At 41.0% G+C, this 57,671-nt stretch carries 47 protein-coding genes (2 of these 47 cut by a window edge); 16 read left to right on the forward strand and 31 right to left on the reverse strand.

Going from position 1 to position 57,671, the window contains the following annotated elements; translation table 11 throughout:
- From AWN68_RS02490 to recF, 9 genes are all read right to left on the reverse strand, one after another.
- A protein-coding gene (locus AWN68_RS02490) for a DUF5916 domain-containing protein (protein WP_068410971.1) crosses the window boundary here: on the reverse strand, positions 1-619 show its beginning. It extends 1,532 nt beyond the left edge of the window; the window shows 619 of its 2,151 coding nt (coding positions 1-619); its start codon is at positions 617-619; the stop codon falls past the left edge of the window.
- Between the two features lie 82 nt (positions 620-701).
- Positions 702-1,832 carry a DUF4221 family protein gene (locus tag AWN68_RS02495; protein ID WP_068410974.1) on the reverse strand — a complete coding sequence of 377 codons (1,131 nt, stop codon included), beginning with the start codon at positions 1,830-1,832 and terminating at the stop codon, positions 702-704.
- 114 nt (positions 1,833-1,946) lie between these two features.
- Positions 1,947-2,726, reverse strand: coding sequence for a LytR/AlgR family response regulator transcription factor (locus tag AWN68_RS02500; RefSeq protein ID WP_068410977.1), 780 nt, complete (start codon positions 2,724-2,726; stop codon positions 1,947-1,949).
- On the reverse strand, positions 2,723-3,778 hold the full coding sequence (locus AWN68_RS02505) for a histidine kinase (RefSeq protein WP_068410980.1): 1,056 nt from the start codon (positions 3,776-3,778) through the stop codon (positions 2,723-2,725). Before AWN68_RS02505 ends, AWN68_RS02500 begins: the two co-directional genes overlap by 4 nt.
- Positions 3,775-4,806 carry a sensor histidine kinase gene (locus AWN68_RS02510; RefSeq protein ID WP_068410984.1) on the reverse strand — a complete coding sequence of 344 codons (1,032 nt, stop codon included), beginning with the start codon at positions 4,804-4,806 and terminating at the stop codon, positions 3,775-3,777. Before AWN68_RS02510 ends, AWN68_RS02505 begins: the two co-directional genes overlap by 4 nt.
- 112 nt (positions 4,807-4,918) lie before the next feature.
- Positions 4,919-6,508, reverse strand: coding sequence for a hypothetical protein (locus AWN68_RS02515; protein ID WP_068410987.1), 1,590 nt, complete (start codon positions 6,506-6,508; stop codon positions 4,919-4,921).
- A 355-nt stretch (positions 6,509-6,863) separates the two neighbouring features.
- Complete coding sequence (locus tag AWN68_RS02520; protein WP_068410990.1) at positions 6,864-7,949, reverse strand: DUF4221 family protein; 1,086 nt, start codon at positions 7,947-7,949, stop codon at positions 6,864-6,866.
- A 135-nt stretch (positions 7,950-8,084) separates the two neighbouring features.
- Positions 8,085-8,588, reverse strand: a complete 504-nt coding sequence (locus tag AWN68_RS02525; RefSeq protein ID WP_068410993.1) for a DinB family protein — start codon at positions 8,586-8,588, stop codon at positions 8,085-8,087.
- Positions 8,589-8,647: 59 nt separating this feature from the next.
- On the reverse strand, positions 8,648-9,742 hold the full coding sequence (gene recF / locus AWN68_RS02530) for a DNA replication/repair protein RecF (protein WP_068410997.1): 1,095 nt from the start codon (positions 9,740-9,742) through the stop codon (positions 8,648-8,650).
- 96 nt (positions 9,743-9,838) lie between these two features.
- On the opposite strand from recF, the gene pdhA reads away from it, so the two are divergent.
- The 4 genes from pdhA to AWN68_RS02550 all read left to right on the forward strand — a co-directional run bounded on the left by pdhA (position 9,839) and on the right by AWN68_RS02550 (position 13,579).
- Positions 9,839-10,870 (forward strand): pyruvate dehydrogenase (acetyl-transferring) E1 component subunit alpha, encoded by a 1,032-nt coding sequence (pdhA, locus tag AWN68_RS02535; RefSeq protein WP_068411000.1) that lies wholly within the window; start codon positions 9,839-9,841, stop codon positions 10,868-10,870.
- A gap of 57 nt (positions 10,871-10,927) precedes the next feature.
- On the forward strand, positions 10,928-11,617 hold the full coding sequence (locus tag AWN68_RS02540) for a tetratricopeptide repeat protein (protein ID WP_068411003.1): 690 nt from the start codon (positions 10,928-10,930) through the stop codon (positions 11,615-11,617).
- A gap of 128 nt (positions 11,618-11,745) precedes the next feature.
- Positions 11,746-12,222 carry a 6,7-dimethyl-8-ribityllumazine synthase gene (gene ribH / locus AWN68_RS02545; protein ID WP_068411006.1) on the forward strand — a complete coding sequence of 159 codons (477 nt, stop codon included), beginning with the start codon at positions 11,746-11,748 and terminating at the stop codon, positions 12,220-12,222.
- 37 nt (positions 12,223-12,259) lie between these two features.
- On the forward strand, positions 12,260-13,579 hold the full coding sequence (locus tag AWN68_RS02550; protein ID WP_068411009.1) for an aspartate kinase: 1,320 nt from the start codon (positions 12,260-12,262) through the stop codon (positions 13,577-13,579).
- A 73-nt stretch (positions 13,580-13,652) separates the two neighbouring features.
- On the opposite strand, the gene AWN68_RS02555 is transcribed toward AWN68_RS02550, so the two are convergent.
- Both AWN68_RS02555 and AWN68_RS02560 read right to left on the reverse strand, forming a co-directional pair.
- Entirely contained in the window at positions 13,653-14,399 is a 747-nt protein-coding gene (locus tag AWN68_RS02555) for a hypothetical protein (RefSeq protein ID WP_068411012.1), read from the reverse strand.
- Entirely contained in the window at positions 14,399-15,292 is an 894-nt protein-coding gene (locus AWN68_RS02560; protein ID WP_068411015.1) for an MBL fold metallo-hydrolase, read from the reverse strand. The genes AWN68_RS02555 and AWN68_RS02560 overlap by 1 nt, the downstream gene beginning before the upstream one ends.
- A gap of 18 nt (positions 15,293-15,310) precedes the next feature.
- On the opposite strand from AWN68_RS02560, the gene AWN68_RS02565 reads away from it, so the two are divergent.
- Both AWN68_RS02565 and AWN68_RS02570 read left to right on the forward strand, forming a co-directional pair.
- On the forward strand, positions 15,311-17,068 hold the full coding sequence (locus AWN68_RS02565; RefSeq protein WP_068411018.1) for a M14 family metallopeptidase: 1,758 nt from the start codon (positions 15,311-15,313) through the stop codon (positions 17,066-17,068).
- 1 nt (position 17,069) lies between these two features.
- Positions 17,070-18,557 carry a M28 family peptidase gene (locus AWN68_RS02570; RefSeq protein ID WP_068411021.1) on the forward strand — a complete coding sequence of 496 codons (1,488 nt, stop codon included), beginning with the start codon at positions 17,070-17,072 and terminating at the stop codon, positions 18,555-18,557.
- A gap of 3 nt (positions 18,558-18,560) precedes the next feature.
- On the opposite strand, the gene AWN68_RS19270 is transcribed toward AWN68_RS02570, so the two are convergent.
- From AWN68_RS19270 to mutS, 3 genes are read right to left on the reverse strand one after another with little or no spacing between them, the layout of a single operon-like run.
- Positions 18,561-18,854, reverse strand: coding sequence for a type II toxin-antitoxin system RelE/ParE family toxin (locus AWN68_RS19270; RefSeq protein WP_084362731.1), 294 nt, complete (start codon positions 18,852-18,854; stop codon positions 18,561-18,563).
- On the reverse strand, positions 18,851-19,081 hold the full coding sequence (locus AWN68_RS02575; RefSeq protein ID WP_068411024.1) for an addiction module protein: 231 nt from the start codon (positions 19,079-19,081) through the stop codon (positions 18,851-18,853). The genes AWN68_RS19270 and AWN68_RS02575 overlap by 4 nt, the downstream gene beginning before the upstream one ends.
- Positions 19,082-19,111: 30 nt before the next feature.
- On the reverse strand, positions 19,112-21,721 hold the full coding sequence (gene mutS, locus AWN68_RS02580; protein ID WP_068411477.1) for a DNA mismatch repair protein MutS: 2,610 nt from the start codon (positions 21,719-21,721) through the stop codon (positions 19,112-19,114).
- A gap of 301 nt (positions 21,722-22,022) precedes the next feature.
- On the opposite strand from mutS, the gene AWN68_RS02585 reads away from it, so the two are divergent.
- A complete protein-coding gene (locus AWN68_RS02585) occupies positions 22,023-22,946 on the forward strand; it encodes a DUF4382 domain-containing protein (RefSeq protein WP_084362732.1) in 924 nt (307 codons plus the stop codon).
- Positions 22,947-23,085: 139 nt separating this feature from the next.
- A complete protein-coding gene (locus AWN68_RS02590; protein ID WP_068411030.1) occupies positions 23,086-25,512 on the forward strand; it encodes an ATP-binding protein in 2,427 nt (808 codons plus the stop codon).
- Here the strand turns inward: AWN68_RS02590 and AWN68_RS02595 are convergent.
- The 11 genes from AWN68_RS02595 to AWN68_RS02645 all read right to left on the reverse strand — a co-directional run bounded on the left by AWN68_RS02595 (position 25,509) and on the right by AWN68_RS02645 (position 42,104).
- Complete coding sequence (locus tag AWN68_RS02595; protein WP_068411034.1) at positions 25,509-25,946, reverse strand: hypothetical protein; 438 nt, start codon at positions 25,944-25,946, stop codon at positions 25,509-25,511. The two genes, AWN68_RS02590 and AWN68_RS02595, sit on opposite strands and share 4 nt — an antisense overlap.
- A 23-nt stretch (positions 25,947-25,969) precedes the next feature.
- A complete protein-coding gene (locus tag AWN68_RS02600) occupies positions 25,970-26,560 on the reverse strand; it encodes a hypothetical protein (RefSeq protein WP_062588868.1) in 591 nt (196 codons plus the stop codon).
- Positions 26,561-26,597: 37 nt separating this feature from the next.
- Complete coding sequence (locus tag AWN68_RS02605; protein WP_068411480.1) at positions 26,598-27,470, reverse strand: pirin family protein; 873 nt, start codon at positions 27,468-27,470, stop codon at positions 26,598-26,600.
- Positions 27,471-27,553: 83 nt separating this feature from the next.
- Positions 27,554-27,949 (reverse strand): DUF1801 domain-containing protein, encoded by a 396-nt coding sequence (locus AWN68_RS02610; protein ID WP_068411037.1) that lies wholly within the window; start codon positions 27,947-27,949, stop codon positions 27,554-27,556.
- The gene (locus tag AWN68_RS02615; protein WP_068411040.1) at positions 27,949-28,515 is read right to left on the reverse strand and encodes a DUF4287 domain-containing protein; all 567 of its coding nucleotides are present in this window, start codon (positions 28,513-28,515) and stop codon (positions 27,949-27,951) included. Before AWN68_RS02615 ends, AWN68_RS02610 begins: the two co-directional genes overlap by 1 nt.
- Positions 28,516-28,901: 386 nt before the next feature.
- Complete coding sequence (gene tamL / locus AWN68_RS02620; protein WP_068411045.1) at positions 28,902-31,184, reverse strand: translocation and assembly module lipoprotein TamL; 2,283 nt, start codon at positions 31,182-31,184, stop codon at positions 28,902-28,904.
- Positions 31,181-36,205: a translocation/assembly module TamB domain-containing protein gene (locus AWN68_RS02625; protein WP_157716042.1), complete on the reverse strand. Its 5,025-nt coding sequence runs from the start codon at positions 36,203-36,205 to the stop codon at positions 31,181-31,183. Before AWN68_RS02625 ends, tamL begins: the two co-directional genes overlap by 4 nt.
- Before the next feature lie 156 nt (positions 36,206-36,361).
- Complete coding sequence (locus tag AWN68_RS02630) at positions 36,362-37,909, reverse strand: arylsulfatase (protein WP_068411050.1); 1,548 nt, start codon at positions 37,907-37,909, stop codon at positions 36,362-36,364.
- Between the two features lie 48 nt (positions 37,910-37,957).
- A complete protein-coding gene (locus AWN68_RS02635) occupies positions 37,958-38,782 on the reverse strand; it encodes a formylglycine-generating enzyme family protein (protein ID WP_068411053.1) in 825 nt (274 codons plus the stop codon).
- 89 nt (positions 38,783-38,871) lie between these two features.
- Positions 38,872-40,689: an alpha-L-fucosidase gene (locus AWN68_RS02640; RefSeq protein WP_068411056.1), complete on the reverse strand. Its 1,818-nt coding sequence runs from the start codon at positions 40,687-40,689 to the stop codon at positions 38,872-38,874.
- Positions 40,690-40,700: 11 nt separating this feature from the next.
- Complete coding sequence (locus tag AWN68_RS02645) at positions 40,701-42,104, reverse strand: alpha-L-fucosidase (RefSeq protein WP_084362733.1); 1,404 nt, start codon at positions 42,102-42,104, stop codon at positions 40,701-40,703.
- Between the two features lie 92 nt (positions 42,105-42,196).
- On the opposite strand from AWN68_RS02645, the gene AWN68_RS02650 reads away from it, so the two are divergent.
- Entirely contained in the window at positions 42,197-43,576 is a 1,380-nt protein-coding gene (locus AWN68_RS02650; protein ID WP_068411062.1) for an AlbA family DNA-binding domain-containing protein, read from the forward strand.
- A 223-nt stretch (positions 43,577-43,799) separates the two neighbouring features.
- Here AWN68_RS02650 and AWN68_RS02655 read toward each other — a convergent pair whose 3' ends face one another.
- Both AWN68_RS02655 and AWN68_RS02660 read right to left on the reverse strand, forming a co-directional pair.
- On the reverse strand, positions 43,800-44,957 hold the full coding sequence (locus AWN68_RS02655) for an alpha-hydroxy acid oxidase (RefSeq protein ID WP_068411065.1): 1,158 nt from the start codon (positions 44,955-44,957) through the stop codon (positions 43,800-43,802).
- The gene (locus AWN68_RS02660) at positions 44,958-47,678 is read right to left on the reverse strand and encodes a glycoside hydrolase family 3 protein (RefSeq protein ID WP_221405693.1); all 2,721 of its coding nucleotides are present in this window, start codon (positions 47,676-47,678) and stop codon (positions 44,958-44,960) included.
- 492 nt (positions 47,679-48,170) lie between these two features.
- Here AWN68_RS02660 and AWN68_RS02665 point away from each other — a divergent pair, with 492 nt between their 5' ends.
- The 7 genes from AWN68_RS02665 to AWN68_RS02695 all read left to right on the forward strand — a co-directional run bounded on the left by AWN68_RS02665 (position 48,171) and on the right by AWN68_RS02695 (position 54,941).
- Positions 48,171-48,593, forward strand: a complete 423-nt coding sequence (locus AWN68_RS02665) for a DUF4231 domain-containing protein (RefSeq protein WP_084362734.1) — start codon at positions 48,171-48,173, stop codon at positions 48,591-48,593.
- Positions 48,554-49,843 carry a hypothetical protein gene (locus AWN68_RS02670; RefSeq protein WP_157716043.1) on the forward strand — a complete coding sequence of 430 codons (1,290 nt, stop codon included), beginning with the start codon at positions 48,554-48,556 and terminating at the stop codon, positions 49,841-49,843. Before AWN68_RS02665 ends, AWN68_RS02670 begins: the two co-directional genes overlap by 40 nt.
- 647 nt (positions 49,844-50,490) lie before the next feature.
- Positions 50,491-51,435 carry a hypothetical protein gene (locus AWN68_RS02675; RefSeq protein ID WP_157716044.1) on the forward strand — a complete coding sequence of 315 codons (945 nt, stop codon included), beginning with the start codon at positions 50,491-50,493 and terminating at the stop codon, positions 51,433-51,435.
- A 12-nt stretch (positions 51,436-51,447) separates the two neighbouring features.
- The gene (locus AWN68_RS02680) at positions 51,448-52,062 is read left to right on the forward strand and encodes an LbetaH domain-containing protein (protein WP_068411076.1); all 615 of its coding nucleotides are present in this window, start codon (positions 51,448-51,450) and stop codon (positions 52,060-52,062) included.
- Positions 52,059-53,234 (forward strand): hypothetical protein, encoded by a 1,176-nt coding sequence (locus tag AWN68_RS02685; RefSeq protein WP_157716045.1) that lies wholly within the window; start codon positions 52,059-52,061, stop codon positions 53,232-53,234. The genes AWN68_RS02680 and AWN68_RS02685 overlap by 4 nt, the downstream gene beginning before the upstream one ends.
- A gap of 4 nt (positions 53,235-53,238) precedes the next feature.
- Positions 53,239-54,684, forward strand: a complete 1,446-nt coding sequence (locus tag AWN68_RS02690) for an AMP-binding protein (RefSeq protein ID WP_068411082.1) — start codon at positions 53,239-53,241, stop codon at positions 54,682-54,684.
- Positions 54,681-54,941: an acyl carrier protein gene (locus tag AWN68_RS02695; RefSeq protein ID WP_068411085.1), complete on the forward strand. Its 261-nt coding sequence runs from the start codon at positions 54,681-54,683 to the stop codon at positions 54,939-54,941. The genes AWN68_RS02690 and AWN68_RS02695 overlap by 4 nt, the downstream gene beginning before the upstream one ends.
- A 117-nt stretch (positions 54,942-55,058) precedes the next feature.
- On the opposite strand, the gene AWN68_RS02700 is transcribed toward AWN68_RS02695, so the two are convergent.
- The 4 genes from AWN68_RS02700 to AWN68_RS02715 all read right to left on the reverse strand — a co-directional run.
- Positions 55,059-55,388, reverse strand: a complete 330-nt coding sequence (locus tag AWN68_RS02700; protein WP_068411088.1) for an L-rhamnose mutarotase — start codon at positions 55,386-55,388, stop codon at positions 55,059-55,061.
- A 75-nt stretch (positions 55,389-55,463) separates the two neighbouring features.
- On the reverse strand, positions 55,464-56,774 hold the full coding sequence (gene fucP, locus AWN68_RS02705) for an L-fucose:H+ symporter permease (RefSeq protein WP_068411091.1): 1,311 nt from the start codon (positions 56,772-56,774) through the stop codon (positions 55,464-55,466).
- 9 nt (positions 56,775-56,783) lie between these two features.
- A complete protein-coding gene (locus AWN68_RS02710; protein WP_068411095.1) occupies positions 56,784-57,554 on the reverse strand; it encodes an SDR family oxidoreductase in 771 nt (256 codons plus the stop codon).
- Positions 57,555-57,573: 19 nt separating this feature from the next.
- Positions 57,574-57,671, reverse strand: the 3' end of a protein-coding gene (locus tag AWN68_RS02715) for an aldose epimerase family protein (RefSeq protein WP_068411098.1). The gene runs 985 nt beyond the window's last position; 98 of the gene's 1,083 nt are visible here — the last part of the coding sequence; its start codon lies beyond the right edge, outside the window; the stop codon is at positions 57,574-57,576.

A 57,671-nucleotide genomic window follows, 5' to 3' on the forward strand; every position in this document is an offset into this window, starting at 1 on the left:
GTTTTGGATCCAAGGCTGGGAAAGTGCCCTGCATAGAAAAACGGCTAATCTTGCGTTCGAAAATCACGCCCATGTCCACTTTTCCGTCCTTAACGGCATAGCGAATGCTTTTAAAAGGAATTCTTACTTCTATGGTATAGTTGTCATCATTAATTTTGGCCTCGCTGTACCAAATCATATCAATCCCGATGTCCTCTTTTCCTGCAGCAAAACGAGTGTCCATTTGGATGCCGTTGGGGTTAATGTAAAATCCATACATGGATTGTTGACCATTGAAAGAGTCAAGGTTGATACATATCCAGTCATCATCTCTAATTTTATCTCTGGCGGCAATGGAGGTCTTTATTTTGGTAGGGTCATCAAAACTCTTGAAGGCGAAGTAGAGATTTTCATCGTCATGTGCCACATAGGCAATTGTTTTGAAGGGCATGTCTTGACCGTAATCGGGAACAAAGGTTTTAAAGCCGGTTACCGTTGCGCTATTTTGCCAAATATCATCATCTAAGACCCCATCTATTTTGGGAGCCAATTCAGCATATACAGATTGAATTTGAGCGTTTGCCTGAAATTTAAAAAGAACAACAAACGCAATGACCGAGTAAAAAAGAGTTTTCAACATAAAAAATGATTACTTAAGCAAAAATACTTTGATTCACTGTAAAAATGGTAACCACTTATATATTTTGAATCGCTCTAAGATGTTATTTGATTTTCAGCGTCTTAAACCTCATTTCATCTTCGTTTCCTTGATTTTTAGCGTATACATGAATTCCTTTTTCTGTGGAGAAAACTACAGGTGCTGAAAGGGTGAGGTTGATATCTTTCAAAATATCACTTTCGGCTATTTTCTTAAAGTTAGCATCGAATACTACCACTTTGTAATTTCTAGTTTCGGCTTCATTAATCTCCTCTTCATTCATTTGAGAATAGGTTAGCGGTAAATTGACAAAGCGCCAGTAAGTGTCGGAATATGCATCGTAATGAAGCCTGGAAAAAGAAGGGTTTTCTAGATATTTTTCTCTTGATTTTTGACCTCTTATATCAGACTGTGATTTATAGTAGTGACCATCAAAATCATCAATTGCCGATGACTTCATAGGATGCTCTTTTATAAGCCCATTTTTAGTAAGCTCGAAAACCGTGTGACTTAAAGGGTAGCTTACAATGAGTGACCCTGTTTTAGAGTTTAATGTTGGAGATATAAATCCTTGAAGACCTCCAGAAATCATGTTTTTATAATTCTTAGGGTAGTTTAAGAATGTGGAAACTGATGAATCTGATTTATTGATTCTGACAATTGAGGGAAATCTATAGTCAGCGAGCATTGTCTTAATATCGTGGCCTCCTATGATAGGTATATAGATATACTCATTATTCACAGAGGCCATAGAAATCCCTGTTGCCAAATAAGCTCCAAATGTGTTTTCCTCTTGCTTAAATATATACTTGAAGCTTTCCCTACCTTTTTCATTTACGGCATGGGCAGATTGTTTATAATAGCTGAAAACATAAATGTCATTTTCATCTGCCATTAAGCCTGTAGATTGATACATGCTTTTTGGCCCCTCTTGTGCAATATTAATGGTACTAGCTACACTTAACGACTCTTGGTCAAATAGCTTTATGCTGAAATTTACAGGGTTGTAGAAAGCAAAATAATCTTTATACCGCACAGGGCCGAATGCCTCAAAGGAGGTTTCGTAATCCAAATTAAAAACAAAGTCGTCTCCGTAAGCTACCTGCTTCGCTGTCTGAGCCTGGAGAGAGAAGGAAATGATACAGAAGCCCAGTGAAAAAAATTTAATCCTATTACTTATTCCTAAAAATTTCATAAACCAAAATAGTGATACTTTGACTAGAAATGAAATGGGGCACTTTCTAAGTTGGCTTTACCAAAGATGCTTAAAGGAATTACTAAGCACTAATAACTATTCACTGAGCACTAACTACTCCCCATCAAACCAAGTCTTAAAGGCATTCACCTTCTCACGGCTAACAATAATCTCTCGGTCGAAATTTAGGTGAAGGATGATTTTCAGGCGGCTGTTCGAATAAACCAGCACATCTTTAATCGCATTGATTTCGATGATATAGCTACGGTTTACCCGGAAGAACTTTTTTGGGTCGAGCATTTCTTCCAGCGTTTCCAGCTTGTAGTCTATAATGAGGCGTTTGCCCTCTTGTGTAACGATGTAAGCATTTCGCCCTTCGGCATAAAACAGGTGTATAGTATCTGTAGTGACAGAGCGAATGTGCTCCCCAATCTTCACCATAAAACGCGTTTTGTATTCGCGCTTGCTCAGCATTTGCAGGGCGGCTTGTAAATCAATGACCGATTCCGTTTCTACTTTTCCTTGTTCCGAAAGTCGGTTTTTAAGGTTTTTGAATTTGTCCAAACTTTCAGAAAGGGCATCGAAAGTAACGGGCTTGAGGAGGTAGTCTATGCCGTTGGCCTTAAAGGCTTCGATGGCGTATTCATTATAAGCCGTGGTGAAAATCACGGGGATGTCAATTTTAACGGACTTGAAAATATCAAAGCTGAGTCCGTCTGTTAATTGAATGTCCATCAACAGCAGGTCCACATCATGGTTTTCATCAAGCCAACTTACGGCTTGCTTTACGCTCATGGCCTGACCCAAGATTTCTATGTTTTCATCATAGCGCATTAAATAGCGTTGAATCTTTTCGGCTGCCGGAATTTCATCTTCTATAATAAATACCTTCATAGTTCTTCTTTCAATTCGAGCAATGGCAGTTTTATAAAGGCGTCACCATAGGCCCTGATTTGGATTACGGGCTTGTCTGAAAAATAAGCAAAGGCCTGATGCAGGTTTTTGTGCCTTTTCTTAATCATCGCATCCAAACTCAATTTATCATTTTCTTGGTACTGCATGACCAGGTAACCTTCTTCATCAAAGCTAATGCGAATATTTAAAGGTTGGTAGCTCGATATGATGGTGCTGTTGACCACACAATCGAGCAGCATCGGCAATGAATTTGGCACCAGTAATTTTCCTTTTTCTCCAGTCCAAGGAGCAATAGTTAAGCTGATTTGTTCGGGGTACTTTTCTTTGAAAAGGAGGAACAGGTTTTTGGTGGCCTGAAGCTCGTCTTCCACCTTGACCAATTCCTTTTTTCGGTTATCCAAAATGTAACGATAGACCAATGACAGCCTGTCCACAAAATCTTCTGCAGCGTCTATATTGTGATGCACCAAGGCAATGAGCGTTTCCAAACTTTGGAAAAGCAGCTTTGGGTTAATTTCATTATTGAAGATTTCAAGCTGGTGCTCTAGGTTTTGGCGCTTGAGGTCTTCGCGCTTTATTTCAGTTTCATTTTTAACGGAAAGGAAATAAATGCTGAGGTAGAAAAGTGTGTACAGCAGGCCGCTAATGGAGTAAATAGAGACCAGTTTAATCAGGTTGGACTGATAAAGCACAAAGTAAGAATTGCCCTCAATTTCAGAAAAGTAATAATATACCGCAGCGAAGATGATGGCTGCTGAAATCAGAAACGAGGTGAAAAAGAGCAAAGTAATATTGCCTGTTCGCCTTAGTTCATGCCCCACTTTTTTCTCGAAGAGCACAATGGTAAAACGCAGCGATTCAGAAGTAAGAAAGGCGAGTACCACGCAAAGCAGTAGCTCTTGGGTAAGGACGGTTTCTGTAATTTGGCTGAGGTCGTTGTTGAGCAATAGAATCAGAAAATACATCATCAGCCCATAAATGGGAGGCACGGTAATGCGGAAAAGGGGCTGATCTAGTAGGTTCTTTTTCATGAATCTTTCAGAATCGGCAGTTTTACTTCAAAATAATCTTCGTCTTTTACCTCCACTTCTCGCACGGTGAAAAAGGCATATCGCTTCTTTATATTGTCGAGGCCCACTTTATGTGAGCTGGTTTTGGTGGGCGCTTCGGTTTTGTTGTTCAAAACAATAAGGTGATGCTCGTCATTTCTAATGTTGATCCTCAGCGGTTCGTCATCAGAAATCACATTGTGCTTTACCGCATTTTCGACCAAAAGCTGAAGGCTCAAAGGCGGTATTGGAAAAGAGAGCGTAGCATCATCGATTTCAATTTTAAGATCCAGCGCATTTCCGTAGCGGATGCCCAGCAAATAATTAAAATCTCTTAGGGCTTCAATTTCTTCTTTTAGACTGACCAGCTTTACATTTTTCGTATTCAAAACATAGTTGAATGTTTCAGCCAGGTTGCGAATAAAGTTCTCGGCAATTTGAGGGTCACGATAAATCAGCGATGAAATGGTGTTCATGCTATTGAACAAATAATGCGGACTAAGCTGGCTTTTAAGGGCCTCAAACTGAAACTCAAGTTGTTTTCGCTCCGATTTTAACTTCCGGATTTGGCCCACAGAAAACTCGCTGTAAGAATAAGTATTGAACTCTACCAGTGTTACAATAAACAGCAGAATAAAGCTTAGGATAATCACTTTTACTTCCAGTTGGCTTTCGGTGAGTGCTGCTTCAAACAAGTGAAAATCAATTATTCCTGAAACGCCAGCCAGCCAGTTTAAAGTCAAAAGAATAATGGCGAGGGCTAGAAAATCAAAGGCCAATCCAGCGATAAATCGTTGCAATATGCTTTTGCGCCAAGGTAGTTTTTCGTTGAGCTTTAGGTTGATACTGCTAATGGCCAAGCCCGAGAGAATGCTGGTGATAATAGTGAAAATATACAGCGGAGCCTCTCTATACACATTGGGGAGCAGGTCGTATTCGCTATAATAGAGGTATTCTAGGAATAGAATTCCAATGACGGTAAAAAGTACAAGCCGGATAAGCTTGGGCATACATTAAAGTTGGTTGGATAGAAATTTAAGAAAAAGAGAGGGGCAAAATGAAAGTCTATCGAAATATATTCGAAACCGAATTTGCACTTCCCTCTCTTTTGGACAGAAAATCTTAGTCGATACAACGGGCTACTTTGCCGTAATAAGTATCTGATTTAATGGTTTTAGCTACCGATCTGAACAAGTCTTTTACCTCTGCGTCAGCACTACTTACGGAACTACAAGCGCCTTTTAATACCTCAGACTTATAATAGTCTGAGTCAATGCTAGAGATCGTTTTCAAGATGCTGATCATGTGCGTTTTATTCAATTTTTTGGAGTCAAGCACATCTTTCAAAATGTTAACTTTATAATAGTCCGAATCAATGTTGGCTACTCGGCTCAATACCTTGTCGTAGTTTTCATCAGAAAGATCTTGCTCGCGCAATACGCTTTTCAAAATTTTGGAAGCATAGTTGTCGGAGCCAACATCATTAACGGTGACCAAAAGGTCATTGAAGTATTTTTTAGAAATCTGCTGATTTTCCATCAAATCATTGATCACTAAGGTTCTGTAATGATCTGAATCCATTCGACCCACTCTTTTGATCACGGCTTCTACTACTCTGTCGGAAGGATTGCTTTGTCTCAAAAGACCACGCATGGTTTCGGTGACATAATGATCGGAATCAATATTTGAAATGGCCTCCATCAGACTTTCGAAAGCTTCATCCGTCAAGTTGGGTCTGTCCAAAGCCTCTCGTAAAACCAAAGTAGCGTAGTGATCAGAATCAATGTCGGAAGTGGCTTTCACGATTCTATTTACTGCGCTGCTCGAAAGGTCTTTTCTATCCATTACTTTTTTAATCACCTCAGTTTTGTAATGGTCAGAATCCATTCTCTCGGCAGCATCTAGCACCTTGGAAATCATGACGTCACTCAAATCTTCTTGCAAAGCACGCATAAGTATGAGGCTTACGTAATGATCAGAATCCATTCGGCCAATGGCACTTAAAAAGGCCTCGGTGGTTTCATTATTCTTTAAAAATAGGCTGCTGTAATCTTTAAAAACTTCGGTGATGTAATGGTCAGAACTTAGGTTAGCAGGTACATAAGCCGCTATTTTCACCAATTCTTTATTGTTCAGATTTTGCTTGTCGAGTACCGCTTTAAGGTACATTTGGCTTACATAATCACTCCTGATTTGACTGGTTTCTTTTAAAACCGCATCAAGACCACCCTTGGCGTAAATTCTTTGGGTTCTGCTTTCTGCTCCGATGCCAGTAGCGCGAATGGCTTCGGGCAATACATCGGCCAACCATTTTTGCGCAGCGGCATCAAAATCGGCCTTTCTTCGGCCTTCATAAAACTGATAGTCTATGGTGCCAGCAGAGTTTCCTTCGGCCAATAACTCTCTTCTTTCGCCAAAAGAGGTTTTTCTAATTTTGATATATCCATCTCTGGAAATTGATTTGATGGCTTTGTCATCATCCGTAAATGCGATGTCACCTTCGTACTCTATTTCAATGCCGTTGTTGCCTTGCTTGCTAGAGTAACGGTAGGTGCCGTTCTTTTGTGAAATGCTCGTGGAGTTAGAACCAGACCTGGAGGTTGAAACAGTAATTTGTTTGGCAGAAAGATCATTTGCTAAGGATAGCATTGCCCATAAGGCAACGGCCATTCCCATAATCATACTTCGAGTTTTTGTGCTTCGGTTTTTCATAGTTTGTTTCGTTTTAGGCAGTTGCCAGCAGGTGACCAAACCTGCCTTTTCAACTGTCTTTGTTGTTTTGAGTTCCCGATGACCTATCGGGCTGACCTCTTGCCGATGCGCCAAATGGCTAATCGACCTTACAATGATGGGAAGATGCCGCGCAAGAAAAAACTGCAATGCAATGAACTGTAATTTGCCTGCACTGAACTGTCGAGAAGATGTAATGCTGCTTTGTAGGGGAGGTTACTTTACTCCAAAAACTCTAAACTGGATTTTGTCTTCGTTTTGCTGATCTTTTACGCGAAAATGAATACCCTCATTGCTAGTGAATACATTAATGCTTTCTGGCACTTTTAGGTCAATTTCATCGATAGGCAGTTCGAAATAGCTTATCTCGTTCGTTTCTGTGTTTACGACAATTAATGTTGCGCCAATGACATCGGGTATATCTCGTGAGGGGCTTGGTTCCATGGGAAAGCACGCGATAGATGTACTTTCCATCTGGGGAAATACTATTGTCTCCGTAATATGGAGGATGAATAGGTTCCTGAACTTTTGAAACGCTTCCACTTGACCCAGAACGAATGTTTTTGATCTCTCTTAATTTCAAGAAAGTTTCGTAATCAGCGATGTTACAGTTGGGCTTACCTGCATAAATAGACTTTACCCGTTGGTTATCCTTAAAAAGGAAAATACTATCAGAGATTGGTGTACTGGCAAATAGGAATTCGGAACTTCTTAAAAAATGGACTTTAATGGGGATGAACGTTTTATCCTTACGGTTCAGCATCTCCTTGATTTTTGGATAATCTGAAAAGACCTGATTGGCAGAAATGCTCTTTGATACAATGGAGTCATTTTTCCAATCTATTATTGCTCTTAGATATGTTTGTTCTTGATTTTCACCCTGATTCGCACTAGTCCACAAGGTGTTGATTTTACCATTTTCGTAATAACTAGCATCATCGAAAGAAGCCTTTCTTATTTCATTTTGAAATACTCCTGAGCCTTTAGCTTCTTTTTTATCTATAACTTCTGCCTTACCATTGATTAGATAATGCCCCATCATTGGAACTCGAATAAGGATTGAGTCCATAGCGTGAAAGAAAAATTGAAAGTTAAAGAATTCATGTATTCTATTTGGCCCAACTTTTTCCAATTGAATTCTACGAATAGGTTTAGGTTGTTTATAATCATACATATAGATGGAGTATGATGCTCTGTCAAAGAATGTTAAGTAATCTACTCCTTCAATTGTATTGAATTTTAGATCAATGAGCCGCTCAAAATTGATCTCATCATCTAGAGTGAAAGTCTTGAGCCCCTTATCAATAATTTCAAGTGGCTTTCTTTCGGCTATTGTGTTATCAGTCTTCTCACTTTTTTCAGTTCCTCCACAAGAGCTAAGGAACAATATAGCCAGAAGTGTTTTAATAGGATTATATCGCATTATAATTTCTCTATACAAAGATTAAATAAACGCAATAACCATGGAATTAACAAGACAGGTAACTCTCCAACCTGAGGAATAAAAAAAGGCTGCACCTTTCAGCACAGCCCATTCCTATACACAATACAAAGCCTTTTAGCGATATGCTGGAGGCTTAATTCCTTTCACTCTTAAATAGCTCACCATTTGGCCTCGATGATGGGCATTATGGTCTAAATAGGAAATTACTTGAGCCGTAGCCGCGTCACTCGACTCACTCGCGAGAATCAATTTGTGCATGGCATCAAATTGCTCCCCAGCCCATTTGATTAGCTCTGCTTTACTTTTGGCGTTTTCATCTCCTGGACTCCATGCGGCTTGCCCTTTGTTCTCGAAAGCCCTTCGAAAATAATCGATACTGTAGGCAATGTGGTAGGCCTGTGCCCCAAAAGTGCGCTGCTCTTCATTGGGCTTGAAATTGTAATCCGCCTCTGGCATGGCATTAAAAACCTCAATAGTAAAGGCTTTGGTGGCTTCTAATCTTTGTTTGAGGTAATCATAACCGCTATCCGCTGGCTTTAGGGTAGCGCTCGTGAGCCCAATGGCCAATACACAGAGTGCCAATGCCGATAAGGCTGTTTGTTTTAATTTGCTTTTCATAAGTGGTAGTATAAAGTAAATAGAGGGTATACGTAAGCAGTTACGTATTTGGTTGTCGATTATGACAATTTTCCCTCCACCACCTCAAAAAACTTCACTTCATGGCCAATCGCTTCGAAGATTTTTTGGCTTCGCTCGGGGCGGGCATCGGTAACGAAAATCTGCCCAAAGGCATCGGAGGCCACCATTTCCATCAGCTTGGTAATGCGGAAATCATCTAGCTTATCGAAAATATCATCGAGTAGCAGCATGGGTTTAATTTCCGTTTCAGTAAAGATATAATCGAAGTGCGCTAGCTTGAGTGCAATCAAATAAGACTTCTGCTGCCCTTGCGACCCGAACTTTTTGATCAGTTCGCCTTCCATTTCAAATAGAAACTCATCTTTATGAATCCCTACATTTGTGCGTTTCAGAATTAAATCCTTTTTCTGGTTTTGCTTAAACAAAGCGGCAATGTCCTGCCCAAAGTCTGATTCATACTGTAAATCAACTTGTTCACTTTCTTCTGACAGCAGCGCATAATGCTTTTGCACCAAAGGACGGAAAGCCTGGGTAAAGTCTTTTCTGACTTCGTAAATGCGTTGGCCAATTTCAATCAGCTGATCGGTGTATTGTTGAAGCAGGGCAGCATCGAAAAAATCACGGTCGGCAAACTGTTTCAGCAGGCTGTTGCGCTGTTTGAGTACATGGTTATATTGAATAAGGTCGTTCAGGTAATTTTGGCTGGTCTGCGAAATAATGCCATCAAAAAACCTCCTCCGGTCTTCACTGCCATTCCGGATGACATCCGTGTCATTAGGGGCAATAAGTACCACTGGAAACTTACCAATATGCTCGCTCGCTTTCTTATAAGGCTTCTCATCCAGCTTAATTAATTTCTTTTTTCCCAGTTGCAAACCACAAACTAGGGTGTGAGTTCGGTCGCCTAGAATAATTTTTCCTCGTAATGAAAAATAGTCTTGTCCATGGAGGGCGCATTGGACGTCTTGTGGGTTAAAGGCGCTTTTGGTGATGCAGAGGTAATAAATGGCATCTAACAGGTTTGTTTTACCACTTCCGTTCTTCCCCACAAGGCAGTTGATTTCCTTCGAAAAGTCGATCTTTAAACTTTCGTAATTCTTGAAATTGTTAAGGCCGAGAGATTCGAGATGCATTAATTTCGAAGTTGAACGTTTTTGTCTTATTTTCGCACTCCGATTTAAACTTGTACAAGCAAAGGAAACGGAGATTTCCTTCAAATATATTGACGAATGGCCGCAACTAAAGCAACATCTAAAGCAAAAGCAACAAAGGCGACAAAGTTCTCTAAGGAGACTTATATGTTCTGGTTCGAGAACATGTTGCTACAAAGAAGGTTCGAGGAGAAAGCAGGACAGCTTTACGGACAACAAAAAATTAAAGGTTTTTGCCATTTGTACATTGGACAAGAAGCCTGTTCTAGTGGTTCAGTTTCTGCCTTGGAAAAGGGAGATAAGTGGATTACTGCCTATAGAGACCACGGTCAGCCATTGGCTTTAGGAACAAGCCCAAATGCAATTATGGCGGAACTAATGGCCAAAGAAACGGGTGTTTCTAAAGGAAAAGGTGGCTCAATGCACATGTTCGACAAAGAAGTTGGATTTATGGGCGGTCACGGTATTGTAGGTGGCCAGGTGCCTTTGGGTGCTGGTATTGCCTTTGCCGAAAAATATAATAAAACAGGAAAGCTTTGTATCTGTATGATGGGTGATGGTGCTGTGCGTCAAGGGGCATTCCACGAAGCATTGAACATGGCGATGTTATGGAAATTGCCTGTAATTTTCGTAATCGAAAACAATGGTTACGCCATGGGAACTTCGGTACAACGAACTTCTAACGTAACCGACCTTCATACTCTAGGCGAATCTTACGACATGCCTTCTGCAGCTGTAGATGCTATGAACCCTGAAAACGTTCACATTGCGGTTGAAGAAGCTGCCGACAGAGCAAGAAGAGGTGATGGACCAACTTTATTGGAGTTCAGAACTTACCGCTATAAGGGGCACTCAATGTCCGATCCAGCGAAATACAGAACCAAAGAAGAACTGAACGAATACAAGGACAGAGACCCAATTGAGCAAGTAAGGGCCAAGATTTTGGAAAACAAATGGGCTACTGAAGCAGAGTTGAAAGATATAGACAAGAAGATCAAAGCTACTGTGGAAGAATCAGTTAAGTTTGCAGAAGAATCAGATTATCCTGATCCGTCTGAGGCTTACAAAGACGTTTACGTACAACAGGACTACCCGTTCATCACCGAATAGGATTTAATCCCTTGTTGTTCAACATTTTCCTTATATTTGCGACCTAATTTTCAAGAGATGGCACAAAAGACTTCAGAAGAAGCACACGAGACGCATAGCAATACCAACTCAACAGTTGGAAAAATGAAGAAAGAGCTAGGACCAGCAGGTTTTGTTGGGATGATAGTAGGTTTGGTAATTATTGTAATTACCAGCGCTGTTTTCTTCATCAATTATACCAAGAGTAGCAAGAATACAACTGCCCAAGCAGACATGTTTCAGGCGCAGTATTATTTCGAACAAGATAGCCTTGATTTGGCCTTGAATGGTGATGGTAGAAACCTTGGTTTCTTAAGTATCATCGATATTTATGGTGGTACAGAAGCGGCAAACTTGTCTAACTATTATACTGGTGTAATCTATTTAAAGGAGCAGCAATTTCAGTTGGCTTTAGATCATTTAAAGAACTTCAGTTCATCAGAAGAGTTGATTCAATCGAGAGCTTATAAGTTAACAGGTGATGCTTACATGGAATTGGGTAACTTCAGTGATGCGGCAAGCCAATACGAAAAAGCGGCTAGCACTGCTGATGACGATGCTTTTTCTCCAGCGTATTTATTGAAAGCTTCTTTGGCTTACGAAAAACAAGGAGACCTTAAAGCAGCTGTTAAGCCTTTAGACAATATTATTAAGAATCACTTTGGAACTGCTGAGTACGCTAGCGCACGAAAGCATAAGGCTCGCCTAGAAGGCCTTGCCGGGAGTTAATTTCTTAATTCAAAAAAAATTAACAATGAAGGTAAGGTCGAAAGGTCTTACCTTTTTTATTTAGTACAGGGCTCAAGCGCACAATTCTATAGTATCAATAATCTTTACAGCAATACACAATCAACATTATGGCATCAAACCTTAAAAGTCTTAGCGATTACAGCGATAAAAATATTACCGATATGGGTAAGAAGAAGTTCGCTATTGTGGTTTCAGAGTGGAATGAAGAAGTAACAGAATCGCTTTATCAAGGCGCATATGAAACGCTAATTGCCAACGGAGTGAGCAAGGACAACATTATTAAGAAAATGGTGCCTGGCAGCTTTGAACTCTCTATGGGCGCACAATGGATGGCCCAAATTGAAGAAATCGATGCTGTGATCTGCTTGGGCTGTGTAATCCAAGGGGAAACCCGTCACTTCGATTTCATTTGTGATGCGGTAGCCCATGGCATTACCAACGTATCGTTGAAATACAATAAGCCTGTGATTTTTGGTGTGCTTACCCCAAATACCCAGAAACAAGCGTTAGATAGGGCCGGAGGAAAGCACGGCAACAAAGGAGATGAAGCGGCAATTACTGCGGTGAAAATGCTCGGCTTCTAATCAATAATTTTTACAACTTAATTTCCCAGATCAATTTATGCAGGTCTTAAAATTCGGAGGAACTTCGGTTGGAAAACCGGAACGAATGCATCAAGTGGCTCAGCTGATTACCAGAGATGAGCACTCTAAAATTGTCGTACTATCTGCCCTTTCAGGCACTACCAATGCATTAGTGTCCATTGGAGAGTCATTGGCAAAGAGCGATAAGCCTGAAGCCAAATCTAAGATTGAGGCCCTTCGAGCACATTACAGCACTTTCATAGAGGCTTTATTTTCTACTTCGGAAAAGGCAGCGGAAGCACAAGAAATGATTGATGAGCATTTTGAGTTCCTGCTCATCACGCTTAAAATATCATTCAACGAGGCCCTGAACAGGGATATCCTCGCGCAGGGCGAATTAATGTCCACCAAGCTTCTCACGCTTTATTTAGAAGAAATTGGGCTAAGTGCAAAGCTGCTTCCAGCGCTAGAGTTTATGCGTACCAATGAGGAAGAGGAGCCAGATTTAGACCTGATTTCTGAAAAGCTGAAGGCCATTTTGGCAAAGGAAACAGATGCTACAATTTTTATCACACAAGGCTATATCTGCAAGAATCATAAAGGCGAAATTGACAATTTGCAGCGTGGAGGAAGTGACTACACCGCTTCTTTGGTTGGTGCAGCCATTAATGCAACTGAAATCCAAATTTGGACGGACATTGACGGAATGCACAATAACGATCCAAGGGTGGTAGACAAAACTTTTCCGATTGCTGAGCTCTCTTTTGACGAAGCTGCTGAGCTTGCCTATTTCGGAGCGAAGATCTTGCACCCTGCTTCCATTTGGCCAGCGCAGAAAATGGGAATTACGGTGCGTTTGCTCAACACCATGCAGCCAGAGGCAAAAGGAACAGTGATCAGCACAGAAACCACTTCTGACGATGTTAAGGCCCTGGCGGCAAAAGATGGGATTATCGCGATCAAGATCAAGTCGAGCCGAATGCTTTTGGCCTATGGTTTCTTGAGAAAGGTGTTCGAGATTTTCGAGAAGTATAAAACACCAATCGATATGATTACCACCTCAGAAGTGGCGGTTTCTGTAACCATTGATGACGATACTTATTTGAATAAAATACTTACGGAACTAGAGAAATTTGGTACCGTGGAGGTGGATAAGAATCAAACCATCATTTGTGTAGTGGGTAATTTTGTGGCGGAAAGAAAAGGGGTGGTTAATAATATTTTTGAAGCCTTAAGCACCATTCCAATTCGAATGATTTCATATGGCGGAAGCCGACATAATATTTCTTTATTGACCGATGAAGGCTCTAAAGTTGAGGCACTCAAAAAATTGAACACTCATTTGTTCGATTTATAAGTAACTCGGCGTGAAATAAAAATGCCCCCCAAATTATTTGGGGGGCATTTTTTTGCTCTGACATTACATATTATTAGGGCACCCACTTTACTCCTTCGAAGCTAGCGGGCTCAAATATTTTAGGAGAGAGCTCATCAGGAGATTTGATATTTGTATATACTTCTGAAAGTCTCAATTTATTATCGGTGTAAAACTTTACTTCAGTAGCTACCCAGCCACCGCCAATTTTCTCATATTTATTAAAATGGACATCTTGATTTCGCCCATTCCCAAAGTTCTGGGTCATTCTAACAAACAGAAGGGTTTCCTTATCAATCCAAAATTGGTTAGAATCATTATCGCCTTCTAACGCTCCAACAACGTATACTTTTTTGCCATTATAATCTCGTTGGTGGGCTTTTTCTAAATCAAAGCCCAAAATGGTAAGGGCCCTGGCTGTTTTTACTGCTGGCTGATCGTAAACTGAGAAGCCTAAAATAAGCAAGGGATGATACATGATCCGAGAACTAGAAACTTGGCCTTCTTTCAATTGATAGATGGAGTCATTTCTGAAAATCATTCCATTACCCTTATCCATGTCATCAAACTTGATGGCCAATTTATCGGGCATTTGAATGGCTTCGTACCATACGTTTTCACTCACTATTTTACCCTCTTCATCGTATCTAATGGTTTGCTGATCAAAAGTGAGGGTTTTATACCATTTGCTTTCGTAGCGTTTATGCATTTTATCCAGTAGCCTCAGGCCATCGCTATTTTGCTCATGTGGAAGGGCAAAGAATAATACTGTAATAGATAAGATAAGCTTTTTAAAAATCATTATTTTCCTTCAAACAGCTCCATATAGGCTGCATCAATTGTTCTAGATTGGCTTCCTTTCCATTCAGGAGCACCAGGTATTTCATTCACGTCAGACAAAGCTTCCTTCGTCTTCCCTCCGTCAATTCCTTTTTTGACGTACTCAAGAGATTTCTGTAGATAGTTTTGAAAAGCCTTCAAATCTTCGCGCTTTCCTTGAATATCATAACCCTCTCCAGCGTGTCCATAGACGAAAATCGTATCGCTGTCAAAGGTATTATAAGTTTTTTCAAGAACCGACTGCCAGCTGGCCATATTTGCCCCTGCGGATTTATCTATAAAGGGTGTTCTTCGGTTAAAAAGCAGATCGCCCATATGCACGATGTTAGCATTCTCAAAATGAACCACCGAATCTCCATCGGTATGACCAGCACCAAAATAATGCAGCGACATGGTTTCGTCTCCCACCTTCTTACTCCACTTTCCTGATTTAAAAGTGGTATCGGGTAAAAGTGTATTGTCTGGGTTTCTAGAAGTTCTTTCTTGATTGGCTTTTGAGTTTTCATGCGCGACAACCTGCTTTGCCAAACCCTTAAAGGCAATATTACCCGAAGTATGGTCACCATGATGATGCGTATTGATCAAAAGGTCAATTTGCCGACTCGTCTTTTTCTTTAGCTCTTCAATCAAATGTGCAACCGAATCTTGGTACTGCGTATCCACCACCACAATTCCATTATTGGAAGCCATCCAGCCAATTGTACCTCCCTTTTCGGTAAAAAAACCAACGTTATTTCTCAAGGGAGTCATTTTATACCCGTCTTGTTCGAAAAGTGCATTAAGAAAGGAGAAGCCTGTAGTGGCACCAATTCCGGTGATTAAACTTGTCTGTTTTACAAAATTGCGTCTGTTCATAAGGGTAAAATTGGTCAATTGAAATTAGAAAAGGATACGATTAAAGGCAGTACCGCCTATATAAAAGGGAAACAAAAGGATTTTGAAAATGTAAAACATGAGCTTGTTTTTGGTAATTTCACCGACCCTAAAATGATAATTATGAGACTTTTTTATCTATTGATCTTAAGTTGTTTTGCCATTTCAGTAACTGCGCAAGACCTACCTAAATCATTTCTAACCACTCCAGAACTTTCGAATTACGAGAAGACTTCTACCTATGCCGATGTAATGGCTTTTATAGATGCCGTAAGCAAAGGAACCAACAAAGTAAGCCGTATTTCGATGGGCACTAGTTTGGAAGGAAAAGACATTCCTGTGTTGGTTTTGTCCAACCCAAAAGTGAGCACGCCAGCCGAAGCAAAAGCCAGCGGCAAACCGATCATTTATATCCAAGGAAATATTCACTCGGGTGAAGTAGAGGGAAAAGAAGCGGTGCAGGTAATGCTTCGCGAAATCCTTCACGGAGACAAAGGCTATCTTTTGGACAACCAAATCATCCTTTTTGCGCCTATTTACAATACTGACTCCAACGACAAAATGGAGGCAGGCCGTAGACCTTCGCAAGAAGACAGCCCGAAGGAAGTCGGAATTAGAGAGGCCAGCCAAGGTTGGGACTTGAACCGTGACGGTATTAAGCAAGAAGCTTTAGAGACTAACGGACTTATTCAAAACATTATCGTGCCTTGGGATCCTACACTTTTTGTAGACCTGCACACCACCAATGGCGTTTGGCATGGCTATTCACTTACTTGGGCACCTAGCTACCACACCGCTGGTGAAAAAGCACCTTACGATTTTACCTGGGATAGAATTCTTCCTGAGGTAACCACGCAAGTAAAGAAGAAAGATGATGTATACCTCGGCCCGTATGGCTATTTCTATCCACAAAGAGAGGGATGGCCAATTAAGTCCATTACTACTTATAATCACCACCCACGCTACTTGGTGAACCAATTCGGTTTAAGGAACAGAATGGCGATTTTGAGTGAAGCTTTTGCTCATGAGCGTTTATATCAACGTATCAATTCTACCCATGCTTTTGTCAGAGAAATCCTTGAGTTCACCAATAAGAACGGGAAGGAAATGTTGAAGGTAAATGCGCAAGCAGAAGCGGCAGCCATTCAGTTGGTAAAAGAGCAAGGTGGAAAAGTAAGCAAAGGAGTAAGATTCGAAATGACTGCTTTGGATAAAAAGATTCCTGCATATAGAGCCTATAATTATGTGGCTTATGATGAAACCGAAGGCAACCGACCAGGTACACGTTATGTAAGAAAGCCAGAAATAGTAGAGTTACCAGATGTAGTTAACTACAGTGCTTTTACTCCAACAGTAACTGCCATTTTACCAAAGGGCTACATTATTCCGGCCGAGTTTGCTAACATTGCTGAGCACCTTATGAAGAATGGTGTTAAAGTGACCAAGCTTGAAAAGAATGTAAGAGCAACAGGTCAGGTATATAAAGCCACCAAGTTAGAATTAGGGCAAAGACCTTTCGAAAAGCACAACATGGCCACCATTGAAGGAGCCTATGAAAGCGCAACCAAGAAATTTGGTAAGGGCGATTACTGGGTAGACTTGGCTCAGCCTTTGGCCAACCTAATTTTTTATATGTTAGAGCCGGAATCAGATGACGGCTTAGTGACTTGGAACTTCTTTGATGAGCATTTCCAGAAAAGCGGTATTGACCAAAAAGCTGTAGAATACCCTGTTTTCAAATATTTTGAATTGAAATAATATGAAAAAGACCCTCCTATTTTCAGGCTTGTTGCTATTTGTTGGTACCGCTTGTAGCCCTCTTACGGACAAAGAAAAAACCGATGCTACGGTAAATCAAGAAACCATTAAGGAGCACATTTACTATTTGGCTTCTGATGAAATGAAAGGCCGTGATACGGGCTCACCAGAAATTTTAATTGCTGCAGATTATATCGCTGATCAGTTGAAAGCATATGGAGCGAAGCCTGTGCCAGGTGCTGATGGTTATTTCCAGTCGGTGCCTTTAAGAAAGAAAAGCCCAGCAGCGTCTGCTACTTTAGATTTCTCTGGTAAGAATTTCGAATTGGGTACAAACCTATTGGTGCTCGAAGGTCAAAGCGAAAAAGTGGAAGGCGAAATCGTATTCCTCAATTACGCATTGGCAGCCGATTATGACGACAAGGACGTAGAAGGCAAAATCGTATTCGCTAAAATTGGCGATGGAGAAGCTACTGACACACGTCAAATTCTTCAGTTCAGTCGTCAGAAATACCAATTGGCTTTAGAAAATGGAGCAGCTGGAATCGTAGAATTCTATAACCTTCCTACTTCATTTGAACAGGTAGGTGCTCGTTTCAGAAGCACTAGCCTGAGTATCGATCCTGATGGTGATGAAGGAAGAATCATTCCTCAGCTTTGGTTGAAGGATGCAGACAACTCTACCCAGAAGTTCATGATGACGCGCAGCATCAAAAGGGCGAATATTGAAATCAAAGGAATGATCAATGAGCTGACCAAAGACAAAAATGTCTTGGCCATGATTGAAGGCACTGACCCTGAATTGAAGGACGAGTTCATTATGTTCTCTGCACACTACGATCACGTAGGAATTGGAAGACCAGACGAAACAGGTGACTCTATTTACAACGGTACTCGTGACAATGCAATTGGAACGGTAACGGTGCTTTCTGCGGCTGAAAACATTGGCAAGTACCCAATGAGAAGATCTGCGCTTTTCGTGCTTTACACAGGTGAAGAGAAAGGTCTGATCGGAAGTCGTTGGATGGCTGATAACCCAATTATTCCCTTGAACGAAATTGTGTTTTGCTGGAATAGTGACAACGCTGGTTATAATGACACCACCATTTCTACAGTCGTAGGCTTAGAAAGATTTACCGTAGTGCCGCAATTGATAAAAGATGCAAACACGGCTTATGGCCTTACTGCCATTGATGATCCTGCGGGTGAGCAAGGGCTTTTCGATCGATCGGATAATGTGAGTTTTGCCCGAAAAGGAATTCCAGCACCGACTTATAGCTTGGGCTTCCGCTCTTTCGATGGCGATGTAACCAAGTACTACCACAAAGCAGGCGACAATCCAGAAACCGTAGATTATGATTATCTATTTAAGTTTTTCAGCAGTTACGTATTGGCTTCGCGCCTTATCGGAAATGCTGATGAAACTCCTTTTTGGATAGAAAGCGATAAATACTACGAAATAGGAAAAGCACTTTACGGAAAGGATTAGCAGTTAACGAGTCTCCCAAATTTTTGGATTTCGACTTGTACTGAGAACAGCTATTACAAATATCCTTTTGTCATCAATGAAATAGTGGATGGCAAAAGGATATTGTTTTATTAGGGCAAATCGAACGTTTTTATACCGCTCTTGAAAGAGGTAGGGACGTTTTTGGATTAGTGTCAACTTATGATCGAGGGATATTAAAAACCTTGCTCCTAAACCTGATCTTTTGAATTCATACCAAAGGGCGGCTTCGGTAATATCGTTTTCCGTCTGTGGTTTTATAATGACGGAGTAGCTCACAGCTTTCGCTTGATTCGATCTTTAACTTCTTCCCAACTTGAACCAGAGTTTGGGTACTTTTCATGTTCTTCAAGTCTTTCTTCAAGAAGAGCTTTATGTTCTTTACTCAGGGTATAATCAGATTCGTCAATACCAGACTGTACAATTGAATACAGCGCTTCAAGTGCTTTGTCATCTGCCTTGTTGATAAAGTCGTGTAATCTCTCCCTGATATCTGCGCTGCTCATATGGGTCTTTTTATCAAAAATAACGAAAATCTACTTCTTCAACTTGCCTTTAATCTCATTCAGTTTGAGCAATGCTTCTACTGGAGAAATGGTGTTGATGTCTAGGCTGTCTAGAATTTCTTTGATTTCCATGAAAGTAGGATCAGCTTCAAAGAGGTTCAACTGAAAGTTGTTCTTTGGCAGGTCTTTCATCTTGTCGTCCGTTTGATTGCGGATTTTGTCCTTCTCCAAGTGGTGCATGATTTCCGCAGCACGAATCACGACAGGGTTTGGCATCCCTGCCATTTGTGCCACATGAATACCAAAGCTGTGTTCGCTGCCGCCTTCTTTGAGCTTGCGCATAAAAATCACCTTGTTGCCCACTTCCTTCACCGAAACATTGAAGTTCTTAATGGCAGGGAAATCTTCTTGCAACTGATTTAGTTCATGGTAATGGGTAGCAAAGAGTGTTTTTGGTTTGAACTTGTCGTGGTTGTGCAAGTACTCCACAATCGACCAAGCAATGGAAATCCCATCATAAGTACTGGTGCCTCGGCCAATTTCGTCCATCAGCACCAAGCTTCGATCGCTCAAATTGTTAAGTATACTTGCTGTTTCAGTCATCTCTACCATAAAAGTAGATTCACCTTTGGACAGGTTATCGCTGGCACCCACTCTCGTAAATACTTTATCGGTAATGCCCAGAATAGCGGCTTTGGCCGGCACATAGCAACCCATTTGCGCCATCAATACGATCAAGGCAGTTTGACGCAAGAGCGCAGACTTACCCGCCATATTGGGGCCAGTAATGATCAGAATTTGGTGCGTATGATCGTCCAGAAAAACATCGTTCGGCACATAGCTTTCGCCCACAGGCAATTGCTTTTCAATCACAGGATGGCGGCCTTCCTGAATATCAATGATCATTTTGTCATTGATTTGCGGACGGCAGTAATGGTTTATTTCGGCTACAGTGGCGAAAGAGATCAAGCAGTCTAACATACCCACCACCTTGGCATTTTGCTGTACTTGGGCGGTGTACTCGGCTGCGAACGAAACCAAATCGAGAAAAATCTGCTGCTCAATGGCTTGAATCTTATCTTCGGCTGTTAAGATTTTGTCTTCGTAGGTTTTCAGTTCTTCGGTAATGTAGCGCTCTGCATTGACCAAAGTTTGCTTCCTGATCCATTCTGCAGGCACTTTGTCTTTGTGCAAATTGGTGACTTCCAAATAGTAACCGAAAACTCTATTGTAGGCAATTTTCAAAGAGGTAATGCCGGTGCGTTCTGTTTCTCTTTGCTGAATTTGAAGCAAATAATCTTTTCCGGAATGCGATATTTTCCGAAGTTCATCCAGCTCTTCGTCCACGCCATCTTGTACAAAATTACCCTGATGCACCAACATAGGCGCTTCTTCTTTCAACTGCTCTTGAATGCGTTCGAGCAGTTTATCGCAAGGGTTCATTTGGTCAGCAAGGGCTTGCAGCGATTTGTGTGAGGCATTGGCGGCATATCCTTGAATTGGACGGATGTTTTCCAAGGCTTTTCGCAGTTGGTTCATCTCGCGTGGATTAATTCTGCCCACCGCTACTTTAGAAATCAAACGCTCCAAATCACCTATCTGCTTGAGGTGAATTGAAATCTGATCTCGTAGTTCTGTGTTTTCTGCAAAGGCATCAACAATTGAAAGGCGCTCTTCAATTCTGCTTTTTTCCTTTAACGGAAGCACCATCCAGCGTTTCATCAAACGGCTGCCCATGGGGGTATGGGTGTGATCAAGAATGTTAATTAACGGCACGCCACCTTCTTGTTGAGGGTAAACCAATTCTAGGTTTCGGATGGTGAATTTATCGAGCCAAACGTATTTGTCTTCTTCAATTCTGCTGATGGAAGCAATGTGTTTTACTTCCTTATGTTCGGTTTCTTCCAAATAATGAAGAATTGCGCCTGAAGCAACAATGCCCAAACCAAGACTTTCAATACCGAAACCCTTTAGGTTGGCGGTTTCAAAGTGGCTGGTCAGTTTTTCATAAGTGTAATCGTAGGCAAATACCCAGTCATCTAAATGATAGGTGTTATGCGATTCTTTAAAACGATCGTAGAAAATCTCTCGATTCGATTTACAGAAAATGAATTCCGAAGGGTTTAAGCTCTGTACTAGTTTGTCTATATATTCTTTAGAGCCTTGGGCAGTTAAGAATTCACCCGTAGAAAGATCAAGGAAGGAAATACCCACTTGGTCTTTGTCGAAGAAGAGCGAAGCCAAATAGTTGTTTCGCTTTTTGTCCAGCACATTATCATTAAAGGAAAGGCCAGGAGTTACCAATTCAGTCACACCGCGTTTCACAATTCCTTTTACCGATTTCGGGTCTTCAAGCTGATCGCAAATAGCAACACGATTGCCAGCACGTACCAATTTTGGCAGGTAGTTATCTAAGGAGTGATGGGGGAAACCAGCCAGTTCAATGTGACTGGCAGAACCATTGGCGCGTTTGGTGAGCACAATATCAAGCACCTTACTGGCCCTAATGGCGTCTTCGCCAAAGGTTTCATAGAAATCACCCACCCTAAAAAGCAATAGCGCCCCAGGGTGTTTGGCTTTGATGGCATTGTATTGCTTCATCAACGGGGTTTCCTTCACTTCTGCCTTTGCCTTCGCCATAAATTGAATTTGAATTTTGTGCTTCTTCAAAAATAGAAAAATCCACTGCGCTTTCAATTTCCTATTTATAAAAGTCTGGAAATAGTAGGGTTCATTTACTCCTTAGGCCGAGGAATATCAACGAAAAATATAGTTTGGGCCATTCCTTTTTCAAAATGACAGCGCTTTTTTCAAAGTGATAAAAATCTAGGGGTTGAATTTTCTGAAAAGCCTAAAATAGGCCAGTTAATGGGTTTTGGCACGAACGGCATCAAGTTCGCCTTATGGTTATCAGTAAAATTCTAAACAAAAACTGAAAGTTATGAAATATCTAAAATCATTAGCCGCAACACTACTAATCATTCCAACATTAATGTTTACTAGTTGCGATGACGACAATTCAAATGAACTTGACGGAACGGGAACCGCTAGACTGGAGGCAACAGATGCTGCAGTGGATGCAGAGAATATAACTGGCGTTTTCTTGTCAGTAGACGAAGCACAATTTATTGCCAATGGGCAAGTACAGAATTCGATCATGTTTGAGTCTCCGAAAGAGTTTAACCTAATGGATTATCAAAATGGTGAGACCTATATTTTAGGTACAGCTGAATTGGAAGCAGGTGCTTATGACGAAATTCGTTTAATCCTGACTTCATCTAATCAAGCCTATGTGAAATATGTCAATGGTTCTACCGATGAAATCGATGTGCCAAGTGGATCAACTTCAGGTTACAAAATTATGGGTGACTTTGATGTAATGGCCAACAGTATGACTGAACTTGTACTTGATGTAGACTTGAGAAAAGCCCTTGTTAAAAAAGGAAACGGTGAGTTTAATTTAAGACCAACTGCTAGATTGATTGCTAAATCTACCGCAGGTATGATTAAAGGAGTTGTGGATGAAGACAATATGCAAGACGCTGATAAGGTAGTAGTATATGCTTACTTAGAAGGTACTTTTGATGATTCTGAAATGAATGAACCAACAGAGGGAAATTCAAGATTTGAGAATTCAATTAACAGTGCTGTAGCAAGTAACCTAAACGGTAATTTTACTTTGGCCTTTATGCCAGAAGGAGATTATGAGCTTATTGTGGCTACTTATAAGGAAGATCAATTACTAGGTGGATTAGAGTTTGACTCTGCTACTAAGGTTGAAGTTTCAATAGACGGAGAAACCACCTCAGTTATTGAAGTAGAAGCGAGAGTAGTCACCAACTTACTTATTAACTTATTTCAATAATTGATTACCGAAGGGCGCCCACTGAATAATTCAGTTGGGTGCTTTTTTTTGAGTTAAACATATGGTCGACTGAATAGTTATCTAGCGTATATTGAGAAAGTAATTTTCAATATTTTATTTTTTTCACGTTAGGCGATAGATGACCCGTTTCAAACTCAATAATAGACATACTTGGGCCTGGTTGGTAAACTTGGCTTTGATCGTGCTTACCATTATTATTTCGGTGGCGGGATATAAAGCCTATCAAAGACTGGACAATATGGTAAGTGAGCTGCAGCAAAACGCAGAGCAGAACTATAATTTATTGATCTTGAAGGATGTATCCTTCTTTGTGAATGAAATGGAAACACAAATTGATGCTTATCGAAATAACCCTAAGTCAGACTATATCCGAAATTTTAATGCCTCTTTAGACAACAGCCAATACCTGATTGACTCACTAAAGACAAACTATTTTGAGAGGGATGAAATGATTCAACTTTGTGATTCGCTTTCTGATTTGATCAAGGAGCGCGCGAAAGTACAGACCAAGTTGACAGCCATTAATTCGGATTTGCTTGAAAACACTTTGGAAGATTTAACGCAGAAAATTGAAAGAATGCCTCAGTTATTGGCCGAAGCGGATACCATCACCCCTGAAAAGATCGGCTTCTTTAAAAAGACTGGAAGGATTGTTACTAATGCTTTAAAAAAGAAAGAGAACAGAATAAAAGCAGATACCACTGTAGCGCTAACGCAATCAGAGAAACTCCAAACCGAAATTATGTCAGAATTAGCCAAAGCGAAAGAAGAAAGCATGGAAAAAGGGTCTGACCTACGCTTTCAGCTTTCTACGCTTGAAAAGGAATCGCAGGTATTTCAGAATAAAATTATTGATGTAATTAACACAATTGAATCACGAGAACTTGAAGAGGGCAGAGATCACGTAAAAGGAATTCAAGATTTGGCGAGCGATACCAACCGAGAAGTGGTAATTTTTTCAGCGTTGTCCAGTGCCCTTTTGTTGATCACACTTATCAGCCAGTTGAATTATGTAGGTAGAAACAGAAAGCACCAAGCCCTGCTTCGTGAAGCCAAAAAGAATGCAGAAGAACTGGCCGAAGCCAAAGAGAAATTCTTGGCCAATATGAGCCATGAAATTCGTACGCCAATGAATGCCATTTCAGGCTTTACCAGTCAACTATTAAAAAATGCCCAGCCTGGAGAGCAAAAAGAGCAGCTACAAATTATTAAAAGCTCTTCCGATCACCTGCTTCATTTATTGAATGACATTCTTGATTTTTCTAAACTTCACGCCAATAAGGTAAAACTAAAACAAGAAGCCTTCGACCTCAAATTATTACTCAATGATACCATGCGTATTTTTGAGGAAATGGCCGATGAGAAGGGTTTGAAACTGAAAACGTCTTTTGATGGCATTCCTAATTTTGTGTTAGGCGATGAACACCGATTGCGCCAAATTATTCTGAACCTTCTGCACAACGCCATCAAGTTTACCGAAAAGGGTTATGTTGAACTCAGTGCTTCAGTTCAATTTAACTCGGGAGACCAGGTAAGTTTGCGAATAGCGGTGAAGGATAGTGGCGTGGGAATTCCAAAAGACAAGCAGGTCAAAATTTTCGAAGAATTTGAACAAGCCACAGTGGCCGATGAAGCCAAAGGTACAGGACTTGGTTTAGCCATTTCTGCTATGTTGGTGAAACTACACGAAGGAGAATTTTTAATTGAAAGCGAACCCGGCAAAGGCACAGAAATGATTCTGATTTTGCCATTTACCCTTGGTGAAAGGTTGAAAGAAGATGTTAAAGAGAAAGATGAAAATCTAATCCACCTATCGGGGATTTCAGTTTTAGTGGCCGATGACGAGCCTTTCAACCTAAAACTTTTAGAAACCATTTTTAAGAGCCATGACATAAAGCTGGTGCAGACGAAAGATGGAACCGAAGCGCTTGCTGCCCTTCAGTCTCAAGTGTTTGACATTGCCATTTTAGATGTAAAAATGCCGGGCCTTAGTGGTTTAGAGGTGGTGAAAAAAGTGAGAGAAGGAAAAGGGAAAAATCACAGGATACCAATGATAGCGCTTACCGCTACCGTTTCCGAACAAGAAATGAAGGAGAGCTTGGCCTCAGGATTTGACCGAATATTGAGAAAGCCATTTGACGAAAATGCATTGTTAGAAATGATTCGTGTGGAAACCATGAAAACTAAAATGAAGAAATCACCGGCTGCTGAAATTGTTACCGAAGTGGCAAAGTTCGACCTTTCTGGTTTGAGCGAAATGGGAGATGACGACTTTGTAAAAGAAATGGTCGATATTTTTAAGTCGAGCTCTGCAAGAAGTATTGAGAATTTGAAGAAGGCGATTCAGCTTAAAATAAGAGAGAGCCTTAAAAATGAAGCGCATAAAATGCTTCCACCTGCGCGTCACCTCAGTGCTACAGATTTAGTAAAAGCTTTAGAAGCATTACAAGCCAAAGCCGATAAAGAAACCTTTGATGAACTCAGCATTCGTATTGCTGAAATAGAAACAATTTACAATGGAATTACAGCCGCGTTGAAGGGCTAAATATCTGTGAGTGTTTTACCTTCTTGTAGGGCCTTTTTGTCTTTGGCAACACCAATGGCGAGTCCAATGGGAATACCGATTGCCATAAAACCAATATTGCCTAATGCGGTTCCCAATGGTATTCCAAAAATCACCATTCCTAATGACATCCATTGACCTCTATAGAAATGCGGAGGTAGTATTTCGAATTTCTTCTTCAATACACTATGAATATTACCCTTGAGTGTTCTTAGTTGCCCAAAACGCAAGGGTTCAATTTCTAGAAAACGGTCAAGTCTATCTATCGGCTCACCAAGTTCTTCAATCGGAATTTCACGCGTTTTTAATTGCTCAAAAAGATGAATAAACTGCCTTAGTATTTTATGGCAGGTCAAGTGCTTTTCATCTTGGAGCTTTTCCTGAAGTCGTGAAATAAGGGAGTCGTAAGTGGGCATATTTTAATATCGAGATAAACGGTCTAACTTGAAAACGAACCTTGATTCTCTTTGTACCACTGTCTTGCTGGTTTTTGGAAAAGAAGAACCAAAGCGTACACTTGAACTAGTGTTTGTAAGAGTTCTAAAACACCAGCAATTGGAGCATGGTCAATGTAGAAAGGCACAAAAAAAACTTCTAAAAGAAGGCCAAAGATCATAAAAACGAGTAAAACTACCCTTATCCATGAGATACCTAGCCTAATGGCGTATGCTAAAGCAATAACAACGAGACCACTAAATAGTCCATCATCAGAAAGCCCATTTATATTGACAGATGATTGAGCGAAGAATGTACGGATTATCCAAAGGATTAAAGAAGCGAATATAAGGTTTGAAGCCAGCCGTATCGTTGGATGAAGGTTTTCAGGAGTCTTCCATCTTTGGGCTGAATCAACCTTGGCTTGCTGTTCTTCAGCTATAACGAATTCAGTTTTCGAAGTGTCAATTTTAACCCCTCTACTTTTAATTTCTTCTATTGCTGCGCTTAGAAATTCGGGTTGATAATCTTTCGGGTGGTTGACAATATCTTCCAGCTCTTGGTCAGATTTTCCTTTTACTTTGGCTTCGAACATAGGGTTTAAATTTATAAGGGGATAAACGTAATATTTCTTAACCCGGTAACGGAATATAACCCGTTTCACCGGGTACCATGTCAAAGGCTTTGGCCTTCCAGCGTTCTTTGGCGGCTTCAAGTGTGGCTTTTTCTGAGGCTACAAAATTCCAATAGATGTGCCTTTCTTCTGGAAAAGGCTGCCCACCAAAAATCAATAAATGTGTGTTTTCTCCCAGCGTAATTTTGCAAAGATCTTCTTCTTTCGACACCAACATATTGCCTTTGTTTACACGCTCATCGCAAGCCATAATATGTCCTTCCACAATACAAATTCCTATTTCCCCTGAAAGCTGCCCATCAATATTTAGTAGGGCTTCCGCAGTAGATTTTACTTCCACCATAAACAATTCGGAATGAACGGGCACAGGCGATTGATGTCCAAAACCTTGGCCAGCCACCAGCTTAAATTGCAATCCATTTTCTTCCCAAGTAGGCAAATCCTCTTTGGGAGTATAAGAAAACTGCGGTTCCATAAATTCTAGCTCTTTCGGAAGGGCGACCCAGATTTGATAGCCGTGGGCGGTGAATTCGCTGCCGTCTCGTCTGTTTTGGGGCGTGCGTTCGGTATGCACAATTCCTTTTCCAGCCGTCATCCAACCTACAGAACCCGGAGTGACCAATTGCTCAGTGCCCAAGGTATCGCGGTGAGTAATTTCGCCTTCCAATAAATAAGTGAGGGTAGAAAGGCCAATGTGCGGATGCTGCCCAACGTCCATATAATGACCTGGCTTAATCGTTACTGGCCCCATGTGATCGATAAAAATAAAGGGACCAACCATGCGCTTTTTCCTAAAAGGAATCAGTCGGCCGACTATAAAATCGCCAATATCTCGGCTGCGTTCTTCAATAATTAAACCTTGGTTCGACATGGCTTGCTGTTTTTGGGTTCCGACTATAAGTTTAATCAATGCCGGTTGATTCTGTCTCACCTTCCTTAAAAAATTGTTTCTAATTACCTTTTCTGGGCGTCAATTTCTGCGGCTTCAAAAAGCAAGATTCTCAATTGGTCGAAGTCAATTTCTTTTAAAGACTTGAAAGTTTTGGTGCGGACATACTTTCTTTTTCCAGCATCTAAATACCCAGTTTCATCGGTGAGCAAATGGCCATGGGTAAAACCGAATTGAACGCCTTCGAAAGTTCCACCCCAAGGCACAGCTCCGGGCCAGATAAAGCAAACGGTTTTGCGTAGGCGAAAAAACGGCACATTGTAAGAGAGCTTCTCTTTTACTTGAGGAATACACTCATAGACCAAGCCTCTTAAGGCCTCAACGATTTTGAGTTCATGCTCAGGAAGAAAGGCAAAAAGGTCATCTAAATCCTGAAAGTCGACAGGCTGAAACTTATTCATTAGCTATTGGCATCATAGGCTTTTTGTACCCAAGTGGCCAAAGAGGCATCCACTTCTTCCACCGAAGAAAGTTTGATTCTGTGGGTGACCATGCTGTTCCAACTGCCTGCCGCTGCCACGATTCCTGTTGGCTCAACGCCTTTTAAATTGAGGCCAATATCTACCCTCGTTTTGGTGCTGGGCTGTAATAAAGCAAACTGCTTTTTCGGTGTCCGAAGACTGATATAGGTTTTCTTATACGCAAATTCTACTTCGCCATTTACGTTTTCAAAAAGGGCTTTGGCTTTTTTATACACTTCTGTAATGGCCTCTTTTCCTGCCAGCAAATCCTCATCTGGATTCTCGGTCACTTTGTTTTCGAGCAAGTCAGGCTTAAGGTAGAGCTGTGCAATCAGGTTGGCAAAACCATGAGTTACGCCATATTCTCCTTTAAGCAGTTTTATGATTACACCGTGTTTCTGTAGCCCAGAAGTGGTTAGCAAAGCCTTCCATTCGGTGATAGATTTTCCTGTTTTTTCGGGAAGGTTATTGATCATGGTTTGCGCCATTTCTTCAGGAGTAGCCATAGGGTTGGTTTTAAAAAACGTAACTATTTACATTTTAAACATACAAAAGATTGGGGTTTTGAGGAAGCTTAATTTATACAACCAGGGATACAGATTTGTATATATACGAAAACGTATATTTCATTTGTGACTAAAAGTGCAGTAGCAAAAGTTGGCACTGGAGCAGTTCCCCCTTTTTTGAAAAGGGGGTAGGGGGATTAGAATTACAATTTTACATATACTAATAATCAATCCTCCCAACCTCCTTCCCTAAGGAGGAGTGTTCGCAGATCATTTCTAAAATCTCCCGCCCGACCTGCGGTACTGACGGTAAGCCCATCGGTACCGAAGGTCAGATGGGGGGCATGAGGCATAAGCGGATACAATGGCCATTCTTGACTAAACTGTTAAAAAGGATAGCCAATACCAAAGTTGAAGAGTATTTCAGAGAGGTCGAAGCCTGTGCGTTGGCCGACAGGTAAATAGGGTTTGCTGAAAGGGCTGGCCAAATCGAATCGGATCACAAAGTTCTGAATGTCTACTCTCAACCCAGCGCCATAGCCAATGCCCAATTCTTTAATAAAATCGGAACTGAACTTTCCGCCAGGCAAGGCAGCATTTTCATTATTGAGCCAAACATTACCTGCATCGACAAAGAGTGCACCTTTTAAGAAAGAGTAGATCGGGAAACGGTATTCAAGATTAGCTTCTAAACGAATATCCCCCGACCTATCGAAGAAGGAGCCTTGATCTGCATCGGTAGGATTATAAGAGCCTGGCCCAAGCGATCTGGTTCTGAATGCCCTTACGCTGGAAGGACCGCCAGAGAAGAATTGCCTAGAGAAAGGAAGCGTTTCGGAGTTGCCATAAGGCAGGCCATATCCACCAAAAATTCGTCCGACTAGGGTTTGTTTACTGCTCAGTCGGTAGTTGTACACAAAGTTTAAATCAGCCTTGAAAAATTGCGCATAAGCAATTCCGAACAGCGTTTCTTGCCCGTCTCCATCTGTATCTTTGCTTACCCAGTCCAAAGCATTTCCAGCAAACTCAAAGTTGGTCACCAGCAGAATAGGGTTTCTTTTTTTGCCTTCAGTAAGCTGATTATAAATAAAGCTATAGGTAGACCCAGTGATCAGCTGTTCTTGAAAACTACTTTGCAGGAATGGATTTTGGTCTAAAATCGTTTGAAATTCAGGAGTGATATTGGACGTGTTGACATAGTTCACACTGATGGGGTTGAACTCATGATATATGGCTTGATTATTTCGCCAGCCATAACCAAAACTAGTATTCAGGGCATTGAGGTTATAGAGGTCACTGCGTTTGAATAAGTCAAAACCAAACTTGATGTTCGTTTTCGGTACGGCATAAAGTAGCGTGTCCTTTACATTAAAAGGAATGAGCAAACGAGGTATCACGAGCCCAGTTTCAAAACCAATTTGTGTACTGCTTAAGCCTTCTGCTTCTCCAGATCCCAATTGCACTTCGTAGCTAAAATTACCCGAAAGGTTGAGCGTTTCTCCGCCTCTAAAAAGGTTACGATTACTGTATACCATGGCCAAGGCAGGACCTGCAAAACCATTCGATTTAGTGACTGCTTTGAGCTCCGCTCGGATAGATCGCTTTTTTAATGGAGAGAGGTATATATTGGCATCAAGGCCTAAAGTATCTTGATCGCTAACTTCATCAAAAGCTGGTTCGTATCGAATATTTACAAACTTATAAGCCCCTATAGAAGACAGCCTGCTACTGGTGAGTCGAGAGATTTTTGGGTTATAAGGTTGACCCTCCTTAAACAGAATGTAAGGAGTCATCCGTTTCGGCTTAAAGAATTCAGGCTCCTGAATAAAGTTGATTCCGTTTATGCTGTATGCATCCTCTTTAGAGGCTATATTATTTAAGGAGTAGTCTGGATTAACATAAACCTTGTTGAGTTTATAAGGCAGCAGTGATTTTTTTGGCACCTCTTTTTTCAACCTTAAAAACAGATTGAAACGCCTGCTATTGTATTGATTGGTGTCGGCTTCGAAAATCAGGAAGTCTGCATTGAAATTATAGTAACCCCTCTCTTTTAAGTAGGTGTCTATTCTTTCGCGCTCTTGCTTCATCAGGTCCAAACTAAAACGGGTACCCTTGGTGATGGGGCTTTCTTCTAAAGACTGAGCAATGCCCTCGTAAATTGTGCCTGATGCGGAGTCCAATTCATACTTGGCCAAAGTATAGGGTTGCCCTAGCTCTACTTTGTATTTCACGCTGGCCAGTTTCTTTTTTGTGGTAGTAAAAGAAGACACCTTGGTATTGAAAAAGCCATTGTTTTCTAGCCTGTTGGAGATCAAGTCCATGGTGCGGCTAGAGTCTACATCCGATAAGTAAACAGGTTTCTCCCCAAATTTTCTATTGAGGTATTTATTCAGGAAACCAGGTTTTTCTCTTTGTGCTTTATAGTGGGCATTTAAACCCACTCGCATGCCTAAAAACTTGGCATTAGGTTCTGGCCGTAAAAGCCCCTCTAATTCATCTTCAATCCCCCCGATGTTTTTCACAGAATCAGGAGCAGACACCGTAACGCTAGATGATTTTAAGAGGTATTCGTCTGTAGGAATAAAGCGCCTAACACTACACGAGCTGACCAAGAATAGGCCTGCGAGTGAAGCAAAAATTATTCGAACCGATGACTGACGAAAACTCATTTATTGTTATCCTCTTTTTCCTTTTTATCTACTTCTTCTTTTACCTGCTTGGCAAAAAGTTCTTTGAATTTATTGAACTCGCGGGTAAACACCAGCGCAATACCCGAAACCGTCAATTGGCCATCAATCACCCCTTCGTATTCGTTTCTACTAAAGCCTTGAAGACGTAATCTTTTGTCCTGTGTCAATAAGTATTCCAAGCTCACATTTCCAATAATTGGAGTGCCTTGCGAAGCACTTTGGCTGCCCGCCACATCTACCTCGCTCCCCACTTTAACGATAAGGCGATCGTTGAAAAACTCTTTTTTTGCTGTAATACCAAGCTGGGTTTGTAACTGACCACCATTATCATCGTTGCCCGCAGTACTGTTGAGGTTAAAGCCGACATCGATGCCCGTATTGCCAAAAACCTTTTCTGAATAATTATTGAGCTGGCCAGAAAGCACATTGTTTACATTGTCCAAAGCCATGGAAGTCGGCCCGCCACTACTTCCGTCACTCCCAGAACTTGGGAAGAACCGATTTAATACCAACAATGAAAATACCTGCTTGTTCAGTTCTTCTTCCTGACTGTTCAATTGTTGAACTTGACTGTACACGGTTCCGCTTAGGGCGCTTCGCTCATCTTCAGGTAAGTCTAGGTTGAAGGAGATGGTAGGAGTGAGCAGTTCACCATCCACATTAATGTATACTTGGAACGGAAGCCTTTGCTGATAAGAAGCTTCCGCGTTAGTAGCCTCGGCAGAGGTTCTTGTGGCCATCAAAGGCTCTACTGATGTCTTTATACTGTATATCGCGCTTACATCAAGTTCAGCATCGTAGGGGTCACCCGCCCAGGAAATAGTACTACCCGGAGCAATTTCGAACCTGCGTTTTACAAGGTTGAAAAGGTTGGCTTCGTAATGTCCACCGCTCAACTCATACTTTCCAGAAAGGCCAATTCTGCCGTTGGGTTCTATGCTTAGGTTGAAGTCGCCATCGCCCACAACCCTTAAATTATCTCCCGTAGATTCATCGATAATGATATTGAATTCAGAATTATCACCTATCGTAATAATCGTTTCTATATCGTAGCCAGCAATTAAGGCCGCACTGGCTGAAACTTCGCTCTGATCCGCTTTTGTTAAAATGTCATCGGGGGTTTCTCGGTTGACGAACAGCACTACTCCGTCACGTTCTTTCAGTTCTAACTGAGATTCAGGCACGGTAAAAGTGAGCGCTGAACCGTCAATTACTTTCATGCTTCCTCTGACTTTTGGAATATTCAAGTCGCCTGTAATGGTAAGGTCTGCCCCTACATTTAACTGCCCATAAAAGAGATCGCTGTCTTCTTTGGCGGAGTTTACTACCCTGAAATTATTGGCCATTACCTTTAGGTCGAAAGTTGGGTTAGTGAGGGTTTCCGTCATTATTTTCCCGTCCACATTAAAGCTGTTATTGTCGCCATCGGTAATCGTGAAGCTATCAAGAAACAGTCCCGAATTATCAACTTTCAATTGTTCATTGGCAATGGAAAAGCGTGCGTTCAATTCATTCACCAAAAAGCCAACTTGGCTAAAGTTGAGTGTTCCAGTATACTTTGGATCGTTGGCGTTTCCGGACACATCTACCTTTGCGGAAAGGCTACCCTTCGATTCTGAAATACTATTATTTGAAAAAGCCTCTATGGCCGACATCTTTAATTCGTTTAGGTCGAGGTTGAGATTCAAGTCGCCACCAGTGGCCGAAGCCGTGTAATTGCCCGTCAGATTGAGGTCTGCATTGTTACCTTTCAACGAAAGATCTACCTGATATTTTTCAACTCCTGCTGCTTGCGCTTCTAATTTCAGTTGGCCAAAAGGCACTTCCATAATGGCTAAATCTGAAATGTTCAACCCAGCAATTACCCCAAAACCACTGAAAGGATTCTCCACTATAATATCACCATTGAGCATTCCAGTAGCCAATGGTTTTTCAGCATTGAAAAGGCTGGTTATCGTGGTCAACTGATAATCATTAAAAACAGCACCCAAGTGATTCTGTTCATGGCCGGGTAATGTGGTGCTGAGCGTAACTTTTTGTGTTCCGTTAGAAAGCTCAAAACCATTGATGTTGATGTAACTACTGGCCAGCGTGAAGCGGTTTTGTTCTAAAATATTCCATTGTTCACTATTAAAGATCAGAGTATCGGGGATAAGGTGTACCTGAACGGTATCGCCTTTTAGGTTTATTTCAGAATTAATGTTGATGAGTGTTTTTTGGTTACTGATGATGTTGAAACTGGAAGTAACTGTGCCATCATCTACCTTGCCTTGCAGTTTGGTTTTGTCAATTGTAACTGGACCAGAACTGACCTGAGACCAGCCCAATAAGAAATCTAAATAATCGTCTTTACCATTTATTTTAAACCCTAGGCTGTCAATTTCTGTCCCTTGAAAATTGATGTAGGGCGCCATCAGTTCTGCTGATAACTTATTGGTTTTCGCATCAAAATCAAATTTGAAAGCAATCGAATCCATGCGTTCTAAGCCTTGTAAAAACACTTCTGAAACTATGGAAGATGGCCTCGCCACCATGGTCATTTTCAATCTCGCATCAGTATTCAAGGAATCCGGTGCTGCCAGATTTACTCCGTTTTCGAGGTAGCGTGTGAACTCCTTTTGCAATAGCGGAAGGAGTTCCATAAGACTTTTATTGCCCATGATTTTGGCATCAATGGCTTGGCTGTTCACAATTACTCCCAAGGTATCGGGAGCAGACTTGGCTACCAGACTGAAGCTTCCGAATGTGTAAGCCTCGCGATTATAGATGGCCACCCCATCATTCAGTTCCGTTTTTAAATCAAAACTTGAAGCATTGCCTTCAAAGCTAGCGTCTAAAACAAATGCAGTTTTTATGTTTTGTGGGCTCAAGCCTAAAGCGTAAAGGTCAGCCCCTTTTACGGTCAAATTTGTATTGATTTTTGGCGCAACAGAATCAAGCGCTAGCTTGGTTTCCATTGCCATGTCTAGATTTTCGTCTTTAAAACGTAAATCGATATTGCCACTTCCGTTGGTGATTTTACCTGACAATTCGAGGTTTGAAAAATCGTAGCCGTTGTATTTCAGTCGTTCAAAATTTGTTTTTAGTTCTGCCGTTAAATCATTCAGGCTGGATCCGCTTCCTTTTACATCCACGGTAAACGTGAGCGTATCGAGTTGTTCATTCTGAAGCAATCGGTTGAGCTGAAGTTGTTTTGCAGAAATCACTCCGTCAAAAGTGATGGTTTCGTTTTGACTGAATTGGCCTTTTACCTCAACATTTCCATTTGTGGTTTTAAGTGTGAGGTTGGTTTGTGCATCATTCAGCCCGCCCTTGAAAGTCCCAGTTAAGTCCATGTTTTCTGGTAAACCCAAGACTAAACCTGTGGTATCTATGATTTGAGAAATATCGGCTCTTGTTGTTTTTGCGCTCAATGTGGGCAGGTCTAACCTCAACTGATCGGGGTTTGTTGGGTTGGTGACTCGGCCAGCAATATTGATAGTGGTTTGCTTACCCCAGTTGACCAAAGCCTCAGAAATTTGTAGGTCTGTTAGGCTGCCCTTGATATTTAGTCGCCCTGTAATTTTCCTTTTGGATAAGGATTGAAGGTATTCATTCTGAACTAGCTCCGGACTAAAAGCAGCCGCTTCGAGTAAGTCGATTTCAAATTTGTCCAAATCGGCAGTGATTTGAGTTGCGTCCGGTGTGTTGATCAAGTCCGTCAACGAGGCATATTTCAGACTCAAGTCACCCGAAAGCATATTCTTTGGCGTGGCAAAATCTAACGATTCAATCGAAAGAGATCCGTCAGTTACATTTAAATCAAACGCCAGTTTCTTAAGAGCAAGTCCGCTTCTTTCGGTAAAAGAAAAGCCATTGATGGACATGCTCGCTTTGCCGGGCTGGTATGCAATATCATCCGCGTCAAAATTGAAATTTTTGATCTCTAGCCAATTGGGGTTGAAAACTCCGTTTTCGGGTAAACTGTCTGTGGTTTGAAAAGTAATGTGATTCTTCTTGAGCGAAATTTCATTGACTTCTATATTCCAGTTCGGCCATTCAAAAACGATAGGTTCGGATGATATAGTAGAATCTGATTGAATTAGCTGCTCACCACTAGACAGCTGCTTCACAAAAACTTTGGAGTTGTCTAAGCTCAGTTCATCCAATACAATTTTTTGTTCCTTTAGATTGGCCATGGGCAGTTCAACCCGAAAATTCCCGATCTCGAGTTTGGCGGTAGTTTGGTCTGGAATTGCATTATAATCTAGGCTTACATTTTTCAGCACCAACGCACCAACAGAAAGGGTGGGTAGGACAGAATCTTCAGTTTGGCTGTTATTGGTTTGGGCTGTGTCTACCGCAGTTGCTTTGCTGAGTTCGCATTTAATCTGACTATCGGCAATGGAGAGTTCATCAATTTCATAGATCATTTGCTCTAGGTCCAAGGCGTCTACTTCCAAATCGAGCTCACCTAGAAGCGCGGTGGCTTTCATGCCTAGCAGCTCATCATTATAGGTAATGTTAAAATTGCTGAGCCTTATCTTTCCAATCACAATCTCAGGGCTGGCCGAAGGAGGAGTGTTGGTTGTCGTAGTATCGGTAGAAGCAAAGGCCTCGATTAAGAAATTGTAGTTAAAATTTTCGCTGGAAGCGGGTCGGTGAATATTGGCTTTTAAACCATCCCAGTCAACAGATTTCACATTGATGCGATCGCCTTTGATTAAAGAAAGTAGCGCCACCGACACTTCTAAATCCTTAGAATACACAAGCGTGTCTTGCTGCTCGTCTTCCAAATAAAGCCCCTCTACATAGAGATTACCCGAGAATGTGAGGTACAGCCTATCGATGCTTACTTCGGTGCCTGTTTTGTCAGCGATAAAGCTTACCGCCTTATTAACAATTATATTCTGGCCCCATGGGCTTCGAATAAACAGAACCAGCAAACCGAAAAAAATAAGCACACCGATGATGACTCGGGTCAGTATTCTTAAAAAACGATTCTTAATTAATCTCTTCAATGTAAATTTTTATCCTGTACAAATAACTCCATAATTCTCCATAGCGGTGATGAAATATGCTTTTTAATTAACCACGGGAGGAGGTTTTGGTTTATGAAGCATCAGGAATAAATTACTATTCGCTCAAAGTGAATTTGAAGAGTGAGTATTTAGCAATTATTTTCCTTCGGTCATTACATCGCCCAGTTGTGTCATTTTAAAACGGTCGAGTTTGGCAGAGGTATGTTCCTTGATCATAATTTCCTCCATATGTTTGATGATGTCAGGATGTAGCGCAGCAATGTCGTTTTGCTCGGCAGGGTCAGTTTTGAGGTTATAAAGTTCAATGGCCATATTCCCTTTTTTGATGTCTTTTCTAATGCCTTTCCAATCGCCCATTCGTATGGCCTGCTGACCGTTGTATTCAGGAAACTCCCAATACAAATATTCACGGTCTTGTTGAATTCCTTTGCCCGTTAGGGTGGGCAGAAAGCTCACTCCATCAGTTTCTTTTGGTATTTCAGTATTGGTAAGTTCGCCCACGGTGGCCATTACATCCCAAAACACAGAAACATGATTGGTTTTAGCACCCGCTTCAATTTGGCCTGGCCAAGCGGCAATCATTGGTACGCGAATTCCTCCTTCATAAGTAAAGCCTTTGGTTCTGCCATACTCAGTTTCGAAAGGAGATGCGCTTTCAAAATAGGGCGCGTCTACTCCGCCAGTATAGGTGGGTCCGTTATCGCTGGTGAACACGATGAGCGTATTTTCATACAGGCCTAACTCCTTCAATTTGGCTACAATTTCGCCTACCTGATCATCCAAGTAAGAAATCATTCCAGCATAAGCTGCCTTTGGATAACGGTTCGGGAAGTAGCCTTTGTCGCCCACATAGGGTTCTTCTTCTCCCCATAATTTCACATAGCGGTCGGTGTATTCTTGCGGCACCTGAATGGGTAAATGTGGAATTGGCGTAGCATAGTACATAAAGAACGGCTCATCCTTATTTTGTTCAATAAAGTTGAGCACTTCGGTTTGCATTAAGGCTGGCGCATAGTCAGGTTGCTTGTTGAACATGTCGTAACTGGCCAAATCCATTGGGTCTAAATCGGCAGCCAACTTCTGACTAGGTTTTACCAAGTCATTATCTAACCATACTTTTTCTTCGTTTTTCCAGAGGTGTTTTGGATACAGCTGATGGGCTTGGCGTTGACAGTTATAGCCGTAAAAGAAATCGAATCCCATGTTATTGGGAATAGACGCTGACAAAGGAGCGCCCAAACCCCATTTGCCAACAATGCCTGTTTTGTATCCAGCATTTTGCAATACATTTCCTAAAGTGACAGTGCTTGTGGGAATAGGTCGTTGACCTTCTAGATTAGGGTCATTCACTGCTTTTTCATAATCCCAAACCTCACCTCGTTCTGCCCATTCGTCATTACCACGGATGTAAGCTTTACCCGGTTGTTTCCCAGTCATCAGCATATAGCGCGCAGGGGCGCAAACGGGAGCGCCAGAATAGTGCTGGGTAAACATCATGCCCGATTTGGCCAGCGCATCGATATTGGGCGTTTGGATTTTGGTTTGGCCATAAATACCCAGTTCACCATAGCCAAGGTCATCGGCTAAAATATAAATGATATTGGGTTTAGAAGGAGCTTGTTCTGACTTTCCGCAGCTAAAACAAATGGCGGTTATAAACAATAAGGCGAGGAGGTGTTTCATGGCTGATTAAGGTTGAATTGATTTATAATTTAGGGCGATCTACGGTAACTAAATATCTTTTACACATCTAAAGCCTGTGTGCATTAAGCTGGTTTCAGGGGTTGATTCGCTGGTGCCAGTAATTTGGTAACCATGGCAAAAGCTTGGTTCGCAGAGAAAGGAACCTCCTCTTAATATTTTCTGACTGGTTTGGTTCGGTACAAAATTTTCTGGTTTGACCCCGTAAGGAATCAACCAATCGCTGGTCCATTCCCAAACATTGCCCGCCATATCGGTAAGGCCAAGCTTGGTTTTACCAAAGGCGCCTACAGGCGAAGTAAGTCCAAAACCGTCTTTGTTAAGGTTGACAAAGGGAAATGAACCCTGCCAAGTGTTGGCCATGTATTTTCCTTCCACAACGAGCTGGTCGCCCCAATTGTAAATGGTGTTGATGTTATCCGCATCTTTTGCAGCATGTTCCCATTCGGCTTGAGAGGGAAGCCTTTTTCCAGCCCAGTTGGCATAGGCCAGTGCATCATTATAAGATACTTGGGTAACAGGATGATCGTCATTGGCTTTTTCAGCATTTGGCCCTTGTGGATATTGCCAGTCGGCACCGTCTTCTAGAAACCAGTTTTGCTCAATGGTAAAGACTCCAGCGTTCCCAAATTTTTCGGCTTCGGTAATGTATTCGGTGGCCTCTACAAAGGCACGAAATTGAGCGACCGTTACAGGCGAGCTATCCATAAAAAACGCAGGGATTGATTTTCCTTTTGGAATGTATTGCATGCCTTCTGGAGGCTCAATATACTCAGGACTTGAGCAGCCCAAGATTATCGAGGTTGCAAAAATGAAGCTGGCAAGAAGTAGTTTATGTCCCTTAATTTTCCTCATTTGCTTTTGAAGGCTAGTGTTTACGGTTTGTAAAAAGATGACTGCGAGCGTGATTTAATCAACAAGATATGAAAAAGAGAGTATGGCTTTCAGAAATCTTCAATCTTGAATACCCAAGCCTCTTTGCTTTTTACTTGGCTGAATTTAATGTCACCTGTGTTGATGATCATTTTTCCGTTTTCGTACTTCCAGTCAAGATTTCCTTCATAACCCAAAAGGCTCACTTTGGCATTTTTTGAAGGCGCTTTTACCGTCAGGGCCAATTGATCATCTGGCCACTCCATAGCAATGGCATATACATTTCCATTGTTTTGAGTGAAGGCAATGTGCTGCTGCAAAGATTTATATTCAGCATTTAAGCCATGTGATTCTCCTTTTGCAGAAGTGTATAATTTGGAAGAACGAACGATCTGCTTTTCAGTGCTTTTGCTCGACCAATAAAGGCGGGCACTGGCGTTTTGCTGCTTTTCGAAATACTCCACTTTGATGGCATAGCGTTTTCCAGCGTTGAGCTGAATACTGCCTTGTTCTTTGTTCTGGTTATTGTTGCCCATTACAAAACCTTCGGCTCCTGCGGGTGCGCCTTCCCATTTGCTCAGTACCAATTGATTGTCGATCCATACGCGAATGCCATCATCGGCTTGCACCTCGAATTGGTATTCTTCTGAAAACTCAGGTTGAATAAATCCCGTCCATGTAGCGGTAAAGTTGTCTTCTTTGATCGGATTTCCAGGTGTGTTTCTGACCCAGTTAAAATCAATATTCGGATCAACTCGTTGAAGGCTCACTGGTTTTTCTTCTCCCGTTTTCTCCCAAGCCGTGGAGCCATAAATGGCTTCCCCATTAATTTCTAACCAACGGCCTAACTGCATCAATCGGTCTTGCTGCAATAGTGGAATTTGGCCATCAGCTTTTGGCCCAACATTGATGATTACTCCACCACCATTGGCTACGGCTTTTACAAAGAAGTGAATCAATTCTTCGCCCGTCATATAGGCATCCAACTTCTCAAAACGGTTGAGCCCAAAGGAGCGACCTAAACCACGGACTTCGGCCCAAGGACGTTCGGTTTCCGTGATGCCCGAGCTATATTCTGGCGTAAGAAAACCAATTTCTTGACTTCCGCCTCCCCAGCGATTGTTCACCACGGCATTTGGCCCAACCAGATTATAATACCATGAAATCAGTTCGGCAGAATGCCATTCTTCAGCCGAGTTGAACCACTCGCCATCGGCAAAAACCAAGTCTGGTTTGTAAGTAGAAATCAATTCCTTGAACTGTGGAATCATATGTTGATCAACGTAGGGTTTAATATTTCTATGAGGATCGGTATCCCAACGGTGGAGGGGGTTGTTCCATTCGGGGAGTGAATAATAAAGGCCCATGTGGAGGCCTGCTTTTTTTACTGCGGTGCTTAGTTCGCCCACTAAATCTCTTTTTGGCCCTACTTCCATGCTGTTCCAATTGGGTGCATATTTGCTTGGCCACATGGCATAGCCATCGTGATGTTTAGAAACCATGACCACATATTTAGCACCTGCTTTTTTGAAAAGTTCGGCCCACTCATCAGGGTAGAAAAGTTCGGTTTTGAAATAGGGAGCAAAGTCTTTGTAGGTGAAATCTTCGCCATAATTAGTTTTCATGTAGGAGGTGCGGAGCGAATCGTTCAGCATCAGCCCACGCAAATACCACTCTCCGTAATCTTCCTTATTACTGTAGGCAGGTACAGAATAAACACCCCAATGAATGAAAATTCCAAGCTTGGCTTCTTTGAACCATTCAGGATAAGGCTTTGATTTCAAAGATTCCCAAGTGGCTTCGTATTGCTTTTCTTGAGCGCAAAGTTGACCTCCGCTAAGAAAGAGAAGTAAAAGGAAAATAGACTTGAAAATGAAATTAGCCTTCACTGAATTGCTAGTTAATGATTTGAAATTGAGTCAGCGTTCATAGGCGCTAATATCATGTCGGGTTCCCCTTTAATATCTAAATAAATCACCTCATCAATTTCATTTGGTGAAATTTTAGGGAGCTCAATGACTAAAGCATCCTCATCTCTTCTGATGGTCAGTTGAGTGGAGGCTGCTGAAAGTAAGCTTGCTTGAATGGCCTCGTTCCGAATGCCTCCGAGTCTGAGTTCTCCATTTTCTGGCCAATCAAAAACATGTAAATAAAGTCTGGTGCCTCCATTGATCTGCTTTTGCGTTACGCGCCCCCAATCCAAATGCTCGAATGGACTTGCTTGGGTTTCGTAAATAGACGCTCCGTTAACATTCATCCAATTGCCAATTGCAGCCAACCTTTCAATGCTTTCTTGAGGGAAAGTGCCATCTGCTTTTGGGCCAATGTTTAGCAAGAAGTTACCGCCTTTGGAAGCGATGTCCACTAGGTTTTGAATCAACTCTTCAGATGATTTCCAGTTATCATCATTTTTATTGTAGCCCCAATGGTCGTTCATGGTCATGCAGCTTTCCCAATCGATACCGGGCAAACCTGTGTCAGGAATTTCTTGCTCAGGGGTTCCAAAATCTCCAACAAAATTACCTTCTGCCGTTAAGCCTTGCATGCCTTGTCGGCCTTTGTCCACTCGATTATTGATAATGATATTCGGCTGAAGGCTACGGATGTAATCATACAATTCCACACCCTCTTCATGTGTCCAAGTGTCTTCCCATTCCCCATCAAACCAAAGCACTCCAATCTCACCATAGTTGGTCAGCAACTCTTTCAGCTGATTTTTCATATAGTCCACGTAACGCGGAAATTCAGCGCCTTCAGTAGAGCGGTTTTTTTCCCATCCTCTTCTTGGCAAATAATCGGGATGATGCCAATCCATAATGGAATGATAGAAGCAAAGTTTGATGCCCGCCTTTTCACAGGCATCGGCCAATTCCTTCAGAATATCTCTTTTGAAAGGGGTGGCCATCACATCAAAATCCGAGGTTTTAGAATCGTAGAGACCAAAGCCATCGTGGTGCTTACTGGTGATGGTGATGTATTTCATTCCCGCATCTTTGGCCATTTTCACCCAAGCCTCTGCATCAAATTCCACCGGATTGAAATCATCTAAAAATTGATCATACTCTTCCAACGAAATTTCGGCTGTGGTTCTGATCCACTCTGCATGGTTGGTTGTCCCTTTCCATTCTCCCGCAGGGATGGAGTAGAGCCCCCAATGAATAAACATACCAAAGCGGGCATCGCGCCACCAATCCATTCGGGTTTCTTCGTTCGGCTCGTCTATTTTTTGGTCACCACCTTGGCAGCCGAAAAATGAAGCCATTAGCAGCGCAAGAAAAAAGCAGGAAAGCGTCTTTTTCGACATATTGGTAAGGGTTAATAAGAATGAAGAGGTATTTGGTAACTGTGGCCGAATACTTTAGCAGTTAATTTACTTCCTTTTATTATATTCAACCAATGACAAAGGCAGAACTTCAATTGATTCTTCAAGAAGGAGAAGGTTATAGGGCTGAATTTAAATCAAGCCTGAATAGTGATTTGCAACGAGAGCTGGTGGCTTTTGCGAATGGATCAGGAGGGAGGGTTTTTCTTGGAGTTTCTGATGATGGCAAAGTTACGGGCATTGAAGCGACCAATCACCTGAGGTCTCAAATACAACAAGCCGCTTCAACCTGCGATCCCCCTGTTGACATAAAGCTAGAAACCTTTGAGAATATATTGATTATTGAAGTGAAGGAGGGGCATGACAAACCCTATCGTTGTACGAAAGGCTTCTTTTTAAGAGCAGGGAGTAGTTCTGAAAAAATGAATACTGCTCAGATTATTAAGTTTGTTCAAAGTGAGGGAAGGATAAAATTTGACGAGTTATTATTCAAAAAATATCCTTTCGAAGAAATCTTTGATTCAGAAAAACTAAATCATTTTTTATCCCTTAAGAACATTTCTAAGAGTATCGAGGACGCTGATATACTTTCCAATCTGGGTGTTCTAGAGTTTGTTGATGACCAAGCCTACCTCACTCATACTGGTGTGCTATTTTTCACCAAAACTCCCACCAAGTACATTCCACATTCCAATGTAGTATGTGCTAGATTTCAGGGCAATGACAAGGCTACGATTCTCGATAAGAAGGAATTATCGGGCGATTTAATTTCAAACATTGAAGGGGCTATCCTATTCTTAAAAACGCATCTTAAGAATAGGGTTGAAATATCAGGTACTCGCAGAATGGAAATTTTAGAAATTCCTGAAGTTGTTTTGAGGGAAGCCATCGTTAATGCAATTGCCCATAGGGACTATTTTGAAAAGGGGGCAAATGTAATGGTTGAAGTTTTTGATGATATGATCGAGATTTCGAACCCAGGGGGCTTACCAAAAGGGCTGTCGGAAAAAGATTTCGGGAAAAAGAGCTTGGCCAGAAACCCCAATATTTGCGCTTTACTTAATCAGGCAAACTATATTGAGAAAATGGGCACTGGCATTAGCAGAATGAGAAAGCTTATGCAGAAAGGTAACTTACCTGAGATTCAATTTGAATATTCAGAATTCTTTTCATTACGTTTTAGTCGAATTTCTGGGCTTGATTTGTTGAGAAATGAACTAGGAGTTATTAGTAAAAGAGCTAGTAAACTTCGATTTATAATGAAAGAGCTTGCCGAAGCGGAAGCATTTTCTGTGAATACACTGTCAGAGAAACTTGAGCTTTCAAGTAGGGCGATTCGAGATGATTTACAAATTCTGGTTGAGCACGGTTATGTAAACATGATTGGAGAAACAAAGGATCGTGTTTATACCCTAACTTCTAAAGGAGTTCAGTTTCTTAAAGCTGATAACTGATAGCTTAGTCACGATTCGGAAGTTTTTATCGGAAGTTTTATCGGAAGCTCTATTCCTTTTTTTCGACTCTACATAGAAAAGCCATTACCGTAATATTGTGCTTCTGTAATACCGTAGTGCCGTAATGCAGTGCGTTTTTAATAAAATAGTGGAAAGAAAAAACTTGGCTATAAATTATTCGGAAGTTTTATTCGGAAGTTTTGAACACAAATTATCCTAGATTTTAGGCCTTGTGTAAATGTGCTGGAAGATCTTCAATACGCTCACAGCAGATCTGCTCCATCACTTGTTGTAATTGGGTTTTTAAAATGGAGATGGTATGATCTCCTCCCTTTTTGCCTAAAGCCCCAACACCATACATAAAGCTTCGGCCCATAAAAGTAAACTCGGCACCAGAGGCTAAAGTCCGGGCTACATCAGGGCCTGAACGCATACCGCTGTCCATCATTATTTTGATTTGACCACTGTATTTCTCTGCAATTCTGGTCAAAGGTTTGATGGTCGATTCCCCTGCGTCCAGTTGTCTTCCTCCATGATTGGAAACAATGATGCCATCCAAACCCAGTGCGATTGCCTTTTCGGTGTCTGCTTCGCTGGCTACACCTTTCAGCACGATTTTTCCTTTCCATTGGTCACGAATTCGGCTGATGCGATCATCATTCAATCGGCCAGAAAACATCTGATCCATAAATCCACCCAGTCCGCCTAGGCCCAAATTTTTAGGCATATAAGGTTTGAGTGTTGCGAAGTTGGGTTGGCCATGTTTGAGCGTTTGGAATGCCCAATGGGGATGCGTTATCACCTGCGCGATATTTTTCATGGTCAGACGAGGCGGCATCGAAAGCCCGTTACGAATGTCTCTTGGGCGATAACCAAAGGTGGGCACATCGCAAAGCAATACTAAAACTGGGCAATGCGCTGCGGCCGCGCGTTTCAAAATGTCGTCACGGAATTCTTCTTTGGCTGGATGATAAAGTTGAAACCAAGCCCTGCCTTCTGTCAATTCTGATATGCGCTCGATGCTGCTTGTGGAGACAGTACTGAGGATAAAAGGAATATTGTGTTCGAAGGCGGCTTTGGCTAGAATTTCTGGCGCATTGGGCCACATCAAACCTTGCAAGCCCACGGGTGCAATACCAAAAGGAGCATCATATTCATGACCAAAAAGCTCGGTTTTTAGACTGCTGCTTTTGTATGGCGCTAAGTATTTCGGCACCAAACTGAGCTCCCTAATTTCAGAGGTATTGCGGTGTAAATTGACGTCCTCATTGCAACCCCCATCCAAATACTCGAAGGCAAATTTGGGCATCTTCTTTTTGGCCTTATGGCGAAGGTCATCCATCGATGGGTAGTTCTTATTATATGACCAATTTGCTCCCATTTAATTTTTCAGTTTGATCAATGATTCCACCGTGAAAGTGTCGCTCGTTCCTTCTTCCGAATTTTTGCCAACCATTACTCGGAACTTGCCCGCTTCAACTACACGCTCCATGTTCCTGTTCCAAAGGGAAAGGTCTTCAGGCTTTAAATCAAAACTTACACGTTTGCTTTCTCCAGCATTGAAGTGGATCCGTTGAAAACCTTTGAGTTCTTTTACTGCTGTGGTTACAGAGCTGATCAAGTCGCTTAGATAAAGCTGTACGACTTCTTCACCCGCTTGAGTTCCGTTGTTGGTCACCGTTACTTCGATGTGAATTGTTCCTTCTCCTTGATTCGTAATCTGAAGGTCCTTATAATCGAAAGAGGTATAACTTAAACCGTAGCCAAAAGGGTAGAGGGGTGTAATTTTCTCATCGACATAGCGGTGGTTTCTGGTGGGTTTGGCACTGTAATACATTGGCAGTTGGCCAACACTACGAGCAACCGTAACAGGCAAACGACCCGCAGGATTGTAGTCTCCAAATAGGGTTTGTGCCACCGCTAAGCCTCCTTTTTCTCCAGGAAACCAAGCCTCTAAAATGGCAGGCACTTTCTGATCTAAACTGTTAATGGATAAGGGGCGACCGTTGAGCACAACACATACCACTGGGGTTCCAGTAGCAAGAATGGCGTCTACGAATTCCTTCTGAAGGCCATAGAGTTCTAGGCTGCTTACGTCTTTATTTTCTTCTACTAGTTCATTCGATTCACCGACCACCACAATGGCGACATCTGATGATTTTGCCTGCGCGATCGCTTCCGTCAAATCTGGCTTTTGCATGTTCCAGTTGAGATAAGCTTTGGCGCCATAACCACCTTCCCATACGTCCATCCTGATTTTGTATTCCTTTCCTTTCACAAAATCCATTGGCGCAGTTTCGATGCTTGTCGCTCCTTTTTCCCAATTGTCAATCACCAGTTTGTCGTCTACCCAAAGCCTTACGCCATCATCGGAACTGACGGCTAACCATCCGCTAAATGATTGGTCTGGCTGAAGGTAGCCTTCCCATGTAACAGAGAAGTGATCTTCACCCACTCCTTCGCCCGGAGAGCCCGGCCATTCAAACGCGACTTGCTTGTCAATTCTAGTGAGCACAGGTTCGCCCTCTACATTTCTATTGTTGAAGAATGTGGCATTCAATCCGTTTTGCGATTTGTCTTTGGTTTTAAAGTTGGCCATCGGAATGGGTTGACCTTTATAAATAAGGGGGACACCTTCGGAATACACTACTTCCGTATTCGCTCCGAGCAATTGCTTCACCCCTTCATAAACCGTGATGGCTTTTTTGTTTTTTACAGAATAGCCACCCAAAACGGACTCATTGGCCAATGGGCCAAGCACCGCGACCTTCTTTAAGTTTTTACTTAGGGGCAATAAATCACCTTCATTTTTGAGCAACACCATCGATTTCAAAGCTGCTTCTAAGGCCAGGTTTTGGTTTTCCTGACTGTGATTTCTTTCGTCAATAAGTCTTTGTTCTGTATATGGATTTTCAAACAAGCCCAACAAGAATTTCAATCTCAAAACCCCTGATACCGCTCTGTTCACTTTAGAAATATCAAGCGATCCTTCGTTCACCAATTCTATAATGGTTTGCTGAAATTCCTCATTTGGGAAATCGTAGAACTGCATGTCGATGCCCGCAGAAATGGCTTGCCGGATGGATTCTTTAGGAGAGTCGCTGGATTTGTGGCTGCTCTGCAAAAAGCGAATCGCGCCAAGGTCAGAAACCACGATGCCTTTAAAGCCCCATTCGTTTCGGAGCACTTCGGTCATCAGCCATTCATTCGAGGCATTGGGAATTCCATCAATTTCGGAGTAAGCGGCCATGGTGCCCAAAGCGCCTCCTTCCATAAATGCTTTTCTAAATACGGGAAGGTAATCCTGTCTTACGGATCTTTCTCCCAACAAAACAGGGCCCGCATTTCCTCCCGCTTGTGGAGATCCGTGGGCGGCAAAATGTTTGGGTTCTGCTACCATCGAGCGGTCAGAACTCAAGTCTTTTCCTTGGATGCCTTTGATCAAGGCGGTACCAAGTTCGGCAGATAAGTAGGTGTCTTCTCCCAGTGTTTCTGCAATTCTTCCCCAGCGTGGTTCTCTGCCCAAATCGAGGTTGGGGCCTAAACCGAAATGTACGCCATGCGCCCGGCCTTCGGTGCCAATGACCTGCCCCACCTTTTCCATTAAGGCTTTGTCCCAAGTAGCGCCAAGGCCAATATTCATGGGGAAAGCAGTACTGCCCTCACCCATATAGCCGTGCAAAAACTCGGACATGAGTAATGCGGGAATTCCCCAGCGGTTATTCTTGATGATAAATTCTTGAAGTTGATTGGCTGCTTTGGCGTCTTTCGGATAGTAATCGTGTACCGCGCCTGCACCCAATTTTTCTCCGATCAATTCCTTGGCCAACGCGAGTGAAAAGGCTTCTCCTTCCTTAATATTTGCTCCGTTGTACATGTCCATCTGCCGTACCTTTTCTTCCAAACTCATTCTTGAAAGAAGGTCAGAAACCCTTTCTTCCACTGGAAGTTTGGCATTTTGGTATGGATATTTTTGGGCAAATAGTGATATGCCCACTACCTGGAAAAGTATGATTAAACTGAAAATTCGCTTTTTGTACATTGGTTTTTTATTCTCGTAATTCAAAAAATTAGCCCTCCACTTTTCGCCTTCTTTTGCCATGGATAGGGCTTGCTGAAAGGGTCAATTTACGGAAATGAGTTGGGATATTTACTCGATGGTGGGTGCTCTGGTTTCCCGACAGTTTACTTCCCAGAATAAATGAATGAGGTGCATTAAAGATAGACGTGCTTCATAACAACCTCCGAGAGGCCTCACCCTTTTATCCCTCTCCTTGGAGAGGGACAGCACATTCTGCTAGGTTTTGCATATGTACTCCAATCTTGCACGCTGTACCCTGTTTTCCACAGTGTACCTCGGGCATACAAGAATAAGAGATATGGCTTACCACTTGTAAATATTCTTCTAATTGTCTTTCTTTATTATAGAAAAACATGCCTTCAGCTTTCACTCATCGTGCTTTTCTTTTTTTGTAAAAAGTGCTTTTAGCATACCCTATTGGATTTGCTAACCCTCACTTTTTGTAAACTATTAGAAATAAACGCCCATAAAAGTGAGCGTTATATAGTGTTAGGGGTGATTAAATAAAAATCTATGGAACGGGAAGAATACATTAAATCAAGAGTTGATTTGGATTATTGTTTTTATGACAGTAGAGCGAAGCAATATCGAACCGCTCATTTAACATTTCGAATTTTAGTAGTCATGATTTCAGCATCAATCTCAGTAATCGCAAATGTAGAATTTGGCATTAAGAATGTTTTGCTTTCAATTTTAAGTTCTTCTGTAATTATTTTGGTAGGTATTTCTGAACTTATGAAGTTCCGAGAACAATGGATGGAATATAGAACTACTGCAGAAACAATAAAATCTGAAAAAATGCTTTTCCTTACCAATACAGGGCCATACTCTCAAGAGGGTAAGTTTAACTATTACGTTGAGAACCATGAAGCCATTGTCAAGTCTGAACACATAAATTGGAAAAATTTCTTTATCAAGAAAGATCATGGGCAATGAGCAATTTTGAAACGGAATTTGGTAACAGAAGAATCGGGTTTCTAATAAGGAAATTTGAGGAACGTGATGATCGAAACACCCTTATTAAGACAGTAAGAGATTCTTTTCGTGAACGAGGATTGAAAATTGTTGATGCTAGTGAAAAGAACCTTCACTCAGAAACTTGGGGGAACATTAAACAATTCATGGATCACTGTTCTTATGGCGTTGTTGTTATTGATAATTTTAGCCCAACAAATTCTGGCTTTAACCCCAATGTTTTTTTGGAGATAGGGTACCTACTGGCATTAAAAAAGGATATTCTGATCCTCATTCAAAATAGCTTAGCTGATAAACTCCCTACGGATATTAAACCTTTCCTTTATACCAGCTTTGATTCTCAGGAGATCCAATCGCCACAGTTGCGTCAAAAAATTATCAAGTGGATTGATAACACTGTCAATTACAATCCAGGATATTTGAGCGTATATTTAAAGGGTGAGATTGTCAGTGTCGATTTGATTTCCGAATTCAAAGAAGTGGTTTATGCCATTTCCGACTGTAACATAACAGAGAGTAGCAAACTAATAGCGCCAGATCAAAAGGAATTAGATGATGAGTGTATCGATTGTCCAGATGGAGCGAGAAAAATAACATTTAGGACCCAAACCAAAAATATGGCTGATAAGCTAGTTGCAGATTATGAAAACAACTTCTATACGAATGTCCCTTTTCTTCATAATAGTTTATTAAAGATAAAGGCCAATTCAAGTGCAATTTCTGAAAGCTACGCTGATGGTGGAATTCACTACCTATTTAATGATGAAAAGGAAGCTTTAATTTATTGCCAAAACCAGGGGATTGAGGGATGTAAGGATGAAGAACATTTCGCTTCAAGCAATTTCAAACTTAAGAAAACAAGCAATCATGATGAAATTGAAATATTTATCCTGCCAAAGTTTGACAACGAAAACACTTTTTTGTACATATCCAACTACCTTCAAAGCGAAAACAGATTTTGTATAAAGATGTGTCATTATCCAAAAGATAATTCAAGAATTGTGGTGCCATTTCATGCCGTTGATATTTTATATCTAATAATATTTGGCGAACTACCAGACCCTAAAAGACTTAAGATAAACTCAGACTATAGAAAAAGATATTTGGAAATTGTAGATTTACATTTAGATAAGGTGATTTACAATGTTGAAAATAGGATTGCTATTGAACCGGGAATTGCGAAAAATGTAAAATATTTTGATCACAAATAAACTAGCTATACCACCCCTAACAAATGCTAAAATGAATATGCGAACTGATCCATTAGATACCATGGTGAGAGTTGGGAACTTCAGAGTATTTAGGAAATGGAGCACAGACTCAATTTAGCTAAACGTTGCCATAACCTACAACTCAAAAACCTTCTCCATCAACATCCATTTTTCACCTGGCTTCGCGAAGGGTAAGGCTTGTTGATATTTCCAATTTACTGAAATGAGTTGGAATATTTACTCAATCGAGGGTGCTATGACTTTCCAATATTCGCTTCTGTTTTCCTGAATATCTTTCCGCATTAGAGAGGCTAGACTTTCTGACAATTTGCATTACCAATGCAAATGAATTGAGGATATAATTCCTTCGTAATAACATCGAAAGAGCCTCCCCCTTTTGTTCCCATGGCATACAGGAATCAGAGATGCGGCTTACCACTTGTAAATATTCTTCTAAATGTCTTTCTTTATTATAGAAAAACATGCCTTCCACTTTCACTCATCGTGCTTTTCTGGAAATTGTAAAAAGTGTTTAGCATACCCTATTGGGTGTGCCAACGCTCACTTTTTGTAAACTATAGAAATATAACGTGCATAAAAGTGCGCATTATACAATGTTGTAGCCAATACAAGAAAAACCTCCGAGTATGAACAAAAGTGCCATATATATATTCACATGCAATCGTACAATGGAACTCAAAAGGTTGCTTCATGAATTATATACTATTAAAATAAATTATGTTATTTATATAATTGATGATTCTAATAATATAGAATATATTAAAAACAATATAATAAGTATAAACAAATATTCCAATGCTACATACCTGGGGGCAAGGCAATACTGGGACTTTTACAGCATGAATGGAAAGTCTAACCATAGTCAATTATTGGGGGATGAGACTTGGAATTTAGGAATTGCTCGAAATTTTGCATTAGATCATTCAACTCTTTTGGGGTATGAGAAAGTACTATTTGTTGATGACGACATATCAGGTATAGGTGAAAAAGTAATAGAAGTTGGGTTCGAATCGCTTATCGGAAATTGTTTTGTTTCATGTAGTTTGAAAGGAGTTGAGGATGATTCGATTGTTGGTCATATCGCAAAGCAAGTAGGCGTTATTGTTGAAGGACCCAAAATGTTATCTGGGGGGTTTTTGTTTTTATCACCATCTTCAATCACTCATAGATTTTACAACATTTATAATGAAGATTGGATATTGCAGCTTCTTGAAAAAGAAATGGAACAATTAATTATACCATATACTGTATTCCATAGTATGAATCAAGAGGTAGAATGGACTATTGATAAGGCCGTATTTCAAGAATTAGGGGAACTCGCCATAAATGGTCTTTTTGAAAACTACCAAGCATTATCTATGGACTATTCCTTTTGGGGTAATGTACTAGCAAAAAGGATAAAATTTATTGAAAAAATAAATGAACGTTCTCTGGATTTAAGAAATCATCATGGTCACAGAATTTGTATTAGACTTTTAGAATGGTTAAAGCAACTTGACGGGCATTCCCTTCAAAAATCTCTGGAACAAAAAAATTCGCATATGTATTTTTCCAAAAGCATTGAAAATTAATAAAGCGACTATATGAAATCTTATAAATCAATAGGAACTGGGATTTTTGTTCATAGCAAAGTGAAGATTGGTAAGAATGTCACAATTGGACAAGGTTCATGTATCGGCTTTGGTGACCCTAATGACGGTGACCTGATTATTGAGGATAATGTTCAGATTGGTGCCTTCTGTGTAATCCACTTTGGTGCGGTAATAAGAGATTCTGCATATATAGACCACAGGTGTGTTATTGGATTTGAAACTGAGATCGGGTGTAATACACAGATTCTTTCTGGAAAAGAAGTTGCTAGAAAATCAAAGATTGGCAAAAATTGCATCATTTGTGGAAATGTTGCAGACAGAACTATTATAGAAGATGATGTTACCTATCATGGGGAAATAGCTCATTCCCATAGAGATGCAAATCGCAATTGGGATGAAACGGAAGAGCCGTCACCTATCATTTATAGAGGTAGTGTAGTTGGGGTAAATGCCATAATAATTGGCCCCAGAAGAATTGGACCCTGTGCTTACATCGGTGCTGGTGAAATTGTTAAAACTGACATTGGTGAAGGAATAGCATTAATCATGGGCAAACAACAAACAGTAAAATCATTGAGAGGATTCATTAAACCAAGATGCAAATGAGAAAAAATCACACATCTATTAACGTTTTTGTATCCCATCCATTTAAACCTGATAATGGCGTTTATGATCTCGAAAAATTTCGAACTAATATAAAACTCCTGCTTGCTGAAGCAGAAAGCCTTGTTAGGAAAGAACATAATGATTTTGAACTAGACACTACATTTGAGTTTGTGGATTTCCAAAATAGATTGCCAACGCAAATAAAAAACAGTATAGCAAAAAGTCACTTTGCATTAGTTGATGTAACCGAAAATAACCCCAATATATTTTTCGAATATGGATTAATGAAAGGTTTAAATATCCCGGCATTGCTGATCAAAACAAACGAGTCATTTGGAAACTTTGATTTACCTGCCGACATGAAGGATGAAATTGCTGTTCGCTACGAAAATTTTGATGAGCTACGAAAAAAATGTCTCCATAATATAGTAGCCTTGTTTAAAGGATTATTAAAGAATGATTTCATTTATAAGAAGCTTATAGACAAAATTTGGTTTAATACTAACTCAGAGCCAAGGTTAAGTATTGTTGTATCTTCAATTCAAAATATAGAAGAAAACACTGCTTCTGCAGCTGACTATTTATTCTTAGAAAACCTTGGTGACAAAGGAGCTTTACTAGATATAATGACCTTTTTAAGTAGACTGTACCCTAATATAGAACCTTCTATTTCTCAAGCAACCGACTTTGATAATCATGAAGGTAATATTGTGGTTCTCGGTGGCCCAGGTGACGAAAGTGGTTACTGTAACAGTTTATGTGCGACCATGATGGAAAAAATAGACTCTAAATTCTCTTACTCGGAAGACTGTGAAGTTCTACTACTTGATGGTAAGACATACAAAGCGCAGAAAAAAGATAATAGGATATCTATAGATTATGGTTATTTCGCTCGCTTCCCAAACCCATTTAACCCTAAGTATTCTGTTGTACTAATCCATGGAATACACACTTTTGGTGTGTGGGGTGCGGCAAAAGCGTTTTCGTACCATACAGTAGCTCATAAAAATGTGAAGACGGTCATGGAGAAGTTTAACCTCAATGATATAAATGACTCGGCATTTGAGTGTTTTTTTAAAGTTAAAATTCAAAATCTTCACAATAGTATTTCTAAGAGCTATGTGGAGTGTCCAAAGATTTCTAGTGAGGATATCTTTCCGTTGAAATTTTAATACTGTGAAAGATTCTATTGAACTTATAAAAGACAATGCAAAAAATTACCCCGATCGCATTGCTGTAATTGACGGAAAGCGAAAAATCAGCTATGGTGATTTTATCATTCTTGTTAATTCTATTTCTCATCAATTGGGGCCACAATCCAAAATTGTAATTGATTTAGATCAGGGAATAGAAGCGTATGCTTTAATAATTGCCATTCTTAATGTGGGTGGAACTTATTGTCCCCTTAGTACTGCCGCTCCTTTGGAGCGGAAAAAGCAGATAATAAATGAGTTTTCTCCTGACTTGATTGTTGTTTCATCAGAAGAAAAAGTTTTGGAGTTGAATCCAATTGACTCAATCACTTTTACAAGTTTACTTTCATATACAAACGATACTGATGTTGATATTTCTTACGATGGAGAAGATATTATTTATATTATCTACACATCTGGTTCAACGGGCACCCCAAAAGGTGTGAGGGTTTGTCGTAAAGCGTTGAACAAATTTTTAGAATGGTCAATACCAACTTATGGAGCTAATGAAAATGACGTGTGGGGACAGTTTTCCTTTTTGAGTTTTGACTTGAGCATCGTAGATATTTTTACTTGTTTATGTTCTGGTGCTACTCTGTATTCAATGAACAATTTGTCCGCTAAGAAATTTCGCCCTGCCGGAGAAATAGAAAATCAAAAAATTACTGTTTGGCATTCAATACCAAGTGCTATAGAATTCATGATCAAAAATTTTCAAAGCAGAACTTACAATTTTTCATCTCTGCGTTTGATGAGTTTTTGTGGTGAACCATTGAAGAAGCATCAGGTTGAATTTTTGTTGGAAAAGAATAATTCTCTGAGAATTTTCAATACGTACGGACCAACAGAAGGAACCTTGTTCTGTGCTTGGCAGGAGTTGAACGTTACAAATTATCTTGACCTTTCACTTTTTTCTATGAGCATCGGCAAAGGGATTCCGGGTTGGAGTCTCCAACTAAATGGTCTTGAGGAATTTGAAGAAAAGGAAATTACAATTTATGGCGACTTTATTGGAAAGGGATATTTGGGCAACGTAGTTGATTCAAAATTCAAAGAAATCAATGTAGATGGACAATTGGTTGAAAGTTTTGAAACTGGTGATTTGGTGAATGAGGTAAAAGGGAACATTTATTTCTCATGCCGTAAAGATAGGCAGGTCAAATTAAAGGGATACAGGGTAGAATTGGATGAAATTGATTTTAGGATAAATGAATACCTCAACTTGACTTCGGTTACTTTAGTAAATAATGAGATGCTTTATTCTTTCATTGAAACAACCGATGGGATCAATGATTCTGAATTAAGGAATCATTTGAAAACGGTATTAGAAGAATATAAAATACCACATGGATTCTACCCAATTAAAGAAATTCCAAGAAGTCAAAATCAAAAGGTTGATTTTAACATGCTTAAGGGGAAAATAACATGAGCAAAAAATTAAAGCATCCAAAGGAGATTGTTGCAACAGCACTTAATATAAGCATTGACCAGCTTAACGAAGATTCAGCTTATGGAAAAACACCTAATTGGGATAGCTTAAACCATGTTGCTATTATCAACGATTTAGAAACTAATTTTGAAATTCAAATTCCTGACTCAGAAATAGAAAATTATTTAACCATGAGGGCGATCATTGAATTGTACGAAAAAATAAATAAGCACAGTACCGGCTACAACAAAGAATAAAAAACAAATGACCGATAAGGGTTTCAGCAAGTTTGGCACTCTCAACAAACATCCAGCTGGGCTGATGGGAAAGTGCTCTGAATGCCCTGCTGTTTTTTCTACAAACGCTACAGAAACCTACAACTCAAAAACCCTTTCCATCAACATCCATTTTTCTCCCGGCTGCGCGAAGGGTAAGGCTTGTTGATATTGCCACATCAGTGCTTCCCATGCTTGCACTTTAGGATTGGCCTGGTCCATTCTTCCTTTTTCATCAAATGAGAAATGATCTTCCGTTTCCATAATCATGCAAAGCCGATTACTAAGCAGGTAAATCTCCATTTTTAGAATACCCGAAACGCGAATGCTTTCAATGATTTCTGGCCATACCTTTTCATGATGGACTTTGTATTCCTCAATCAATTGAGGGTCATTTTTTAGGTCGAGTGTTAGACAGTATCTTTTCATTTTATTACCTCCTCCGCCCTTCGGGCACCTCCTCCAAAGGAGGACATCCGTGCGAGTAGTTACATTAACAGTTAATTATAGTTCATTCGCCAATTTACTCACCTTTCTTCCATACCAGCCAATATACACGAAACAGAGCAGTGGTAAGATAAAGGAGAAATTCACTTCGCTTGCACCCGTAATTTGAGTGTCGTTCACTGCGCTTCCGCCTAAATCTATAATCATTCCTTGCCATTTGGGTAATAAGGCGCCTCCTACAATGGCCATTACCAAGCCCGCTGCCCCGATTTTGGATTCTTCTTCATTCAGACCATTCAAGGAAACCCCGTAAATGGTGGGGAACATGATGGACATGAAAAGGGAGATGGCAACCAAAGCATACAAACCATAAATTCCTTCCACATAAATGGTGAGCACCGTACTTATTCCAGCCAATAGGGCAAAATACTTGAGTAACTGACCAGAATTGACAAACCTGAGGAGGTAAGTGCCAATTGCCCTTCCTACTAAAAAGAGGATGAAGGCCGCGAATTGATAATTGGCTGCGTCTGAACTGGAAATGCCTATGGCTTCGGCATACTGATAAATATATGTCCAGCACATGATTTGCGCTCCCACATAGAACACTTGCGCCAATACACCGAGTACGTATTTTTTGTTTTTGCGCAAGGCATCGAAGGATGCCCTAACACTAGGAATTTCTCCATCGCCTTTTGTCTGCGGCATTTTGCTCACTGCAATCAGAATAAAGATGCCGATAAGCACTAAGCCGAGAATGACGTAGGGATTACGAATGACCATCAGGTCAGAGGTTCTGATCAAGGTTTTTTTCGCCAGCTCAAGTGAAGCAAAGTCTGCTATATCATCGGACTGCAGTTTTTTGAGCACGAACTGCTGCGCAACGAGCAGTCCAGCCAATAACCCAACAGGGTTGAACGACTGCGCCAAATTGAGGCGTTGAGTGGCGGTTTCTTTTGCACCCATGGCCAAAATGTATGGGTTGGCTGTGGTTTCTAAAAAAGCCAAACCAAAGGTGAGAATGTAGAGGCCAAGGCAAAAGAACCAGAATTGCTCCGTAATGGCTGCGGGATAAAACAAAAGCGCCCCGAAAGCATAAAGTGCTAAACCGATTAACACGCCTACTTTATAAGAGTATTTTCTCACGAATAATGCGGCAGGTAAGGCCATGCAAAAGTAGCCCCCATAAAATGCCATTTGCACCCAAGCGGCTTGAGAATTAGTCAGCTCTAGCACCTTCTTGAAAGCCTGCACCATGGGGTCGGTCACCGCATTCGCAAAACCCCAAAGCGCAAAAAGCGATGTAATCAGAATGAAGGGGAGAAGCGTTTTTCGGTCAACGAGTTTTGCCTTGGTTGATGCTTTCATATTGGCGGGTTAAAGGGTTCGGTCTAAATGGGTGTAACCTCCGTCTACAAAGATCTGCTGCCCCGTAATATGACTGGCCTTTTCGGAGATTAAGAAAACGGCAGTGTTGGCAATTTCTTCGGCTGTGGTCATTCTTTTTCCCAAAGGAATTTTATCCGTAATGGACTTTACCTTTGCTTCGGGATCATCAAAAGTCTGTAGCCAATTTGCGTAAAGTGGCGTCATTACTTCGGCAGGTACAATGGCATTTACCCGGATGCCGCTTTCCAAAAGTTCAACCGCCCACTCTCTTGTCAAAGCCAAAACGCCACCTTTGGCCGCAGCATAACCCGATGTATTTCCTTGGCCCGTAATCGCGGTTTTAGAAGCAATATTCAGGATAGTCCCCTTCGATTCTTTGAGGTAAGGCAAGCAAAAATGAGCCATGTCGTAAAAGTGGTGGAGGTTCTTTTGAAGGGAAGTTCTGAAGGCTTCTGGACTTCCTTTTTCCAATCCCGCGCCATCGTTGATTCCAGCATTATTGACGAGTCCATGAATAGCTCCAAACAAAGCAATCGTTTGTTTGACGGCTTTTTCGCATTCGGCAGTATTGCATAAATCGACCTGAAAGAATTGAGACCGACCCTGAATTTCTGAGACAAGTTTTTCTCCCGCCTTTTCATCTTTATCGAAGATTATGGGTATGCCGCCTTCCTCCGCAATTTGACGAACAATGGCCGCTCCAATTCCTTTTGCACCTCCGGTGACTATAAAAATTTTATCTCTCAGGTTCAGATCCATATGTTTACTTGTTCTTCATTTACAAATTACTATTTATCTGATTCACAATACTTTCAACCGTTGTGAATTTATACAAAGTGCTGCTTTTAAATTCAGTGTTGGCCTCCAAAATTGTGG

Origin of the sequence: Roseivirga echinicomitans, from assembly GCF_001592935.1 — a bacterium.
In the GTDB taxonomy this organism is placed as follows: domain Bacteria; phylum Bacteroidota; class Bacteroidia; order Cytophagales; family Cyclobacteriaceae; genus Roseivirga; species Roseivirga echinicomitans.

Coding starts and splice junctions, on each gene's coding strand:
- AWN68_RS02495 (WP_068410974.1), bottom strand. CDS start 1,832: ATGAAATTTTTAGGAATAAGTAATAGGATTAAATTTTTTTCACTGGGC.
- AWN68_RS02500 (WP_068410977.1), bottom strand. CDS start 2,726: ATGAAGGTATTTATTATAGAAGATGAAATTCCGGCAGCCGAAAAGATT.
- AWN68_RS02505 (WP_068410980.1), bottom strand. CDS start 3,778: ATGAAAAAGAACCTACTAGATCAGCCCCTTTTCCGCATTACCGTGCCT.
- AWN68_RS02510 (WP_068410984.1), bottom strand. CDS start 4,806: ATGCCCAAGCTTATCCGGCTTGTACTTTTTACCGTCATTGGAATTCTA.
- AWN68_RS02515 (WP_068410987.1), bottom strand. CDS start 6,508: ATGAAAAACCGAAGCACAAAAACTCGAAGTATGATTATGGGAATGGCC.
- AWN68_RS02520 (WP_068410990.1), bottom strand. CDS start 7,949: ATGCGATATAATCCTATTAAAACACTTCTGGCTATATTGTTCCTTAGC.
- AWN68_RS02525 (WP_068410993.1), bottom strand. CDS start 8,588: ATGAAAAGCAAATTAAAACAAACAGCCTTATCGGCATTGGCACTCTGT.
- recF (WP_068410997.1), bottom strand. CDS start 9,742: ATGCATCTCGAATCTCTCGGCCTTAACAATTTCAAGAATTACGAAAGT.
- pdhA (WP_068411000.1), top strand. CDS start 9,839: ATGGCCGCAACTAAAGCAACATCTAAAGCAAAAGCAACAAAGGCGACA.
- AWN68_RS02540 (WP_068411003.1), top strand. CDS start 10,928: ATGGCACAAAAGACTTCAGAAGAAGCACACGAGACGCATAGCAATACC.
- ribH (WP_068411006.1), top strand. CDS start 11,746: ATGGCATCAAACCTTAAAAGTCTTAGCGATTACAGCGATAAAAATATT.
- AWN68_RS02550 (WP_068411009.1), top strand. CDS start 12,260: ATGCAGGTCTTAAAATTCGGAGGAACTTCGGTTGGAAAACCGGAACGA.
- AWN68_RS02555 (WP_068411012.1), bottom strand. CDS start 14,399: ATGATTTTTAAAAAGCTTATCTTATCTATTACAGTATTATTCTTTGCC.
- AWN68_RS02560 (WP_068411015.1), bottom strand. CDS start 15,292: ATGAACAGACGCAATTTTGTAAAACAGACAAGTTTAATCACCGGAATT.
- AWN68_RS02570 (WP_068411021.1), top strand. CDS start 17,070: ATGAAAAAGACCCTCCTATTTTCAGGCTTGTTGCTATTTGTTGGTACC.
- AWN68_RS02575 (WP_068411024.1), bottom strand. CDS start 19,081: ATGAGCAGCGCAGATATCAGGGAGAGATTACACGACTTTATCAACAAG.
- mutS (WP_068411477.1), bottom strand. CDS start 21,721: ATGGCGAAGGCAAAGGCAGAAGTGAAGGAAACCCCGTTGATGAAGCAA.
- AWN68_RS02585 (WP_084362732.1), top strand. CDS start 22,023: ATGAAATATCTAAAATCATTAGCCGCAACACTACTAATCATTCCAACA.
- AWN68_RS02590 (WP_068411030.1), top strand. CDS start 23,086: ATGACCCGTTTCAAACTCAATAATAGACATACTTGGGCCTGGTTGGTA.
- AWN68_RS02595 (WP_068411034.1), bottom strand. CDS start 25,946: ATGCCCACTTACGACTCCCTTATTTCACGACTTCAGGAAAAGCTCCAA.
- AWN68_RS02600 (WP_062588868.1), bottom strand. CDS start 26,560: ATGTTCGAAGCCAAAGTAAAAGGAAAATCTGACCAAGAGCTGGAAGAT.
- AWN68_RS02605 (WP_068411480.1), bottom strand. CDS start 27,470: ATGTCGAACCAAGGTTTAATTATTGAAGAACGCAGCCGAGATATTGGC.
- AWN68_RS02610 (WP_068411037.1), bottom strand. CDS start 27,949: ATGAATAAGTTTCAGCCTGTCGACTTTCAGGATTTAGATGACCTTTTT.
- AWN68_RS02615 (WP_068411040.1), bottom strand. CDS start 28,515: ATGGCTACTCCTGAAGAAATGGCGCAAACCATGATCAATAACCTTCCC.
- tamL (WP_068411045.1), bottom strand. CDS start 31,184: ATGAGTTTTCGTCAGTCATCGGTTCGAATAATTTTTGCTTCACTCGCA.
- AWN68_RS02630 (WP_068411050.1), bottom strand. CDS start 37,909: ATGAAACACCTCCTCGCCTTATTGTTTATAACCGCCATTTGTTTTAGC.
- AWN68_RS02635 (WP_068411053.1), bottom strand. CDS start 38,782: ATGAGGAAAATTAAGGGACATAAACTACTTCTTGCCAGCTTCATTTTT.
- AWN68_RS02645 (WP_084362733.1), bottom strand. CDS start 42,104: ATGTCGAAAAAGACGCTTTCCTGCTTTTTTCTTGCGCTGCTAATGGCT.
- AWN68_RS02650 (WP_068411062.1), top strand. CDS start 42,197: ATGACAAAGGCAGAACTTCAATTGATTCTTCAAGAAGGAGAAGGTTAT.
- AWN68_RS02655 (WP_068411065.1), bottom strand. CDS start 44,957: ATGGGAGCAAATTGGTCATATAATAAGAACTACCCATCGATGGATGAC.
- AWN68_RS02660 (WP_221405693.1), bottom strand. CDS start 47,678: ATGGCAAAAGAAGGCGAAAAGTGGAGGGCTAATTTTTTGAATTACGAG.
- AWN68_RS02665 (WP_084362734.1), top strand. CDS start 48,171: ATGGAACGGGAAGAATACATTAAATCAAGAGTTGATTTGGATTATTGT.
- AWN68_RS02675 (WP_157716044.1), top strand. CDS start 50,491: ATGAACAAAAGTGCCATATATATATTCACATGCAATCGTACAATGGAA.
- AWN68_RS02680 (WP_068411076.1), top strand. CDS start 51,448: ATGAAATCTTATAAATCAATAGGAACTGGGATTTTTGTTCATAGCAAA.
- AWN68_RS02685 (WP_157716045.1), top strand. CDS start 52,059: ATGAGAAAAAATCACACATCTATTAACGTTTTTGTATCCCATCCATTT.
- AWN68_RS02695 (WP_068411085.1), top strand. CDS start 54,681: ATGAGCAAAAAATTAAAGCATCCAAAGGAGATTGTTGCAACAGCACTT.
- AWN68_RS02700 (WP_068411088.1), bottom strand. CDS start 55,388: ATGAAAAGATACTGTCTAACACTCGACCTAAAAAATGACCCTCAATTG.
- fucP (WP_068411091.1), bottom strand. CDS start 56,774: ATGAAAGCATCAACCAAGGCAAAACTCGTTGACCGAAAAACGCTTCTC.
- AWN68_RS02710 (WP_068411095.1), bottom strand. CDS start 57,554: ATGGATCTGAACCTGAGAGATAAAATTTTTATAGTCACCGGAGGTGCA.